Genomic DNA, 57407 nt, shown 5'->3' with positions numbered 1-57407 from the left:
GCTTCGTGCAGCGCCCGCACCGCCGACTTGAACTCCAGCACCTGCTGCCCCCGGTCGCCCCAGGAGGCGTACGCGTTGTGCGGGGCGAAGAAGCCGATGGTGTTGTAGCCCCAGTAGTTGCTGAGACCCATGTCGGCCAGCCGGTGGTCGTTCACGAACTGGTGTACGGGCATCAGCTCCAGCGCCGTGACGCCCAGCGCGGTCAGGTGCTCGATGATCGCCGGATGCGCCAGCGCCGCGTAGGTGCCGCGCAGCTCCTCGGGCAGCCCCGGGTGGCGCATGGTGAGGCCCTTGACGTGGGCCTCGTAGATCACCGTGTGGTGGTACTCGGTGCGGGGCCGCCGGTCGTCGCCCCAGTCGAAGTAGGGATTCACCACGACGGACGTCATCATGTGGGGCGCAGAGTCGAGGTCGTTGCGCTCCTCGGGCGCCCCGAAGCGGTAGCCGTACACCTCCTCCCCCCACTTGACGGAGCCGCTGATGGCACGCGCGTACGGGTCGAGAAGCAGCTTCGCGGAGTTGGAGCGCAGTCCGCGCTCCGGCGCGTACGGACCGTGCACACGGAAGCCGTAGCGCTGTCCCGGCATCACACCGGGCAGGTACGCGTGCCGCACGAACGCGTCCGACTCGCGCAGTTCCACCGCCGTCTCGGAGCCGTCGTCGTCCAGCAGACACAGCTCGACTCGATGCGCGGCCTCCGAGAAGACCGCGAAGTTGGTACCGGCGCCGTCGTACGTGGCACCGAGGGGGTACGCCTGTCCAGGCCAGACCTGCATGGATACGACTCTTCCAGTTGTCGCGCGCCGCTGGGGCGACTCCGAGGGGAGTCTCCCCCAAACTGACAAAACCTCCTAGGACATACGTCCCTCCTGCCCCGTGACGGGCACTTCGTGACGCCCCGGAGGCCACCGGTGTCGCGCCCCCCGGCCGTCCACCCCCGTGAATCGCCTCACTTCCGGTACGACAGCGGGCCGGAACGACCCGGTCACATGCGGTAGTTGGGAAACGACCTGCCCATCCGGCTGTATCGTCATCCGCTACCGGAGTACCCTTCCTTGATCGTTGAGTAGGGGCGAGCTCGGGGGAGCGGAAGGCGGTGCGCGGGTGGGCTCGGGAGGGCTGGAGCTTCCTCCTGGTGACACGGGCGACACGGGTCACGAGGGGAACTCCACGGATGTCCCGCCCGGCGCGGTGTCCCTGGCGCGGCCGATGGAGACGGGTTCCATCGGCCCGGAACTGGACTGGAACGCCGACGCCTGGCTCGAAGTGCGCACCCGCGCCCAGCGGGCGGGCCGCGCCTACATCTGGCTGAACCTCGTCGAGCAGCGGCTGCGCGCCGTGGTGGCCGCCGTGCTGCGGCCCGTCTACGAGCCCGTCCACGGCGACGACTGGGTGGTCGCCGCCGCCGGCCCCGCCGGACAGGAGTGGGTGCAGCGCGCCGTCGCGGTCCGCGAGGTCAGCCGCCGGAAGGGCTATCTCCTCGACCCCGCCGACGACAACACCCTGAGCTTCCTGACCCTGCCCCAGTTGCGCGAGCTGATGGTCCAGCACTGGCCCTGCTTCGAGCCCTACATCGACGAGCGGCGCGACGTGGAACTGGCCCTGGACGAGCTGGAGGTCACCCGCAACGTCGTCTCCCGCAACCGGGCCCTGTCCGAGGCCGTCCTCGCCCAGGCGGAGCGGGCCTCGGCGAAACTGCTGGAGATCCTCGGCGCGGGCAGCGACGTGCCCTCCGCCCGCCGGTTGCCCGTCGATGCGGTCGAGGAGCTGGTCGGCGACCGGTACGCGGACGTCGTCGGCGTCCACCCCGACCGGGTGCGGCTGCTGCGGCAGTTCCCCGCCGAGGACCTCTTCGGCGGCGCCCGCCGCCTCGACGCCATCGGCATAGGCCTGAACCTGCTCGTGCAGAACTTCTCCGGGCGGCGGCTCGTACGGCTCGCCGAGTCCGGCTGCCGGGCACGGCTGCTCTTCCTCAACCCGGCGTCCAGCGCGGTCAAGCGGCGCGAGCGCGAACTGGGCATAAAGCGGGGCGAACTGAGCCGTGCTGTCGAGATGAACATCCTCCACATGCGCCGGGTCCGCTCCCGGTTGCGCGACCCCGGCGCCTTCGAGATCCAGGTCTTCGACGAGACACCCCGGTTCACCGCCTACCTCGTGGACGGCGACGGCTCGGACGGGGTCGCGGTCGTCCAGACGTATCTGCGCCGCACCCGGGGCATGGAGGCCCCGGTCCTCGTCCTGCGCGGCGGCAGCCGGGTCCTCAAAGCCGACGAGAACGGCGAAGCCGGGCTTCTCGACACCTACCGGGAGGAGTTCGAAGTGGCGTGGGCGGACTCGCGACCGGTGTCGTGAGCCGGGCGTGAAGCGGGCGTGGCACGGCCGGTGACGGTGTGGCGCGGCGCCGGGCGGAACGCGGCCCTCGGATTGTCAGTGGCCCGTGCGATGGTGGTGGTCACTGGGGGAAAGCACCACCAAGGAGGGGGGCCAGCATGGGTTGGCACCGGCAGCTGCTGATCGGCTTCGACCTGGAGACCACCGGGACGGACCCGCGCGAGGCGCGTATCGTCACGGGCGCGGTGATCGAGGTCAGGGACGGGGAGCGGGTCGGACACCGGGAATGGCTGGCCGACCCGGGCGTGGAGATCCCGGAGGAGGCGGTGGCCGTCCACGGCATCACCAACGCCCGCGCGGTGGCCGAGGGCAGACCCGCCGACCAGGTCGCCGACGCCATCGCCGACGTCCTCGTCTCCTACTGGCGGACGGGCGTCCCGGTCGTGGCGTACAACGCGGCCTTCGACCTGAGCCTGCTCTCCGCCGAACTGCGCCGGCACGCCCTGCCGTCGCTGCGCGACCGGCTCGGCACGGACCCGGCGCCGGTCATCGACCCGTACACGATCGACCGCTCCGTCGACCGGTACCGCCGGGGCAAACGCAACCTCGAAGCGGTCTGCGGGGAGTACGGCGTCGCGCTGGACAGCGCGCACGACGCCTCCGCCGACGCCCTGGCCGCCGCCCGGCTCGCCCGCGCGATAGCCCAGCGCCACCCGAAGGTCGCCGCCCTCGGCCCGGCCGAGCTGCACCGCCGTCAGATCGAGTGGTACGCCGAGTGGGCCGCCGACTTCCAGGCGTTCCTCCGCCGCAAGGGCGATCCCGAGGCGGTCGTGGACGCGGCGTGGCCGCTGCGGGAACTGGAGGACGAGACGGTATGACCGCGACAGCGATCTCCCTGCGCGAAGTACGCGACAGCGACCTGCCGTTCTTCTGGCGGCACTGGTCCGATCCCGAGGCCCGGCAGGTGGCCGCCTTCACCGGGGAGTACCAGTACGACCGGGCGCGCTTCGACCAGCACTGGGCGCAGCTCCGCGCCGACCCCGAGGTGCTGAACCGCACGGTGGTCGCCGACGGCGGGGTCGTCGGCTCGATCGCGGTCTTCGGCCCACCGGACGAACGCGAGGTCACGTACTGGATCGACCGCGCCCACTGGGGGCGGGGCATCGCCACCGCCGCCCTCGGCGCCCTGCTCGGCCTGGAACCCACCCGCCCCCTGCACGCCCGTGCGGCCGCCGACAACACCGGCTCGATCCGTGTCCTGCGGAAGTGCGGCTTCGTCGCCACCGGCCATGACCGGGGCTTCGCCCGGGCCCGCGACGCCGAGACCGACGAAGTGGTGCTCGTGCTCCGGGCCGCCTGAGCCGGCACCCCTCTGATCAGAACGGATACCAGCGGACCGTCTCGTCCCCGTCGCGCAGCGAGGCGACACGGCGTTCGAACTCCGCCAGCGCCCCGGGACTGCTCGGCGCGTGCTGGGCGACCCAGGCGCAGCTGGCCGTCTCACGGGCGCCCCGCAGCACGGAGCAGCCCTCCCACTCCCGCACGTCCCAGCCGTAGGCGGCGGTGAAGGCGTCGTAGTCGTGCGCCGGCAGCCCGTAGCGGTCGTGGGAGAGGGCCATGACGACGAGGTCGTGCTCGCGCAGGTCGCCGGAGAAGGTCTCCAGGTCGACGAGGACCGGACCGTCCGGGCCGACGTGCACGTTGCGGGGGAGGGCGTCGCCGTGGATCGGGCCCGGGGCCAGCCGCGGAGTCAGGGCGGCCGCAGCCGACGCGAACCCGTCCCGGCGCTCACGGAGATACGCCGCGTCCGCCGGGTCGATCGCGTCACCGGCCAGGCGCAGCCAGCGCTCCACACCGCCCAGCAGTTCACGGCGGGGCAGGGCGAAGGGCGGTGCGGGCAGGGCGTGGACCAGTCGCAGCAGCTCGGCCACATCGCGGGGGCCGGCCGGGCGTACGGCCGCGGGCAGGCGGTGCCACACCGTCACCGGGTGCCCCTCGACGAGCAGGGCCCGGGGTGAGGCGGCCCGAACGGCCGGGAGGCCCCTCTCGGCGAGCCAGGCGGCGACGGTGAGTTCGTGGCGGGCCCGGTCCAGGAGTTCGGCGTCGCGGCCCACCCTGACCACCAGGTCACCGGCGGCGAACACCGCGTTCTCGCCCAGGGCGAGCAGCCGTGCCTCCCCGGCCGCACCGGGCAGTACACCGGCCGCGTCCAGGACGTCCCGCGCCCGTGCCTCGTCCATCCTTCGCCTCCGTGTCCGTACGGCCGACGCTCCCCTCGGGGGCGTCGGGTTCACGCCAATCGGAGCCAGTCTCGCATTCGCACAGGTCGGAGCCTCGGCGCGCTTCTCTGACGCTCTGTCATGCCCTCGGCGCCCCGACGGGCCGCGCGTTTCGCCGTGCCGGCGTCGCCGCCGAGTGGCACGGAATATAGTTGCACGAGACGTCTCGTCTCGCATACGGTCGAGTGCATGACCTTTCACATCGCCATGTTCTCCATCGCCGCCCACGGTCACGTGAACCCCAGCCTCGAAGTGATCCGCGAGCTGGTGGCCCGCGGGCACCGGGTCACGTACGCGATCCCGCCGGCCTTCGCGGAGAAGGTGGCGGAGGCCGGTGCCGAGCCGAAGCTCTGGCACTCGACCCTGCCCGGACCCGACGCGGACCCCGAGGCATGGGGGACCACGCTGCTCGACAACGTGGAGCCCTTCCTGGACGACGCGATCCAGGCCCTGCCCCAGCTCGCCGGGCTGTACGACGGTGACGAGCCCGACCTCGTACTGCACGACATCACCTCCTACCCGGCGCGGGTGCTCGCCCACCGCTGGGGCGTCAAGGCGATCTCGCTCTCCCCGAACCTGGTCGCCTGGACCGGCTACGAGGAGGAGGTGGCCGAACCCATGTGGGCCGAGCCGAGGAGGACGGAGCGCGGCCGGGCCTACTACGCCCGCTTCGCGTCCTGGCTGGAGGAGAACGGGATCACCGAGCACCCCGACCCCTTCGTCGGCAGGCCCGCCCGCTCCCTCGTCCTCATCCCGAAGGCACTGCAGCCGAACGCCGACCGGGTCGACGAGAGCCGGCACACCTTCGTCGGCGCCTGCCAGGGCGATCGCGCGGCACAGGGCGGCTGGGTGCGGCCGGAGGGCGCGGAGAAGGTGCTCCTCGTCTCGCTCGGGTCCGCCTTCACCAAGCAGCCCGACTTCTACCGCGCGTGCGTACGGGCCTTCGGCGACCTGCCCGGCTGGCACATGGTGCTGCAGGTCGGCAGGCATGTCACCGCGGCCGAGCTGGGCGAGGTCCCGGCCAACGTGGAGGTGCGGGACTGGGTGCCGCAGCTCGCGATCCTCAGGCAGGCCGACGCGTTCGTCACCCACGCGGGCGCCGGCGGCAGCCAGGAGGGGCTCGCCACCGCCACGCCCATGGTCGCCGTGCCGCAGGCCGCCGACCAGTTCGGCAACGCCGACATGCTCCAGTCGCTCGGCGTGGCCCGGCATCTCCCCAGGGAGGAGGCGACGGCCGAGGCCCTGCGCGAGGCGGTCCTCGCTCTCGTCGACGACCCCGAGGTGGCCCGCCGGCTCGACGCGGTGCGGCGGGAGATGGCGGGCGAGGGCGGCACCCGTCAGGCCGCCGACCTCATCGAGGCGGAACTGGGCGGCGTGGCCCGTTCTGCCTGACGTGGCATCACCCGACCCTGCCATTCGTTCGGCGTCAGGCCGGGAGCTCCGAGAGGGCGAGGGGGCGGGCCGGCCCGAGGAGCGCGGAGGCGACGCTGTTTCTCCCGGCCTTCCCTCTTGACTCCCGTTCTTGCGCCGCTCTAACTTCATGCCGACTTTACGAACAATGTCCGTGATTTCGAACAAGAAGGGGTGCCCGCAAGTCCCTCCGGCCCGCTCCGCTCCCGTTCCCTCGGCGGGCTCCCGCGGTCACGCGCCCGATACTCCGCCCCGCCCCTCCCCGGCACCCGCAGAAAGACAGGACGCGCATGTCAAGGGTTCTCACCCGGCTCGCGGCGATACTGGTCGCCGTCGGCCTCCTCTTCACCTCGCAGTCCCTGACCACGGCCCAGCAGGCGGCCGCCGCCGACCCCGGCTACCTGATGGTGCACTTCACCGGTGAGGGGGCCGCCAACCAGCAGATGTACCTCTCCCACAGCACGGACGGCACGCACTGGAGCGACCTCAACGGCGGCGCCATGGTCCTGCGTTCCACGATCGGCACCAAGGGGGTGCGCGACCCCGCACTGGTGAGATCCTCCGACGGCAGCAAGTACTGGATCATCGCGACCGACCTGTGCATCGGCTGCGGGCAGGACTGGAACGCCGCCATCAACAACGGCAGCCGCAACCTGGTGGTGTGGGAGTCGTCGGACCTGGTGTCCTGGTCGGATCCGTGGCTGCTCAACGTCGCCGGCGCGATCCCCGACGGCCGCAACGCCTGGGCCCCCGAGGCGATCTGGAACCCCGCGACCAACGACTACGTCCTGTACTGGGCGACGAACGTGCCCCTCGACGGCAGGACGAAGCACCGCATCTTCGCCGCACGCACCCGTGACTTCCGCACGATCAGCACCCCGCAGAGCTACATCGAACGCCCCGGTACCCAGGAGATCATCGACACCCAGATCATCGAACTGCCCTCCGGCGTGGGCGACTACCGCTACGTGCGCGCCTCCGGCGACGGACAGATCACCCTGGAAGGCAGCAACTCCATCCTGGGAACGTGGACCAACCTCGGCAACCTCTCCGGCATCGGCCTGACCGGGGCGATGGTCGAGGGCCCGATGTGGATGAAGTTCAACGGGCAGAACAAGTGGGGTCTCTACCTCGACCAGTACGCCTCCAACCGCGGCTACATGCCGGTGCTGACGACCGACCCGGCCGCCCCCGCCTCCTACCAGACGCAGGCTGCGGGAAGCTACACCATGGGCGGCACGAAGAAGCGCCACGGCTGGATCCTGAACCTGACGGCCGCCGAGGAGAGCCGCGTCCTCGCCCGCTGGCCCAACACCCCGGCCCAGCGCCTGCAGTCCTTCAACTTCCAGGACCGGTACGTGCGGCAGACCGACTTCGACGTGCGCATCGATCCCGACGTGAGCCCCGCCGACGACGCCCAGTTCCGGATGCGGCCCGGCCTCGCGGGCACCGGGACCGTCTCCTTCGAGTCGGTGCGGTTCCCCGGGTACTTCCTGCGCCACGCCAACTACGACTTCCGACTGGTGCGCTACGACGGCACCGCGCAGTTCGCCGCCGATGCCACCTTCCGCAAGGTCGCCGGCCTCGCCGACCCGACCTGGTCGTCGTTCCAGTCCTACAACCACCCCGACCGCTACCTCCGCCACTACGCCTACCAGCTGCGACTCGACCCCATCAGCACCGCGACAGGACGGAGCGACGCCACCTTCCGCCTGACGAACTGAACGCGCTCCGGGATGCCGGCGCCTCCGTGGGAGAGCGTCGGCATCCCCCGCTCGGGCACCGCCGCGGAAGCCGCTGCCCGACCGGTCGGTTCATGGCGTGTCGCCCGTGGGGCGGACCCTTCGCCGGACTTTCGGATGGCTGACGTCTCCGGCGATCACGGCCTCCATCGTGACCGCGAAGGCGACGAGATCGTCCGGCTCGTAACCGGTGAGCAGGCGGATCGTGTCCGCGGTGGACGCCACCCACGACCGGTAGTCGCGTAGGAACTCCCGGAAACGGACGACGCGTCCGTCGTCGATGAGATGTTCCTCGGGGGCCAGGTCGCTGAGCCCGTTCGCCTGGGCGTCGGCGCTCTCCGCCCAGGAAGCCTGCCAGTGCCGCAGCCAGCCCGTCTCCCGGTAGGCGGGGGCGGCCTCGGAGTAGAGCGTCCCGAAGGCCATGAACGCCCCCTGCTGCCGGTCGTGGGCGTCGGCCCAGTGATCACGGAAGACGAACATCGACCAGCTCATCCGAGCCCTCCCCGGCATCGCTCTTTCGGTGTCAGCAAGTGGCGGATAGCCGGGCAAGCCGTCAGGTTCCACGTTTACCGTGAAGTCCCGGCACATTTTAGGTAACGGTCCGGTCATTTCATAACGTTGAGGTAACGCCCGTTCCGCGAGGCAGACGCGTTGACTCTGTTACCGGGTAGGACCGTTACCCCCTCCCAAAGGTTGTGGTCGGCACTTCTTGTTCCTCGGGTGAACCAAACCCAAGCTGGGTGTGAATTCATTTCGAACGCCAGGAAGTTGACCCATGCGCCGAGACATACCCGACCTCGCGGAAGTGCGCCGCGTCACGCAGAAGAAGCGGGACGCCTGGTGGACCGTGCTGCTCGTCGACCCGGTCGCCACCCCGTTGGTGAGGCTGACCGCGAAGTACACGAGGATCACGCCCAACCAGCTGACCTGGGGTGCCTTCGTACTGGGTCTGGTCTCCGCGGCCTTCTTCGCCCTCGGCGACTGGCGCTGGCTGATCGCCGGGGCCGTCGTCTATCACCTGAGTTTCATCCTCGACTGCATGGACGGCAAGGTCGCCCGGCTCACCGGCCAGGGCTCCGTGTTCGGTGCCTGGCTCGACTTCGTCTTCGACCGCGTCCGCGTCGCCGCGTGCTCGGTGGCCCTGATGGCCGGCCAGTACCACCGCACGGGCGACACCTTCTACATCTGGCTCGCCGCCGCCGTCATCGGCTGCGACGCCCTGCGCTACATCAACTCCCTGGAGACCTTCAAGGTCCGCCACACCATGCGCAAGCAGATCAAGGCCCGGCTCCGCGAGGCCCGCCGCGCCGAGAACGAGCGGGAACTGGCCTTCATGGAGGACCTGCTGCGCGAGAACCCCGAGGCCGACATCGAGCAGGACCTGCGCACGGCCACCGCCGAGGTCACCCAGGCCGCGCCGCAGACCCAGGTCGTCGACCTGCACCAGGAGTTCCGCCGCCGCTTCCCCGCCTATCTGCGCGTCCGCTCCTTCCTGCTGCGCCACCGGGTGCGCCCCCACCTGATCAGCGGCATCGAGTTCCAGATGGGCGTCTTCATGATCGGCCCGTTCGTCGACTCCGTGATGACGGCGACGATCGTCTCCGGAGCGCTGCTGATCGTCTTCGAGCTGGCCATCGTCTACAAGCTGCTGCTCTCGACCCGCGACTTCAGCCGCACTCTCGACTCCTTCGACCGGGGCGACGTACGCGGGGACGTGGCCCAGGCCGCCTGAGCCGGCGGACACGTCTGTGGGCCGGGGGGCGGTGACACCCCCCGGCCCACAGACGTGTTCAGGGGCGGGTCAGACCCGTACCCGCGTGTCCCGCCCGGCCGGCACCGGCTCCGGACCCGGCTCCGGAGACTCGTCGTGGGTGAGGTCCGGCAGCCGGTTCAGCCACGTCGGCAGGTACCAGTTGCGCTCGCCCAGCAGGGCCATCACCGCCGGGAGGAGCACACCCCGGATGATCGTCGCGTCGATGAGGACGGCCGCCGCCAGGCCCACGCCCATCTGCTTCATCGACTGCATGGAGAGCGTCCCGAAGATCGCGAACACGGCGACCATGATGACGGCGGCGCTGGTCACGACCCCCGCCGTGGTGACGACGCCGTGCCGGATCGCCTCCTTCGTCGTACGGCCCCGCAGCCGGGCCTCACGGATCCGCGAGACCACGAACACGTGGTAGTCCATCGACAGCCCGAACAGGATCACGAAGAGGAACAGCGGCAGCCAGGTGATGATGGCGCCGACACCCTCCGCGCCCACCAGCGAGGCACCCCAGCCGTGCTGGAAGACCGCGACGAGGATGCCGTACGCGGCGCCCACCGACAGCAGGTTCAGCACGATCGAGGTGACCGCGATCGTCAGGGAGCGGAACGACAGGAGCATCAGCAGGAAGGCGAAGACCACCACGAAGGCGAAGACCGGGACGACCGCTCCGGTCAGCTGGTCGTTGAAGTCCTTGTTGCCCGCGACCTGCCCGGTGATCGGCGCCTCGACACCGTCGACCTCGCCGAGCGTGCCGGGCCGCACCTCGTCGCGCAGCTTGTCCAGGCTCGCGCCCGCCTTGTCCTGGTCGGAGCCGCCCACCAGCGGCACGTACACGAACGCCACGTTCTGCGCGTCGTGGACCTTGATGTCCACCGGGCCCCGGGAGGCGCCCGAGGCGACGGCCTCCGCCTTGAAGTCGGCCAGCGCCGCCCGTACCTCGGGGGCGTTGATGTCCTTCGCCCTCACGACGACCTCGGCCGGTTCGGAACCGCCCGGGAAGGCCTCGTTGACCCGGTTGTAGGTCTGCACGATCGGCAGCGAGTCGCCGAACTCCTGGTCCAGCGTGAGATTCTGCGTCTTCATCCCGACCGCGGGAGCGGCCACGGCGAGCAGCGCGCCGGTCGCGACCACCAGCGACAGCGCGGGCTTGGCGAGGACGACCCGCAGGACGGCGTTCCAGAAGCGGCTCTCCGCACCGTCCCCGGAGCGGCCGTTCTTGCGCCGCTTGTCCGGGTGCAGGAACGGGATACGGCCCTTCTCGACCCGCCCGCCCAGCAGCGACAGCAGCGCCGGCAGCACCGTCACCGAACCGACCATCGCGACGGCGACGACCATCAGCGAGGCCAGGCCCATCGCCTCGAACTCGGCGAGCCCGGTGAACAGCATGCCCGCCATCGCCACGCACACCGTGACGCCGGAGACGATGATCGCGCGGCCACTGGTCGCGGCGGCCACCCGCAGCGCGGTCTGCGCGTCCCGGCCCGCCGCCCGCTCCTCACGCTCACGGCGCAGGTAGAACAGGCAGTAGTCGACGCCGACGGCCAGACCCACCAGCAGCATCACGGAGTTGGCGGTGTCGCTCATCGGGATCACATGGCTGACGATGGCCATCAGACCCATCGTCGCCATGATCGCGGTGACGGCCAGCGCCACCGGCAGCAGCGCCGCGACGACGGCGCCGAACGCGATCAGCAGGATGCCGAGGGCCACCGGCACGGCCGAGTACTCGGCCTTCTGGAAGTCGTCCCCGAAGGCGTCGTCGAACGTCTTCATCATGGAGGCGCCGCCGATCTCCTCGATCCGCAGCGTCCCGTGCTCCTCCTGGACATCCGCGACGGCCTTCAGCACCGGCTCGATCCGCTCACCGGCGGTGTCCGACGCGCCGCGCACGTCGAACTGCACCAGCGCGCTGCGGCCGTCCTCCGAGATCGTCCGCGTGTCGTACGGCGAGGTCACGTCCCGGACCTTCCCGGTTCGCTCGACGGCCTTCATCACGTCGTCCACGGCGGCCCGGAACGCCGCGTCCGTGGCCCTGGTGCCGTCGTCCTTCGCCTGGATCAGGACGCTCTCACCGGCGGGCTCCTCGATCCCCGCCTCCTCGACGATGTGGGCCGCCGTGCTGGTCTCCCCCTTGAGCTGGTCGCTGTCCTTGACCTCGACCGAGCCCATCGCCGAGCCGATCCCCATCGTCAGCACCACGAACAGCACCCAGATACCGACGGCCGCCCATCGGTGCTTGGCGCTCCAGCCGCCGGCGCGGGCGGCGATCCCCCGCACCCGTACGTCTCCGTTCCCCATGACGGGCCAGCCCCCTCGGTGACGATGGCGACCCCCTGCCGCCACCTTTCGTTTCGAAGGTATGGGCCGGATAAACCCATCTCATCGTGCTGCCCGGTGACCGCGGACGCCTAGGAGTCCTCCCCTCGGACCGCACCCTCTCCCCACCAAGGAGGACAGTGGCCCCCTACACCTATCCCGCCCCGTCGGGGCCGCCCCTCAGGGGCACCGGCCCGGCCTGCCTATCGTGGCCCCATGACGACGTACGCGGCGCTCCTGCGCGGGATCAATGTAGGCGGCAACAAGAAGGTCCCGATGGCCGACCTGCGCACCCTCCTGACCGGCCTCGGCCACACCGGCGTGGCCACCTACCTCCAGAGCGGCAACGCGGTCTTCACCAGTGACCACGGCGACGAGAACTCCCTCGCCACCGACCTGACGACCGCCATCGAGAAACACTTCGGTTTCACCGTCGACGTCCTGGTCCGCGACCACGCCTACCTGGAGTCCGTCCGCGCGGCCTGCCCGTTCCCGGCGGCCGAACTGCAGGGCAAGCAACTCCACGTGACGTACCTGTCGCAGACCCCGGACGCGAGCCGCTTCGAGTCGCTCGACCAACCGGCCTTCCTGCCGGAGGAGTTCAGGATCGGCGACCGCGCCCTGTACCTGTACGCCCCCGAGGGCCTCGGCCGCTCCAAGCTCGCGGAGACCCTGGCGAAGCCCCGCCTTGTGAAGGGCCTGATCGCCACGACCCGCAACTGGAACACGGTGGTGAAGCTGGCGGAGCTGACCGGGGCGGGCTGACCGCCGCGTTCGTCCGGGGCGACCGGGCGCGGCGTCCCTTGCGACGGGGCGGGCTCAGGCCGCGGCGAGCTGCCACTGCCCGAGTGCGGCGGTGTAGCGGCGCAGCAGCAGCGCGGCCAGCTCGGGGGAGGGGCCGAGCACCTCGGCCAGGACGTCCGCGCCCGCCCCGGCCGCGCCGGCCGCGATCCGGTCCGGCAGCCGGCCGGGCGCGATGACGTACGGCGCCACGGCCACCCGCTCGCAGCCGAGGGCCCGCAGTTCGCGGACGGCGTCCTCGGTGCGGGGAAGGGCCGCGGAGGCGAACGCGGGTCGCACGGCGCACCAACCGGTGTGCCACCACTCCCGCGCGATGTCGGCGATCACCGCGATCGCCTCCGGGTCGGAGGACCCCGCCGAGGCCAGGACGACCCCGGTCGAGGACTTGTCGGCGGGGGTCAGCCCCGCCTCGTACAGCCGGCGTTCGAGGGCCGACAGCAGCAGCGGCGAGGGACCGAGCACCTCGGCCTGGCGGATGCGCAAGGAGGCGGGCGCCTCCCGCAGGACCGCCGGGAGGTCCGCCTTGGCGTGGAAGGCGCGGGTCAGGAGCAGCGGCAGGGCCACCACGTCCCGGACGCCCTGGGCCGCCAGCGACTCCAGCACCCCCGGCACCGACGGGGTGTCGAAGTCGAGGAAGCCGGTCTCCACGCGCAGCCCGGGGCACAGCGCCCGCACCCGCCGGACGAGGGCGTGCACGGTCGCGGCGTGCCGCGGGTCGCGGCTGCCGTGGGCGACGACGAGGAGAACCGGCTTGCCGGACATGGCGGTCAGTTCTTGACCAGCAGGCCGCGGCTGCGCAGCACCCACCGCTCCAGCGGGCTGAACAGCAGCAGGTCGATGGCGATACCGACGATCAGGATCAGGAAGATCGCGAGGAACACCTGCGGCATGCTGCTGTTGGTGCGGCCCGCCTCCAGCATCTGCCCGAGGCCCGAGCCGATGTCGGGTGCCTTGGCGATGATCTCGGCGGCCATCAGCGAACGCCAGGAGAACGCCCAGCCCTGCTTCAGACCGGCCACATAGCCGGGCAGCGCAGCCGGCATCACGATGTGCCAGGTGCCCTTCAGCCCGGTCGCGCCCAGGGTGCGGCCGGCCCGCAGGAACAGCGGCGGCACCTGGTCGATGCCGGACACCAGACCGTTGGCGATCGACGGGACCGCGCCGAGCAGGATCACCGTGTACATCACCGACGGCTCCAGCCCCAGCCAGACCACCGCGGCCGGCACCCACGCCACCGACGGCAGCGACTGCAGACCGGACAGGATCGGGCCGATCGCCGCGCGGACGATCCGCACCCGCGCCACCAGCAGCCCCAGCGGGGTGCCGATCGCCAGCGCGGCCACGAAGCCGAGCAGACCGCGCGAGACACTGGTCCAGATGGAGTCCAGGAGGGTTCCCTGCAACCAGGCCTGCCGCACCTCGTCCCACACGGCGGAGGGCGCGGGCAGCTTGTAGGCCGGCGCGACCTCCGCCAGCACGAGGAGCTGCCAGACGGCCAGCACCAGGGCGATCGCGATGACCGGGGGCAGCACCTTCTGGACGAGCACCTGGCGCAGCGGCGGGCGCCCGGTCTGTACCGAGTCCAGCGCGTCGAGGCCCGCCTCCAGCCCGGCGAGATCGTCCGCGTCCCCGGCGTCCCCGGCGGGCCCGGGGACGCTCTTGGTCTCAGTGCTGGCCATGGCGGCGGATCTCCCTACGCAGTTCTTCGGTGATCTCGACGGACAGCTCCGCCACGGCGGTGTCCTCGATACGGCGCGGCTGCGGGATGCCCACGGTCCACTCGCGGGCCACCCGGCCGGGGCGCGAGGACAGCAGGACGACCCGCTCGGCCAGCCGTACCGCCTCGCGCACGTTGTGCGTCACGAACAGCACCGAGACCTGTGTCTCGCGCCAGATCCGGGTCAGCTCGTCGTGGAGCACGTCCCGGGTGATGGCGTCGAGCGCGGCGAACGGCTCGTCCATCAGCAGCAGCTTGCTCTCCTGTGCCAGGGCGCGGGCGAGGGCGACGCGCTGGCGCATACCGCCGGACAGCTCGTGCACCCGCTTGCCGTACGCGCCCTTCAGCCGGACCAGACCGAGCAGGTCCTCGGTCCGCTCGCGCCGGTCGTTCTTCGGAACTCCCCGCAGTTTCAGGGCGAGTTCGATGTTCTTGCCCGCGGTGAGCCACGGGAACAGGGCGTGCTCCTGGAACATCAGGGCCGGACGCCCGTCGGTCGTGATGCTGCCCGCGGTCGGGGCGTCGAGACCCGCGACCAGGTTGAGCAGCGTCGACTTGCCGCAGCCCGAGGCCCCCAGGAGGGTGACGAACTCGCCGGGGGCGACATCGAGCGTGATGTCGTCCAGGACGAGCTGCTGCCCGGCCGGCCCGGAGAAGGACTTCGATACGTGCTCGATCCGGGCGGCGTGCTCGGCCGCCTGGACGCCGTCGGCGGCCTTGGCGAGTGCGGTGGCCATGGTCGTCACCTCCTGGGAACTCATCGGACTTCGCGGTTACTTGACGCCGAGACCGGCGTCGCTGACCTGGTCGTCGCCCTCGGCCTCGAGGACCTTGTTGAGCAACGTCAGGTCGTAGATCCCGTCGAGCTTCGGGTTCTCCAGCAGACCGGCCTCGACCGCGTGGTCGGCCTCGGTCTGCAGGGTGGACGCCAGCGGGTCGTTGATGAACTGGATGGACTTCCACGCCGGGTCGAGCACGTCCGCAGGCAGCTCCTTGCCGGAGTCGGCCTTCAGCTGGGCGTTCGCCGCGGCCTTGGCCTCGTCGGAGTCGGAGACGATGAACGCGTTGGTCTCGACCGAGCCGCGCAGCACGGCCTCCACCACGTCGGGGTGCTCCTTCAGGAACTCCTGGCGCACGATGATGTTCGTGATCACGAACTTCTTGTCCGGCCACAGGTCGGCCTCGTCGAGCAGCACCTTCGCGCCCTCGGCGACCAGCTTGGACGCGGTCGGCTCCGGCACCCAGGCACCGTCGATGGCACCGGACTTGTAGGCGTCCGGGGTGACGGAGTTCTCCGTGCGGACCACCGACACATCGCCCTTGCCGGTGTTCGCGTCGACCTTCCAGCCCTGCTCCGCGATCCAGTTGAGGAACGCCACGTCCTGCGTGTTGCCGAGCTGTGGGGTGGCGATCTTCTTGCCCTTGACGTCCTTGAGGGACTTGATCTTGTCCGGGTCGACGACGAGCTTCACCCCGCCGGACGCCGAACCGCCGATGATGCGCAGGTTGGCGCCGTCGGCCTTGGTGTAGCCGTTGATCGCCGGGGACGGGCCGATCCAGCCGATGTCGATGGAGCCGCCGTTGAGGGCCTCGATCTCCGAGGGGCCGGCGTTGAAGGTCGTGTACTTCGCCTGGGTGCCGCCGAGCTCCTTCTGGAAGAAGCCCTTCTGGATACCGACGAGGGCGGTCGCGTGGGTGAGGTTGCCGAAGTAGCCGATGTTGACGGTGTCGAGACCGCCGATCTTCTCGGCACCGGCGGCGACCTTGGCGGTCTTGGACTCCGTGGACTGGGAGCCGTAGCCGCAGGCGGCCAGGGCCAGCAGCGGGAGGGCGGTGAGGGCCGCGAAGGTGCGACGGAGAGCGGCGGAGCGGTGTGCAGGCACGGGAGGTGTTCCTCTCGGAGGCCCGGCGGTCACGGTCTCTCAGGTCGTGGCCGGGAGGTCGGGTTTTCGTCTACGGCGGTGGGGACTGAGGGCGCGCAGGCAGTGCGCGTACGTCACCGCACACATCGCGCCACCCCGCCCTGCCCGCTGCCGAGGGCGCCGCTGCCCACGCGGCCGCCCTCCTTCGCGAACGTCGCGTAGAAGTCCTGGGAGGTCATGTCAGAAGTCCCACCCGTCGTCCTCGGCCGCGTCCTTGACGGGCTCGGGGGACGCGAACGACTCGCCGACCATGCCCGCGGTCAGCGTGGTGCCGTCGTTGGGGTCGATCAGGATGAACGAGCCCGTACGGCGGGAGTCGGCGTAGGAGTCCACCGGCAGCGGTTCCGCGGTGCGGATCTTCACGCGGCCGATGTCGTTGGCGACGAGCTGTCCGGGGTGCGGGTGCAGGGACAGGTCGTCGAGCGTCAGCCGGGACGGGATGTCCTTGACGATCGCCTTGACCGTGCGCGTGCCGTGCTTGAGGAGCACCCGGTGGCCCACGGTGAGCGGCTGGTCGGCGACATGGCAGACGGTCGCCTCGATGTCCTGCGTGGTCGCCGGGGCGTCCTTGCTGGGCACGATGAGGTCGCCGCGCGAGATGTCGATGTCGTCCTCGAGGAGCACGGTCACCGACTGGGTGGTCCAGGCGACGTCGACCGGCTCGCCGAGCAGGTCGATGCCGGAGATCTTCGAAGCACGGCCCGAGGGCAGCACCGTCACCGGCTCGCCGACACGGAACGAACCCGCGGCGATCTGACCGGCGTACCCCCGGTAGTCGGGGTGCTCGGAGGTCTGCGGACGGATCACGTACTGCACGGGCAGGCGGGCGTGGCAGTGGCTCAGGTCGTGGGTGACCGGGACCGTCTCCAGGTGCTCCAGGACGGTCGGGCCGCCGTACCAGTCCATGTTCGAGGACGGCTCCACCACGTTGTCACCGGCGAGCGCCGAGATCGGGATCGCGGTGACCTCCGGGACGCCCAGCTCGGTCGCGTACGCCGTGAACTCCTCGGCGATCGCGGCGAACACGGGCTCCTCGTAGTCGACCAGGTCCATCTTGTTCACGGCGAGCACCACGTGCGGCACGCGCAGCAGCGCCGCGAGGGCCGCGTGCCGGCGGGTCTGCTCGACGACACCGTTGCGGGCGTCGATCAGGATCACCGTCAGCTCGGCGGTGGAGGCACCCGTCACCATGTTGCGGGTGTACTGCACGTGCCCCGGCGTGTCCGCGAGGATGAACCGGCGCTTGGCGGTGGCGAAGTAGCGGTAGGCCACGTCGATGGTGATGCCCTGCTCCCGCTCGGCCCGCAGGCCGTCGGTGAGCAGCGCGAGGTCCGGGGCCTCCTGGCCGCGGCTGGCCGAGACGCGCTCGACGGCCTCCAGCTGGTCGGTGAGGACCGACTTGGAGTCGTGCAGCAGCCGGCCCACGAGGGTGGACTTGCCGTCGTCGACGGAACCGGCGGTCGCGAACCGCAGCAGGGTGGTGGCCGAGAGCTCCTCGGCGGTGATCGTGCTCATGCTTAGAAGTACCCCTCGCGCTTGCGGTCTTCCATCGCGGCCTCGGACATCTTGTCGTCGGCGCGGGTCGCGCCCCGTTCGGTCAGCCGGGAGGCGGCGATCTCGGTGATGACCTGCTCCAGCGTCACCGCGTCGGAGTCGACGGCGCCCGTGCAGGACATGTCCCCGACGGTCCGGTAGCGGACGAGACGCTTCTCGACGGTCTCGCCCTCCTTGGGGCCGCCCCAGTCGCCCGCGGTCAGCCACATGCCGGCCCGCTGGAACACCTCGCGCTCGTGGGCGAAGTAGATCTCCGGCAGTGCGATGCCCTCACGGGCGATGTACTGCCAGACGTCCAGCTCGGTCCAGTTGGAGAGCGGGAAGACCCGGACGTGCTCGCCGGGCGCGTGACGGCCGTTGTAGAGGTTCCACAGCTCGGGCCGCTGACGGCGCGGGTCCCACTGCGAGAACTCGTCCCGCAGCGAGAACACCCGCTCCTTGGCGCGCGCCTTCTCCTCGTCCCGGCGGCCACCGCCGAAGACGGCGTCGAACTTCTCCGCCTGGATCTTCTCGGTGAGCGGCACGGTCTGCAGCGGGTTGCGGGTGCCGTCGGGGCGCTCGCGCAGGACGCCGCGGTCGATGTAGTCCTGGACGGAGGCCACGTGCAGCCGCAGCCCGTGCTCGGCGACGGTGCGGTCGCGGTACTCCAGGACCTCGGGGAAGTTGTGCCCGGTGTCCACGTGCAGCAGCGTGAAGGGCACCGCCGCGGGGGCGAACGCCTTCAGCGCCAGGTGCAGCATGACGATGGAGTCCTTGCCGCCGGAGAAGAGGATCACCGGCCGCTCGAACTCGCCCGCGACCTCGCGGAAGATGTGGACGGCCTCGGACTCCAGCGCGTCCAGGTGGGACAGCGTGTACGGGGTGCCGGTCTCCCCGGAGACGGCGGCGACGGTCGTCGTCATGCCAGGCCCTTCTCGGTGAGCAGCTTGTGGACGAGAGCGGCGGACTCCTGGACCGTCTGGTCCTGCGACTCGATGCGCAGGTCCGGGTGCGCGGGAGCCTCGTACGGGTCGTCGACCCCGGTCAGCCCGGAGATCTCCCCGGCCGCCTGCTTGGCGTACAGACCCTTCACGTCACGCTCCGAGCACACCTCGACCGGCGTGGCCACATGTACCTCGACGTACGCGGCACCGCTCACCGCATGGCGCGCCCGGACCGCCTCACGGCTGTCGGCGTACGGCGCGATGACCGGTACGAGCACGAGGACGCCGTTCCGGGCGAGCAGGTCGGCGACGAAGCCGATGCGCTGCACGTTGGTGTGGCGGTCGGCGCGGCTGAAGCCCAGGCCCGCGGTGAGGAACTCGCGGATCTCGTCGCCGTCGAGGACCTCCACGAGGTGGCCGTCCTCGCGCAGGCGGCCCGCCAGCTCATGGGCGATGGTGGTCTTGCCGGCGCTCGGCAGACCCGTGAGCCAGACGGTGGCTCCGGTGGCTCCGGTCGTCACGTGGTTCTCCTGGTTCGTCGCGGGGGCACGGCCCGTCCCGGGGACGGTGCTCCCGACGGTGTCGGCTGTCTCTGCGGTGTCGGCGGGCACGGCGGCGCTCACAGGTGCAGCCCGCACTCGGTCTTGGCGTTGCCCGCCCAGCGGCCGGCCCGCGCGTCCTCGCCCGGGGCGACCCGGCGGGTGCAGGGGGCGCAGCCCACGGAGGCGTAGCCGTCCATGAGCAGGGGGTTGGTGAGCACGCCGTGCTCGGTGACGTAGGCGTCCACGTCGTCCTGCGTCCAGCGCGCTATCGGGGAGACCTTGACCTTGCCGCGCTTGTCGTCCCAGCCGACGACCGGGGTGTTCGCCCGGCTCTCGGACTCGTCGCGGCGCAGTCCGGTCGCCCACGCGTCGAACCGGGTCAGACCCTCTTCGAGCGGCTTGACCTTGCGCAGGAAGCAGCACAGGTCGGGGTCGCGGTCGTGCAGCCTCGGCCCGTACTCGGCGTCCTGCTCGGCGACGGTCTGCCGCGGGGTGATCGTGATGACGTTGACGTCCATCACGGCCTCGACGGCGTCCCGGGTGCCGATGGTCTCCGGGAAGTGGTAGCCGGTGTCGAGGAACACGACGTCCACGCCGGGCCTGGCGCGGGAGGCGAGGTGGGCGACCACCGCGTCCTCCATGGACGACGTCACGCAGAAGCGGTTGCCGAAGGTGTCCACGGCCCACTGGAGGATCTCCAGCGCCGAGGCGTCCTCCAGGTCGCGGCCGGCCTGCTCGGCGAGCGCCTTGAGCTCGGCGCGTCGCGCCTCCTCCGGGCCGGCCGTGTCCGGCGAGGAGGCCGATGTGCCGGAATCCGCCTGGACGGCAGTCATATGTGATCCCCTCCGCTGTCGGCTCGCTGAAGTCCCCGGGCCAGCAGCCCGAGGAACTTCACCTGGAAGGCTCGGTTGCAGGCTCCGCATTCCCACGCGCCGTGTCCGGTCTCGTTGGGGCGCAGGTCCTCGTCACCGCAGTAGGGGCAGTAGAAGGGGGCGGCTCGCTCGCTCACGACAGGGCCCCCTCGTCGGCGCGGGTGACCCACGCGGCGAACCGCTCGCCGTCCTCGCGCTCCTCCTGGAAGCGCTTGAGCACGCGCTCGACGTAGTCCGGCAGCTCGTCGGCCGTGACCTTCAGACCGCGCACCTTGCGGCCGAAACCGGCCTCCAGACCGAGCGCGCCGCCCAGGTGCACCTGGTAGCCCTCGACCTGCTCGCCCGCGTCGTTCAGGACGAGCTGGCCCTTGAGACCGATGTCCGCCACCTGGATACGGGCGCAGGCGTTCGGGCAGCCGTTGATGTTGATGGTGATCGGCTCGTCGAACTCCGGGATGCGGCGCTCCAGTTCGTCGATCAGCAGCGAGCCGCGCGCCTTGGTCTCGACGATGGCCAGCTTGCAGTACTCGATACCGGTGCAGGCCATGGTGCCGCGCCGGAACGGCGACGGGTTCACCGTGAGGTCCAGCGCCTCCAGGCCGGCGACGAGCGAGTCGACCTGCTCCTCGGTGACGTCGAGCACGATCATCTTCTGCTCGACGGTGGTCGCGACCCGACCGGAGCCGTGCGCCTCGGCGAGGTCGGCGATCTTGGTCAGCGTGGTGCCGTCCACGCGGCCGACGCGCGGGGCGAACCCGACGTAGAACCGGCCGTCGTTCTGCGGGTGCACGCCCACGTGGTCGCGCCAGCGGGCCACCGGCTGGTCGGGCGCGGGGCCGTCGACCAGCTTGCGCTTGAGGTACTCGTCCTCCAGGACCTGGCGGAACTTCTCCGTGCCCCAGTCGGCGAGCAGGAACTTCAGGCGGGCGCGGGTGCGCAGCCGTCGGTAGCCGTAGTCACGGAAGATCGAGATGACGCCCTCGTACACGTCCGCGACCTCGTCCAGCGGCACCCACGCGCCGAGCCGCTGACCGATCTTGGGGTTGGTGGAGAGGCCGCCGCCGACCCACAGGTCGAAGCCGGGGCCGTGCTCGGGGTGGCGGACACCGACGAACGCGATGTCGTTGATCTCGTGCGCCACGTCGAGCAGCGGCGAGCCGGAGATCGCGGACTTGAACTTGCGGGGCAGGTTCGAGAAGTCAGGGTTGCCGATGATCCGCCGCTGGATCTCCGCCATCGCGGGTGTGCCGTCGATGATCTCGTCCGCGGCGATCCCCGCGACGGGTGAGCCGATGATCACACGCGGGGTGTCACCGCAGGCCTCGGTGGTGGACAGGCCCACCGCCTCCAGCCGCTCCCAGATCTCCGGCACGTCCTCGACCCGGATCCAGTGGTACTGGACGTTCTGCCGGTCGGTGATGTCCGCCGTGCCCCGCGCGAACTCCTGCGAGATCTCGCCGATCACCCTCAGCTGGCGGGTGGTGAGGCGGCCGCCGTCGATCCGCACCCGCAGCATGAAGTACTTGTCGTCCAGCTCCTCCGGCTCCAGGATCGCGGTCTTGCCGCCGTCGATCCCGGGCTTGCGCTGGGTGTAGAGCCCCCACCAGCGCATTCGGCCGCGCAGGTCATTGGGGTCGATCGAGTCGAAGCCACGCTTGGAGTAGATCGTCTCAATACGCGTCCGCACATTGAGACCGTCGTCGTCCTTCTTGAACTGCTCGTTGCCGTTCAGCGGGGTGAAGTGTCCCGCGGCCCACTGGCCCTCACCACGGTGACGGCTCACCTTGCGGCGGGGCGTGGCGGGGTTCTGCGGGGTGGCGGCCATGGGTGTATGTCCTTCGGGAAAGGCGGGGAGGCGGCTCTGACCTGCGCTTGCGCGCGCATGCGGGCACACGCGGGCAGCGTGTGCGGCGCCTGCGCGTCCTTGCGCGGGCTGAAACAGGGGAGGGTACGGCGCTGTGGCCCGGGGTCGTCCAACCCCTCGCGGTCGGGCGTCAGCTCACCGGACAGATGGCGCTGGACATGCGGCCGAGGTCGACGTGCCGCCGACTCACCAAGGCAATTCCAGTTCCAGACATGACGGAAGCGTGGCACGGCTCTTTAGACCGAGTCCACCGTTATCCACATGTCGGACAGGGATGTCTCGCATGGCGAGACGGTGTGATATGGGTCATGGTGTGGGAACGGTCGCTCCGGGCCAGGGGCCCGGCGCCGGGACGTCCGCCTCCTCGGTCACCTTCGTGTCGAACAGCCGGAAACCCCGCCGCTGGTAGTTCCCCATGGCGTGCTCCCCGTCCAGGGAGCAGGTGTGCAGCCAGACCCGCTTGGTCGGCGGCAGCTCCGGCCAGCGCTCGGCGAGGTCCCAGGCACGGGCCGTCCCGTACGACAGCAGATGTCCGCCGATGCGCCGGCCCCGGAAAGCGGGGACCAGCCCGAAGTACGCGATCTCCACGACCCCGTCGTCCTGCGGTTCCAGCTCCACGTACCCGGCGGGCGTGCCCCGGTCGTGGGCGACCCAGGTCTCCACACCGGGCCGCCCCAACTGCTCCTGCCACCGCTCGTACGACCACGACAGCCGGTCGATCCAGCGGATGTCCCCGCCCACCGAGGCGTACAGGAAACGGCTGAACTCGGGAGAGGGGACCTCGGCACGCACGATGCGGACGTCGTCGCCCTCGGGTGCCGCGGCGGGAAGCAGATCGCTGGGCGAGGTCTGCTCCAGGGACCAGGTGGTGACGGGGCTGCTGCTCATGGGCCCAGACAACCACGGGGCCCGGCCCGTCTCCAAGGCCGGGCCGGGCCGCCGGGGTCCGTCAGAAGGGCCCTAGTCCAGCGCGCTGTCGACGTCGCGCAGTCGCACCGCGTAGAGCAGGCGCTCCGGGACGGGGTCGGTGAGCGTCCACAGCTCGCCCGTCTCCGGCGAATAGGAGAGGGAGGAGGTGTGCCGCCCCCAGCAGGCGTACGACTCCAGGTCCGAGTCCGAGGTCCCGCTCGACTCGCCCGCCCGGCACTTGGCGGCGTCGGCCCCGCCCTCGTCCTGGCGCCACAGCGTGCCGTGCGCGCCGCGTTCCTCGGCGGTCTGGTCGACGTACCAGCCCCCCTTGTGGGCGAGCACACCCTGGACGCCGGTGGCCTCCGTCTCGTACGCCTCGGTGGCGACGGCGTCGCTCCGGCGTCCGCCGGTGGTGAGCAGGCCGGTGCGGTCGCCGGTGATGTCGAGGGCGTAGCGCCAGACGCGGGCGGGTTCCTCACGGCCGCGGCGGAACCGCTCGGTCGCGACGACCGTGGGCGGTGTCGACGTCCGGTCCAGGGAGAGCGAGCCGAGGCAGGGCACCCCGTCGTTGTCGCGCGCGTCGCAGCCGTCCCCCGCCGGGGGGCTGTAGGCGGCGACCGCCGGCAGCGCGTACCGGTAGTGGTGGGCCGACCAGCCGTCGCCCGCCCGGCCGATCGCGTCGCTGTCGGTGACATCGGCGCGCACGAAGCGGGCGAGGTCGAACACGTACAGCGAGTCGTCCTGCCCCGCGCGGCCCTGCGGGCCCCGCGCGGTGACGATCAGCTTGTCGTCGTACCAGGCCATGCCGCCGAGCCGGGAACGCAGACCCTCGAAGCCCTGCCCGCCGGCCGTCGGCACGACCAGCAGGACCCATCGGTAGACGAGGTTCGCAGGGTCGCTCGCGTCGACGAAGGCGACCCGGGCGAGCCCCTTCTCGTCGACGGGGACGGCCGCGGTGCCGCCCCGGCCCACGCCGGTACGGGCCGCGTGCGCCGAGCCGCCGCCGGGCGGGACGCTCCGCACCCCGGTGTGCGACCAGCCGGCGGCGATGACCTTGTTGTCCCGGGACGTGGTGACCGAGCGGGGGACCCACTTGGCGTCGACCGCGTCGCCCGCCTCCCAGCAGTACGCCCGCACGGCCGTCGGCTCGACGGGCAGATTGTCCTTCTCGCTGTCGAAACAGTCGCCCCTGCCGCGCATCGCGTGGTTCGCGCTGCGCAGCACCTCGTCGACCCCGACCGGGCCGCCCGTCCGCCCGGCCAGGGCGCCCAGCACGGCGGGGTCGGTCAGGGTCTCCCGGAGGCGAAGGCTGTGCAGCTCACCGGCGGAGGTGATCGAGGAGAGGGCGCCCGGCGTGGTGCCGCCCGCGGCCTGCGAGGTGCTGATCAGCGTGGCCGCCGCCGTGAGCGCCAGCGCGGTGCCCGCCAGGGACGCGCGCAGCACACGTCCCCTTCTGCGTCGTCGGTGCCTGCCGCGGTGCTGCATAAAACCTCCCGGGGACGGCCAACTGCCCTCCGTGAAGAAGATCTTGACGGGGAGGCAGGTGGGGCGGCCTGGCAGCGATGCTACGGCAGTGGGACACGTGTCGGACCGAGGTCCCGGGAAATACAGGGAGATCCCTCACCCCGAGGCCGTGATCCGTTCACCGGGAGGTGTTGCGGATGTTCGAGCGGGGCTCACACGACCGGCCCGGCTCTCTCGTGTCCCGGGGGTTCCTCGTCGCGGAAGACGCCGAGGGCAGTGGTTCCCCGCGCCCGCACCACCCCTGGTGCCACGGAGTGCGGCAACAGGTCCAACGGACTGCCGGGCAGGCGGACTTCGACGTCGGCCCGCTCGGTGAAGCGGTACGGGCGGTGGTCGAGGAAGGCGCCGAGATAGCGGCGCACCCGGGACATCTCGGCGCGGACGGTGACCGTGCGCGCGGGGTCGCCGAACATGTCCGCGGCGAGGGCGGAGGCGCTGCGACCGCCGCGGTGGAGGGCGAGCAGGTACAGCAGTTCGGCGTGGCGGGGGGTGAGTTCGTGCGTCCAGGAACCCGCGCAGCCGGCCACCGTGACGCTCCAGCGCCGCGGATGCGAGACGTCGAGGGTGATGTGCGTGGCCGTCGGGGCGGACGCCGGGTCCGCGGCGGGGCGTATCAACCAGCCGCCGGGCAGCGGCTCGACGCAGCACGGCCCGAGTGCCGGGAGCCGGCAGCGGCCGGGGGAGAGCGAGGAGGGCAGGGCGACGCGGCTGGTGTACGGCATGCCGGTCACCGCGGCCGTCCAGCCGTCCCGGTCGACGGCGACCGCGGGGCCGCCGATCCGGGCCAGCACCGGCGCCGCCACCGCGCGCAGCTGTTCGAGCGAGGTCAGATGCAGGTCCCGCAACCGGGCCTCGGCGAGCTTGGCGACCGAGTCGACCAGGGCGAGGGTGGAGGGGTGCAGCGTCTCCAGGGGGCCGCTGATGTCCACCACGCCGAGCAGCCGGCCGTCCCGCGGGTCCGTGACCGGGGCGCCGGTGCAGGTCCAGGAGTGCAGGGCGCGCACGAAGTGCTCGGCGGAGAAGACCTGGACGGCCCGGCGCGAGACCAGGGGCGTGCCGATGCCGTTCGTGCCGACGGTCTCCTCCCGCCAGTCCGCGCCGATGCCGAGCCCCTGCCCGTCGGCCTTGCGGAGCACGGCCGGACTGCCCTCCCGCCACAGCACCCGGGCGTCCGCGTCCGCGACCATCATGATGTGCTGCGTGGTGTCCGCGAGGGAGAGCAGCCCTTCGCGCAGGACCGGCAGGACGTGCCGGAGCCGGGTGGTCCGGCGGCGGCGCTCGATCTCGTCGCGGCCGAGGAGATCGGACCGGAAGTCGTGGTCGGGGTCGACACCGCTGCGCACCGTCCGCCCCCAGGACTCGCGGATCGCGGGGCGCGGGGCGGGTTTCGAGGGCCGTCCGTCGAGGGTGTGGGCGCGTACCTCGCCGAGGATGCGGGCCGCCCGGGCGGCGTCCGTGGCGGTGAGCCGCGTGACTTCCATCGGCGAGTGCGGCACTCGTTCCTCCCCGGCAGGCCGGTGGTTCCTCGGCCCCGGTGGCCGTGAAGCCCGGATCTGCGCGACGGCGTTGACTGCGGGCTTCATAGTCTGCCGTTCCTCGGCCACGGAGGGACGCACTCCGGCCACAGAGCGCGGACGAGTTGCAACCCCCTGCAACCCTGGCGGACCGCCGGACCCTCCTTGACACTTGTTCAACGTCGCCCGGTGCGGCGTACGCGCTCCGATCGAGGGGGCTCTGGTGGCGGGGGTGGTGCCGTGTCGGCGCAGCACCACCCCCGCGTCGGACCACCCGGAAGAGTCGGACCACCCGAAAGAGGGGCGCCCGCCGCGGGCGGGACGACCCTCGCGGGGCAGCGGCTCAGCCGACCGGACGCGCCCGTTCCACGATCGACGCGAGATCCAGCGTGTGCGGCAGGGTGCCGAAGGCCGAGCCCCGGTCGCCGCCCAGCCGGGAGGCGCAGAACGCGTCGGCGACCGCCGGGGGCGCGTACCGCACCAGGAGCGCGCCTTGCAGGACGAGGGCGAGCCGCTCCACGAGCCGGCGCGCGCGGGCCTCGACGCCTTCCAGGTCGGCGAGTTCGGTCAGCAGGCCCTTGATCGCTGCGTCGAGCCGGTGGTCGGCGCCCCGGGCCCGGCCCACCTCCCGCAAGTAGGCGTCCAGGGCCCCCGGTTCGCGCTGGAGCGCGCGCAGCACATCGAGGGCCTGCACGTTCCCGGCGCCCTCCCAGACCGAGTTGAGCGGGGACTCGCGCAGCAGCCGGGGCATGCCGGACTCCTCGACGTAACCGTTGCCGCCCAGGCACTCCGACGCCTCGGCGACCAGCGGGGTGCAGCGCTTGGTCACCCAGTACTTGGCCACCGGCACCGCGAGCCGCAGGAACGAACGTTCGTTGTCGTCGCCCGCCTCCGCCGCGTCGTAGGCCGCTGCCACCCGCATCCCCAGTACCGTCGCCGCCTCCGACTCCAGCGCCAGATCCGCGAGCACGTTGCGCATCAGCGGCTTGTCGATCAGCGGCCCGCCGAACGCCTGCCGGTACGCGCAGTGGTGCACCGCCTGCGCCACCGCCTGCCGCATCAGCGAGGCCGCCCCCAGCGCGCAGTCCAGCCGGGTGGCCGCCACCATCCCGATGATCGTCCGTACCCCCCGCCCCTCGTCCCCGACCCGGCGCGCCCACGTCCCGTCGAACTCGACCTCGGCGGAGGCGTTCGACCGGTTGCCCAGCTTCTCCTTCAGCCGCTGGATACGGAACACGTTCCGCGACCCGTCGGCCAGCACCCGGGGCACCAGGAAACACGTCAGCCCTCCCGGAGCCTGCGCCAGCACCAGGAACCCGTCCGACATCGGCGCCGAGCAGAACCACTTGTGCCCGGTCAGCTCGTACGTCCCGTCCTCGGCCAGCGGTCGCGCCGCCGTGGCGTTGGCGCGTACGTCGCTGCCGCCCTGCTTCTCGGTCATGCCCATCCCGAAGAGGGCACCGGCCTTCTGCCCGGCGGGCCGCATGTCCCAGTCGTAGAGCAGGGACGTCAGCCGCGGCTCCCACTCCGCGGCCAGCGCCGGGTCCGTGCGCAGGGCGGGCACCGCCGCGTGCGTCATCGACAACGGGCAGCCGTTGCCGGCCTCGACCTGCGTCCAGACGACGAACGCGGCCGCCCGCCGCACATGCCCGCCGGGCCGCGTCCAGGCCGCCGTCAGCCCCGCCGAGACCCCCTTGCCCAGCAGGCGGTGCCACGAGGGATGGAACTCCACCTCGTCCACCCGGTTCCCGTACCGGTCGTACGTCCGAAGCTTCGGCGGGTTCTCGTTCGCCAGCCGCCCCCACTCCTGCACCTGGACGGAGCCCGCCGTCCGGCCGAACCCCGACAGTTCCTCGCGCGCCTCGTCCAGCAGCTCCGGCGCCAGATGCCGTTCGACCGCCTCGTCGAGCACCTGGTCGGCGGCGAAGACGTCGTAGTCCACCAGGGGCGGAGCCTGATTGGTCACTTCGTGGGTGCTGGATGCCATATCCGGAACCTACCCGTCGGCGGCACGTCGTCACGGCGATGCACCGGTGTCCGGCCGACGGGTGTCCGGTGCCGGGCCGGACGTGCCCGGCACCGGATCACGGAGGCCGCATCAGACGGGCGCCGCCAGCTCGTCCGTCCCCACGTCGTCCGTCCCGTACTCCTCCTCGGGACCCGGCACGGCCTCCCCGTACTGCTCCTGCGGCCAGCCCGGCCGGTAGATCGTGTCGAGATAGCGCTCCCCGAGGTCCGGGGAGATCGCCACGGCTGTGGTGTCGGGCGAGCCGTTGCGGGCCAGCCAGGCGCCCGCGCCGCTGACGACCGTGCCGGTGGACCCCCCGAACAGGAAGCCGCGCCGGGCCATGCGGTGACAGGCCCGTACGGTGTCGATCTCCTCCACCCGGACGACGTCGTCCACGTACGACGCGTCGAGCAGCGCCGGGGCCACGCTCGTGCCGAGCCCCGGGATCATCCGGCGGCCCGGCGCCCCGCCGAACGCCACCGAACCGACGCTGTCCACGGCGACGATCCGCACCCGGCGCCGCCGCTCCCAGAACCACTGGGCGCAGCCCATCAGCGTCCCGGAGGTGCCGACCCCCACGAACAGCACGTCCAGGCACGGGAACTGCCGGGCGACGGCGGGCGCGGTGGTGCGGTAGTGCGCCTGCCGGTTCGCCTCGTTCGTGTACTGGTCGAGCCAGACGAACCGGGGATCGGTGGCGCACAGCGCGCGGACGTACGAGATCCGTGCCCCCAGGAAACCGCCGTGCGGGTCCGGCTCGGAGATGACGTGGACCCGGCTGCCCAGCGCCTCGATCATGCGCCGGGTCTGCGGATTGCACCGGGAATCGGTCACGCACAGGAACCGGTAGCCCCGGCTCGCCGCGATCATGGCCAGCGCCACGCCGAGATTCCCTGACGACGACTCCACGAGCGTCGAGCCCGGCGCGAGACGCCCCTCCCGTTCCGCGGCCCGCACCATCTCGGACGCGGCCTTGAGCTTGATCGAGCCGGCGAAGTTGAACCCCTCGCACTTCAGGAAGAGCCGATGTCCGACGACCTGGTACAGATCGACGTACAGCTCCTCCTCGTTGAAGTCCGTGGGAACGGATATGACTGGCACCGCTGCCCCCCTGGTCGTGCACTGTCGTACGCGCTGCGCCCGGCCCCTCAGCCGTGGCGGCGCAACTCGTGGAAGAAGTCGTCCACGACCAGCAGTCCGCCGCAGCGGGCCACTTCCCCGTGGACATGGGCGCCGACCGCGAGGTCGAGGACCCCGAGGCCGAAGGGCGAGAAGACCACCGGACGGTCCGCCGGCACGGCCGCCCGGCCGGTGAGGACGTCATGGAGCGTTCCGTCGAGGAAGTCCCGGCTTCCGGTGAGCTGTTCGGTCAGGTGCGGTGACGTGTCCGCCTTGAGGCAGTGCTCGACGTCGTCGACGAAGTTCGCCGACGCGAGCAGCACCTCGGGCGCGAGATCGCGCAGCGACACGTGCAGCACCAGCGGGTTGTGGGCGAACCACTTCGGATCACCGATGTGCGGCTCGCCCGCGATCGTCGCGAACACCACCAGGTCGCTCGCCCGGATCACGTCCTCGGCGCTGTCGTACACGGTCACCCGCCCCGTGGCACCGGACCGCTCCAGGTACCCCCGGAATCCGGCCGCGCTCTCCGCGGACAGGTCGTGCACCCCCACCTCCTCGAACGCGAAGTCCGTCGCCGCGAGGAACGTGTGGACGTACCGGGCGATCAGGCCGGTGCCGAGGAAGCCGACCCGGGCCGGGCGCGGCGTCCCCCGGCGCGCGCTCAGCCGGTCGGCGGCCAGTGCCGCCGACGCCGCCGTCCTCGTCGCGCTGATGACCGAGGCCTCCAGGCACGCGAACGGATAGCCGGTGGCATGGTCGTTGAGGATCAGCACGGCGGACGCGCGCGGCAGCCCGGACGCCGTGTTCTCCGGAAAACTGGAGATCCACTTCAGCCCGTCCACCGGGAACCTCCCGCCGAGCGCGGCGGGCAGGGCGATGATCCGCGAGGAAGGACGGTCGGGGAACCGGAGGAAGTACGACGGCGGGTTGACCGTGTCGCCCGTCCTCCCGTCCCCGTGCAGGAGATAGGCGGACTCGACCAGGTCGACGATCTCCCGCTCCCGGCCCCGCAGGGCCCGCTGCACCTGAGCGCCGGAGATCACGGCGAAACCCGGAACCTCGGTCATACGCGACTCACCTCGTCCTTCGTCGGGAAACCGGCCGTCCGTACCGGATCGGCCAGGCCCACCAGCACCTCGCGGGAACCCTCGAAGGGCTCACGGCCGTGGGCGCAGCGGATGTTGTCGACGAGGAGCAGGTCGCCCGGCCGCCACTCCCGGCGGACGGTGTGCGCCTCGTAGACCGCGTTCAGCGTCCCGACGACGTCGGCGCCGATCGGGCTGCCGTCGCCGTAGCGGGTGTCGAAGGGCAGCCCGTCGGCCCCGTACACGTCCACCAGGTACGCGCGCACCTCGGCGTCCAGGGTCCACCCGCTGAGGAACGCGATCTGGTTGAACCAGCAGCGGCGCCCGGTCACCGGATGCCGGAGCACGGCGGGGCGCCGCTGCCGGGTGCGCAGCGACCCGTCGGGCCGCCAGTCGACGTCGATCGAGCGCGCCCGGCAGTAGGCCTCGACGGCGGCGCGGTCGTCGGTGCCGAACGCCTCGGCGACCGATGCCCCGATCTCGTCGTTGTACGAGCGGGTGAGCAGCCAGCCGTCCCGCACGAACCGCTCGGTCAGCTCCGCGGGCAGCGCGTCCAGTACGGCCGCCGCGTCGGCGACCCCGGTCGCCCCGCCCCGCTCGGCGGCCTCCAGGCAGGCGAAGAACAGGAGGCCGGGGAACTCCAGGGCGTAGCTCGACTCGTGGTGCATGCACATCGGCTGGTTCGACGGCCAGGCCGTCGACGAGTACACGCCCTGCGCGTACGTCAGCCGGGGCGCGAACGCCTCCCGCTCGACGGTCAGCGTGTCGGTCAGGCCCCGGAAGACCTCACCCACCTCGGTGGCGTTCCGGAGCCCCAGTCCGCGCACCAGCAGGGAGCCGTGCTCGGCGACGGCGGCCCGCAGCGCGTCCCGCCGTCCGGCCGCCCACCGGGAGGCGGGTTCGCCGGGGGTGACCGTGAGGAGCGGGGGACTGTCGGTCGACAGCACGATGTCCGGCAGGGGCTGGGCGGTCGCGGACGCCGTGGCCGTGTCCCCCCGGCGGCGCCCGGCCGCGCGGCGGCGGCCCAGGAAGCTCATGACGGCCTCCCGGTGCCGGCGGCTGCCCGCGTGTCGATCAGCCCGGCCAGGCCGGACAGCACCGGATGCGCGGTCACGTCCCCGGGGGACACGGCCCGCCGCAGGGCGATCGCGAGCCGCACCGCCGCCAGCGAGGTGCCGCCCCGGTCGAAGAAGTGGTCGTGCCGGCCGATCCGGGCCCGCGGCACACCGAGCACCTCGGCCCACGCGTCGGCCAGTCGCGCCTCGGTCGCCGTCGCCGGCGGCTCGCCCGCGTCCCCGTCCCCGTCCTCCGTGCCGAGTTCCCCGGCCAGTGCGGTCAGCGTCCGCCGGTCGGTCTTGCCGTTGGCGGTCAGCGGCAGGCTCTCCCGCCAGTGGAACACCGACGGCACCATGTACGCGGGCAGCGAGGCCGCCAGCCGGTCCCGCAGTTCCCCGGCGGCGAGGGGCCGGCCGGAGTGGAAGGCGACCAGGTGTCCGCCCCCGGCGACCACCACCGCGCCGTCCCGCACCCCCGCCACCCCGAGCAGCGCGTTCTCCACCTCGCCGATCTCGATACGGAAACCGCGCACCTTGACCTGGGTGTCCCGGCGCCCCAGGAACTCCAGCTTCCCGTCGGGCCGCCAGCGCCCGTGGTCCCCGCTGCGGTAGAGCCGCTCGCCCGGCCGGTACGGGTCGGTGGTGAAGGCGTGCGCGGTGCGACCGGGATCGTTGACGTACCCGCGCCCGACACAGACCCCGGAGAAGACGATCTCCCCCGGCGCGCCCAGCGGCACGAGGGAGAGCCGCTCGTCGACGACGTACACGCGGACGTTCCGCACGGGCCGGCCCAGGGGCACCCGGCTCCCCTCCGGAGCCCGGTGCAGCACCTCGTGATTGGTGTCGTCCGAGGTCTCGGTCAGTCCGTACGCGTTGACCAGGGGTGTCCCCGGCGCGTGGGCGAACCAGCGCTCCACCAGCTCCTTCTTCAGCGCCTCCCCGGTCACCGACACCCGCCGCAGCTCGGGCAGTTCGCGCGGGTGCCGCTCCAGGTGGGCGAGGACCGCTTCGAGGTACGAGGGCACGACCTGGAGCACGTTCACCCGGCCGTCCGCGACGCGGTCGACGAACCGCCCGACGTCCAGGATCGCCTCCTGTTCCACCAGGAGGGTCCGGCCGCCGGCCAGGGGACCGGCCAGCAGCTGCCACAGGGAGATGTCGAAGCACTGGGGCGCGGTCTGCGCGACCGTGTCCCCCTCGCCGATGCCGAGGTCGTCGAGCTTGGCGTGCAGATGGTTGAGCATCCCGGCGTGCTCGCACATCGCACCCTTGGGCTCGCCCGTGGAACCGGAGGTGAAGTAGAGGTACGCGAGCCGGTCCGGTGCGATCTCCAGGCCGAGGTCGCAGTCCTGGTGGGCCTCGGCGTACGCGTCCTCCACCAGCAGCCGCCGCACCCCGGGCCGTGTGGCCAGCGCCCGGTCCAGCGTGGCCGTGTTCCCCCGTTCGGTGAGCACCAGCTCGCATCCGGCGCGGGCGAGCATGGTGGCGACGCGCTCGGCGGGGAAGTGCGGTTCGACGGGCAGATAGGCGCCGCCCGCCTTGAACACCGCGAGGACGGCCGCCATCCAGTCGAGGTTCCGCTCGGTCACCACCGCGACGACGTCCTCTGGGCCGAGGCCCCGGACGAGCAGGGCCCGACCGAGCTGGTTGGCACGGGAGTTGAGCTCGCGGTACGTCCACCGCCGGTCGCCGTGGACGGCCGCTACGGCGTCCGGGTGGGCCACGACCCGCTGTTCGAACAGTTCGTGCACCCGGCGGTCGGGCAGGTCGCGGTGCGGTCCTGCCAGCCCGTCGAGCTGGAACCGGAGTTCGCCGTCCGACACCAGGCTCCGCCGCCCGTGCCCGGCGTCCGGTTCGGCGGCCATCCGGGTGAGGGCGGTGAGGTGGTATCCGGCGATCCGGGCCGCGGCGTCCTCGTCGAGCACGTCGGTGCGGTAGCGCAGCCGCAGCGCCGGGCCGCCGTCGAGGTGGACGGGCCCCACCCGCAGGACCGCGTCCCCGCCGAGGCCGTCGTCGCCCCCGCCGGTGTCGAGCACGGTCTCGAACGGCGGCTCGGCGAGGCCCAGTTCGTGCCGCAGGGCGTCCACCGGGTACCCGGCGTGCGTCCTCAGCTCGGCCGTGACCCGGTGGGCCCGCTCCAGCAGCGCGCGCCAGGTGTCGCCGGGCTCGACGGTGATCCGGCACGGCAGCAGGCGGCCGTCCTCCAGCCGGCCGGTGGTGACCTCGCTCTCGCCCGACAGCGCGGAGAGCACCTTCGCGTGGGCGGCCAGCAGCGCGGCCGTCCCGTCCGTGGCGGTCAACAGCCCGTAGGGCAGGGCGACTTCGAGGACGCCCGTCCCCTTCTCCGGGTCGGTGCTCCACCGCGGTACCACGGTCCGCCCCGCGGCGGTGAGCACCTCGTGCCAGTACGCGCGGGCAGCCTCGCCCGATGTGGACCGATCCATCGTTCTCCCCCGATTCACCGTGATCCGGTGTTCTCCGTCGCCGGGTTCCCGCCCCAGCGCGCGTGCGGCGGCACCTGCTCGCCCTTCATCAGGAAGGAGTCGGGCGCGAGCACCGCTCCCTCGCCCAGCACGACGCCGTAGTGGACGAACGCCCCGACCTCCAGCGTGGCGCCGGCGCCGATCGTGACGTGGTCGGACTTGTAGGTGCCGTCCTCCTGCGAATGCGCCTGGATCTTGCTGCCGGCGGCGAGCGTGCAGTCGTCGCCGACGGTCGTCAGCGTCCGTTCGGTGATGTACACCCCGTCGTCGAAGACCCGGCGCCCGATCCGCACCCCCAGCAGCCGCCAGACGAGAGGCTTGAACGGGGTGCCGTTGAGCATCTCCAGGTGGGCGTCCGGCAGCTTCCACAGCCGCTCCTGCCGCCAGAAGACGGGGTCGTAGATGGAGCACAGCCGGGGCCGCAGTGGCCGGAAGCGGGTCAACGACCGTTCCACCAGCGCGTAGAACAGGACGGTGAACACCAGCGCCGCCAGGGGCAGGGCGGCGAGCGCGAGCAGTCCGCCCGGTCCGCCCCCGTGCCCGTACAGGTCGTAGGCCGCGAAGCCGAGGACGGTGAGCGCGCAGGTGTGCAGCCAGCGCAGGAACAGGAACAGTCCGATCGAACGCAGGTTGAAGCGGTTCTTCGCGGCGAGCCGGCGGCCGAGTTCAGAGCCCTCGCGCAGATGGTCGAAGCGGCTGTCGCGCTCCACCGAGCGGGGGATCTCGAAGGGCGGCGAGCCGAGCAGCCCGACCCCTTCGCGGATCTCGCCGTCGAGCGGTACCAGCACCTTCGTGGCCAGCAGACAGTTCTCGCCGGTCCGTCCGCCCGCCGGGTAGGCGATGGCGTTGCCCAGGAAGTTGTGCCCGCCGATCGTCGTCCGGGTCACCCTGAAGGAGGTGGCGGAGTAGTCCGCGTTCATCACGGACAGGCCGTCCGCGACCATGGTGCCGCCGCCCACCTCCACCAGGTACGGCGTCTCGTGCTGCACCGCGGTCCCGAAGTTGGAGCCGGTCTGCTCGACCCGCGAGAGGTCGTAGCCGACGGCCCTGAGACAGGGGACGATGTACGAGCTGTCACCGCACAGCCAGGTGAAGAACCTGCGGTTGGTCAGCAGGGCGATCGCGCGGTGCGCCGAGTAGGGGAGGCCGTAGAGCGGATAGGTGCGGTCCGGCCTCACCAGCGGGCGCAGCAGCCGCGGTACGACGAACACGGCGACCGCTCCGACCACGACGGAGCCGGCGAACAGCGCGAGCGACAGGGCCGCCGCCTCGGCGTAGAAGCGGGCCGAGGTGATGTGCAGCGTCGACGGGTCGAGCAGGGTCTCCAGTTCGGGTGCGGCGGTGAGCAGCAGATGGGCGCCGCCGACGGTCAGCGGCACGTACAGCAGCAGCGCCCGGAGCAGGGCGGCGAGGCCGTATCCGGCCCGGCGGAGCGTGCCGCAGGGGAGCGGGGCGACGCGGACGTGGTCCACGTCCGTGCGCCGGGCCGGTGAGCCGTGCCAGCTCTGTCCGGCCGGGACCGACTCGCCGTCCCGCAGCGCGGAGGAGTGGCCGAGCTGGGAGCCGTCGCCCAGGGCGGTGCCGATGTCGAGGACGGTGTGCTCGCCGACGAAGACGTCCCGGCCGAGGGTGACGGGGCCGGTGCGGATGTGCCCGGCGCGCGCCCGGTAGCAGAGGAAGACGGAGTCCTTGCGGATCACCGTGCCCGCGCCGATCGTCAGCAGGTCGGTGCAGACCGGGAGGGTGCGGCTGAGGATGGTGACACCCGGCCCGATGCGGGCCCCGAGGGCGCGCAGGTACAGCACGTACAGCGGGTTGCCGACGAAGAGGAGCATCGGGCTGGTGCGCAGCAGCGCCCTGACGGTCCAGAACCGCAGGTACGCAGGCCCCCACACGGGGAACTCCGCGGGCTTCCACCGCCCGACCAGCAGCCATTTGGCGGCGACCGGCAGGGTGCACAGGGCGAACAGGGCGAGCGCGCCGAAGGTCGCCGAGCGCAGGTAGACGGCGACGAGCCCCGAGGCGTCCGCCACCCATGCGTACCCCTGTACGTATCCGGCGGTGGCGAGCAGGCAGTAGCCCGCGAAGAGGAGCAACTGCAGTGCTCCGCAGAGGGTCTGGCGCAGGGTGCTGCCCGGGGGCACGGGCCCGGCGGGCGGCGGCGGGGCGGCCGCCCTCGCCGGGGCGTTCGTCAGCGCGGCGGCGAGGCCGCGGACGGTGGGGTGACCGTAGACGTCCCGGATGGACACCGACGGCAGTTCGGGGTGCTTCCTGACACGGGCGCAGAAATGCGCCATCGTCAGCGAGTTGGCACCGAGGTCGTCGAAGAAGTGGCTTTCCACGGGCACGTGTTCGACGCGTGCGACATCGGCCAGGAGTTCGGCCATACGTCGTTCGATGATGGTGTTCGATTTCGCCGCGTCCGGCTCGGCCCCCTGGACCTCGCCCGGTTCTTCCGCCACGGGTCGTGGCGCTGGCAATGTCATTGAATTTCTCCGCGACAGGTAGAGCGATGAAGGGCGCCCGGGGGTGAACGGGACGGCGCGCGGAATGACAGAAGGAGGGGGAGTTATGGAGAAAGAAAGCGGTGACGTGTGTGACGGACTGAATCGGGCCTGCTCGCGGCCTGGATGGATGGTCCGGCGTGCACGGCGCCGGCGCCTGCTCCGGATGGGCTCGGCGGAATGCAATCCGGATTCTTTCGGTACATTCGGGAACGGGTCAAGCGTGGCCGGGTGATTGACGCTTTCCCGTCCTTTCCCCGATCGATGCGGAGATGTCGCACCCGGACTCGACCCGCGCTTCAGCGGGCAACTTTCCGTGAAGACAAACGAATGCGCCGGATCGTTCACCTTCCTGTCTCATCGCGATTCGGCCACCACGTGCATGACAGAAAAAGCGATCCGGAATCACCTTTGATTTCTTCTGTGTTTCCCTTCGACTGCTGCCCCGTCACGCGACCGGAGGGGACCCTGCGTCGCACGCGGACCCTGGCGCGGCCCACGGCACCGGGAGGTGAGGGTGGCACGCGCAGGCGGATACCTTTAGGGCGTGCAGCCAGCAAGTCAGTCACCCCCACCGTCCGAGAGTCCCCATGGGCGTCTCCACCGCGCGCGTGCCCTCTACCGGGACGTGTCCAAGCGCAGGACCGCCTGGCTGCTCCTGAAGGACACCGTCAACTCCTGCATCGAGTACCGCATCCTGGGTTTGGCGGCCGAGGCGGCGTTCTTCACGCTGCTCTCCGTGCCGCCGCTGCTGCTCAGCATGATCGGCCTGCTCGGCTACGTCGACGACTGGACCGGCGCCGACACCATCGCCAGCCTGGAGCTCAACCTGCTGGAGGCGTCGCGCACCGTCCTGTCCGAGAAGGGCGTCGCGCAGATCGCGCAGCCGATCCTGGACGACGTGATGAAGGGCGGCCGCCCCGACGTCATCTCCATAGGCTTCCTGTTCGCCCTGTGGTCCGGCTCCCGCGCGGTGAACGTCTTCATCGACACCATCACCGTCATGTACGGCCTCGACGGCGTCCGCGGCATCGTCAAGACCCGCCTCATGGCGTTCCTGCTCTTCCTCGTGGCGCTGCTGATCGGCTCGATCGCGCTCCCGCTCATGGTGGCCGGCCCCGATGCCGTCGTCCGGATCGTCCCGTGGTCGGCGACCGTCGTCCAGGTCCTCTACTGGCCCGTCGTGATCGTCCTGTCCATCGTCTTCCTGACGACGCTGTACCACGTGTCGGTGCCGGTCCGCTCTCCCTGGGTCGAGGACGTCCCCGGCGCCCTCGTCGCCCTCGGCATGTGGGTGCTGGGCAGCTTCCTGCTCCGCATCTACCTCACCAACACGGTCGAGGGGGCGACGATCTACGGCTCCCTGGCCGCCGCCGTCGCCGTCCTGCTCTGGATCGGTGTGGGCGCCTTCGCCGTCCTCGTCGGCGCCGCCGTCAACGCCGCGATCGACCGGGTCTGGCCCGCCGCCGCCACGGCCGCCGCCCGCGCCGCCAACGAACGCCTCCGCGAGGAACAGGCCGCCGAGTACGTCGCCCGCGCCGCCGCCGCCCGCACCCACGACCCCGAGGACCCCGACATGCCCTCCGAGTTCCCGGAGCGCTGGTCCCGCTTCCTCCCGCCGGAGGACGTGACGTCGAGACTGCGGCCCCCTGTGAAGAAGGGGGAGGACTGACGGGGCCTCGCCCCCGGAGGACGGGCAGGCGCGGGCCGGCTCCCCGCGACGTAGCCTTCTCCCGTGTATGCGGAAAGAGCCTCTCGGCTGGACGGGGCCGTGGTGTGGACCGACGGCCCCGGTGAGCCGGGTGCGGGGCGGGTCCTGCCCGACGGGTGCATGGACCTGCTCTGGCACGACGGGCGGCTGATGGTCGCCGGGCCCGACACCCGGGCCCACGTCACCGGCGGATCGCCCGGCGGCTGGGCGGGGCTCCGGTTCTTCCCCGGTCAGGCGCCCGCCTTCCTGGGGGTCCCCGCGCACGAACTGCGCGACCGGCGGGTGGCGCTGGCCGACCTGTGGTCACCGGCGGCCGTACGGCGGCTCACCGCGCGGGTGAACGCGGCCGGTGATCCCGCGAGCGGACTCGAAGCGGTGGTCCTGGAGCGGGCGGCCGAGGTGGGGCGGCCCGACCCGGTGCTGCGACAGGTCGTCGCCGCCCTCGACGCGGGGCGGCCCGTCGCGGCGACCGCCGACGAACTCGGTCTCGGCGCCCGGCAGTTGCACCGCCGGTCGCTCGCCGCGTTCGGATACGGACCCAAGACGCTGGCCCGCGTATTGCGGCTGCGCCGGGCGCTCGCGCTCGCCCGGGACGGCGTGCCCTTCGCCACGACGGCGGCCCGCAGCGGGTACGCCGATCAGGCACATCTCGCCCGTGACGTAAAGGAGTTGGCGGGGCTACCGCTCGGTGAGCTGCTCGCCGGACGGTAGCGGGACCCTGCGAGCCGGGCTACTCGGGAGAGGGCGCCGGCAGCGGTGCGAAGAGGTCGACGCCGTTGCCGTCGGGGTCGAGGACGACGGCGTACCGCTGGCCCCACGCCGCGTCCCACGGCCCGATCTCGCCGCGGTACCCGGCATCCACCAGCTCCGCGTACACCGCGTCGACCTCGGCCGGGCTGTCGCACAGCAGGGCCAGCCCGGCGCCGCCGCCCTTCCCTGGGCGGAACCCCGGATGGAAGGACCGGACGGTCTCCTCGGTGTCGAGCAGGAGCCGGAGCCCGCCGGGCAGGCCGGCCTCGGCGTGCGGCAGGTGCTCGGCACCCTCCGGGAAGGCGAAGCCGAGACGGCGGTAGAAGGCGACGGAGGCGGCCATGTCCGAGGCCACCATGCCGATCGCGTCGAGTCGTGGAGTCATGCGGCCACCGTAGGCGGACCGCCGTGCACCGGTCTTGAAGGAATCGGACACGGGCCCCGCACCCGCCGCGGGGCCCGCCCGGGCTCCGGCGTCCGACGTCGCCGTTCCGCGTCACACCTCCCGCACCATACGTCCGGCGTCCGGCGTCCGGCGTCCGGCGTCCGTCAGGACGTACCCCCCGGCTGCTGCGGGCCGAACGCGGTCATGAAGCGGTCGCGGAACTTGTCCATCCGCCACACCGGGGTGTTGTCGGCGGGCTGCAGACCGTCGGTCCAGCCCCAGTCGGCGACCTTCTTCAGCACCTCGGGGTCCTTGGCGACGATCGAGATCGGCACGTCATGACTGGGGTTGTCGCCGGTGACCGTCTTGTTGGGCTGGTGGTCACCGAGGAAGACCAGGACGGTGTCCCGGGAGCCGTGCTTGGCGACGAAGTCGACGAGACTGCTCACCGAGTACTGGATCGACTTGCGGTACTCGTCCCGTACGGCCAGCGGGTCCTTCCAGACCTCCGTGGGGTTCTTGCCCTCGGCCTTCTGCAGCGAGTGGTAGACCGACCCGTCGCCGACCTGGTCGTCGGGGATCGTGCTCGGGATGGGCGCCCACGGGTTGTGGCTGGAGGTCAGGATGATCTCCGCCATCATCGGCTCACGGTCCTTCTTGCCGTGCTCCAGCTCCTCGAAGGCCTTCAGCGTGTACTGGTCGGGCATGGTCGACCAGCTGAACTTCGGTCCCTGGTAACCGAGCTGGTCCGAGTCGTAGATGTGGTCCAGGCCGAAGTACTCGCCCTCCGGCCACGCCTTCTGGGTGCCCGGCACGACACCGACCGTGCGCCAGGCGCCGGTGCGGCGGAACGCTTCGGTGAGGGTGAGCCGGTCGCTCGCGACGAGGTTGGCGTAACGCGACTGGTTCTTGATCCACAGACCGGACAGGAACGTGGAGTGACCGAGCCAGCTGCCGGCGCCCGTGATGGGGGAGCGCAGCCAGCCGCTCTGCGACGCGTACCCGGCGTCCTTCAGCTCCTGCGTCTTCTGCGCGAGGGTCTGGCTGAGCGGCTCACCCATCCGCGGGTCGTCGATCGCGGAGCGGCCGTAGCTCTCGATGAACGTGAGCAGCACGTCCTTGCCGCGCAGCCCCGTCAGCAGCTGGTCGGGCGGCACGTCGGCGAAGGCGTCCACCGCGGACTGCTTGCGGAACGCCTCCCCGTCCTTCAGCCCGTCGCTGACCGACTCGATCCGGTTCTCCACGAGCGTCGCCGCGCTGTGCGAGGCGACCGGGACGTCGGACACCTCCAGCGTCAGCGTCGAGCAGGTGATCCATGCGGTGCCCAGGACCAGCAGCGTCCGGCTCGCCGTCTGCCGGTTGCGCGTCATCAGCCGGCTGATCCGTGCCACCGCCAGTGTCATCAGCACCGGCAGCACCAGCGTCAGCACGATCACCCCGACCGTCACCGCGAGCGCCGCCGTGCCGCCCAGCGAGTCCTGGACGAACGTCCGCGCGTTGTCCAGCAGGATCCAGTCGAGCACCAGGTCGAACGGGCGGTCCAGGGTCCAGTACGACCCCATGTCCAGCATCTTGACCGTCGTCAGCAGGCCGAGCAGCACCCCGACCAGGACCACCGCCACGCGCCGCGCCCTCGACGGCAGCACGAGCAGCAGCCCGCCGACAAGGATCCCCTCCGCCGGGAGGCGCAGGAACCGTCCGAACTCGATCTTCGTGACATCGTTCGGCACGAGCAGCGCGAACAGGACGAGCGCGACGGCCAGCCCGGTCACGGCCCAGGTGACGTAACGCGCGGCCCGGGGGTGTGCGGCCCGTCGGCCGGTGGGGGGTGCGGCGGGGGCGGGTGCGGGGGCGGATGACGGGTCCGGCGACTGGGCCGCGTCCGGGTCTGACGGTGGCTCCGGCTCCGATTCCTGGTGCGGTTCCGCCGCCGCCTTCGGTAGTGGTTCCGCCTTCGGTTCCGCCGCCTCCGGCTTCGGTGCCGGCTCTGGTTCCGCCATTGTTTCCGACTCCGCCACCGCTTCGGGCTCGGGCGTGGAGGCCGGCTCGGGCGTCGAGGCGGTTTCGGGATCGGGCTCGGTCCTGGGCTCGGGCCCGGACGTGGATTCGGGCCCGGCCTCGCCGCTGGTCGCCGTCACCGCCGTGTCCGGCGAAGCCTTTGCGGACGTCGGCTCCTGAGGGGTGGTGTCGTCCGGGGTCCTGTCGGCGTCCGGTTCCGGTGTCGGTCCCGGAAGCTGCGGCGAGCGTATGTGCGACAACCCGAAGGTCCTTCCCTGTGGAGCATGTGGAGCTCAGTGCTGGTGGAGCGGAGTGGGCCGGGGCCGCTTGAACCGCCGGGCCACCCGATGGGCCGATTGCTATGCCGTACGGTCCCATGCCGCCAACCGTTCACCCGCACTCAGGGTCTTCGCAACCACTTGACCGAACCAGAACGCGGTCATCGCCCACCCGTGCCCACCTGCTCAGACCGGGCGCGGCGCCCCCGTGCTGGAACGCTCCACCAGCCGCGTCGACAACTCGGTGCGGGTGCCCTCCGGTTGGTCGCCCTCCATCATCCGTACCAGCAGCCGCAGCGCCGTCTGTGCCATCTCCGAGAGCGGCTGGCGGACCGTGGTGAGGCCGGGGCTCGCCCAGCGTGCCTCGGGGAGGTCGTCGAATCCGACCACACTGATGTCGTCCGGCACCCGCAGCCCCCGCTCGGCCAGCGCCGCGTACACCCCGAGGGCCATCTTGTCCGAGCAGACGAACACGGCGGTCGGCGGCTCGGGGAGGTCGAGCAGCTGGAGCATGCGGTGATGCGCGGTGGGCTCCATGAAGTTGCCGTAGCGGACGTACTCCGGCCGGTACGGGACCTTCGCGGCCGCCAGCGCCGAGCGGTAGCCCGCCACCCTGGCGCTGCTGCACATCTTGCGCCGGTAACCGGCGATCACCGCGATCCGCTCGTGGCCCAGGGACAGCAGATGGTCGGTGGCGGTCATCCCGCCCTGCCAGTTGGCCGCGCCGACCGACACCACGCCGGGCGGCGGTTCCAGGACCGGGTCGATGAGCACGAACGGGACGCGGTGCTGCGTGAGCCAGGAGTGCTGGGCGGGGGACAGTTCGGCCACGTTGAACAGCACGCCCGCGGAGCCCCGCGCGGTGAGCTTGTCGAACCAGCCGCGTTCGGGGCGGACGCCCCGGGTGCGGGTCTGGCCGGCCGAGACCACGACCTCCAGACCGGCGTCGTGGGCGGCCTGTTCGACACCGTGCAGGACCGCGCCCGACCAGGAACTCTCCAGCGAGTGGACCACGAGGTCGACCATGCGCGGCGGCTTCGACGCCTCGAACCGGGGCCTGCGGACATAACCGAGCCGGTCCAGCGCCTCGCTGACCCGGCGCCTGGTCTCCGGTGCCACGTCCTCCCGGCCGTTGACCACCTTCGAGGCCGTCGGCACGGACACCCCGGCCTCGCGTGCCACCACCGCCAGCGTCGGCCCGGCCGTCGCGCTCCCGCCACGCACCATCGCGACTCCACCTCTCAGGGCCCGTCCCGAGGGCCGGTGAAATTTTCGAACAGCAATGCTCGCGCGACGGAGCGACCGCCGCGTAGCAAGCGCTTCCTACGGTAAGCCCAACTCAACACGGCGGGAAGGAGCAGGGATTCACAGGACCATCCAGGCCAAAACTTTCGAAACTTCGAACAAGCGGGATCCGGGGCGTGCCGGGCATCCGGGCGTGGTGGGTGGGCCGTGTGCGGTGGGGCGCGCCTCTCGGCGCTCCGCCGTCCGACCGGCGGGGCGTCGGCACCTTGACGTACGCCGGACGGGTCCCCGTCCCCCGAACGGCCGTCGAAGGCCCGGCACGAACGGAATACCGCGCAGGGATGTGGTGCTCTGAGGTGGACGACGGTCCACGAGCGGGCGGGCGTGAGGAGCTGGTGCGATGACGGCAGACCGGCGGGGCCCCGTGGTCAGGACCCCGTACGGCGACGTACGCGGCACGTACGAGTACGGGGACGAGGGTGGGGGCGGGCGAGGCCGCGGCGAACGGATCGCGGTGTTCCGGGGTGTCCCGTACGCGGCCCCGCCCTTCGGCCCCCGCCGGTTCCGTCCGCCCGTACCGCCCGAGCCGTGGGCGGGGGTGCGGGACGCCGTAGCCTTCGGGCCGACCGCCGCGAAGCCGCCGTACTCGGAGGCGTTCGCCCGGTATCTGTCGGACCCCGTCGTCCCGGGCGACGACTGCCTCAACCTGAACGTGTGGACACCGGCCCCGAGCCCGGGAGCCCGGCTGCCGGTCATGGTGTGGATCCACGGCGGCGCCCTCACCCGGGGTTCGTCGGCGGTACCGGTCTACGACGGTGCCGCCTTCGCCCGTGACGGTGTGGTGCTGGTGTCCCTCAACTACCGTCTGGGCGTGGAGGGTTATGGCCTCTTCCCGGACGCCCCGCCCAATCTGGGACTGCGTGACCAGCTGGCCGCGCTGGAGTGGGTGCGGGAGTCGGTCGCCGGGTTCGGCGGCGACCCGGACCGGGTGACCCTGGCGGGTCAGTCGGCGGGGGCCATCAGCGTCGGCGCGCTGCTGGCGGTTCCCCGTGCGCGCGGTCTGTTCCGGCGCGCCGTCCTGCAGAGCGGGCCGCCCGAGGCCCTGGACCGGGACAAGGTGCGCCGCATGGTCCGCCGGATGGCGACCCGGCTGAAGGTCCCGGCGACCGCCGAGGCCTTCGCCGCCGTGGACCGGTCCGCTCTCGTCGAGGCGCAGGCGGAGGTCGGCCGCCTCAGCAGCCCGGTGCTGGGCGGCCCCGCCTTCGGCATCGTCGTGGACGGCGAACTGCTGCCCACCGATCCGCTGGAGGCCCTGACCGAGCACGGGGCGGCCCCGGGGACCGACCTCCTGATGGGCTGGACCCGTGACGAACACCGCCTCTGGCTCGTTCCCGGCGGTCTCCAGGAACGCGTCGACCGCCTCGGCGCGGTCGCCCTGGCCGGCGCGCGCGCCCGCTGCCGCTGCGGCCCCGAGCTGCCCCGCGGCTACCGCGACCTCCACCCCGGCAAGGGCACCGCCGACCTGGTCGGCCGGCTCGTCACCGACCACCTCCTGCGCGTCCCCCTGCACCGTGTGGCGGACGCCCGCCTCGACCAGGCCCGGTCCTACCTCTACGAGTTCGCCTGGCCCTCCGGCGTCCCCGCCCTCGGCTCCTGTCACGCCCTCGAACTCGGCTTCGTCTTCGACACCGGCGACACTCCGGCCTCCGCCAAGCTCGCCGGCGCTAGCCCCCCGCGCGACCTGGCCTTCGCCATGCACACCGCCTGGGTCCGCTTCGTGACGGACGGCACCCCCGGCTGGCCCGCCTGGGACCCCACCCACCCGGTCCGCGTCTTCGACGCCCCGGACGCCCCCGACGGCCCCCGGATGGTCCACGGACCCTACGACCCCGAACTCGCGCTCTGGGACGCGGACACGAGGCGCACCCGGCGGGTGCAGGGCGCGGGCACCTTCGTCACCTCCGGCGGAGGCCCGCTCCCTGCCCTGCGCCGCTTCCGGCGCAGTCCGTGACGACTGGCCCTAGGACCCTGCGCCGGGCGCGGCGGTGCCGTCGCCCGCGGGCGTGCGGGGCTTGGTGTGCAGGACCTCGCGGGCCTGCTCCGCGGCGCGGACGGTGCTCTCGCTGACGAAGTCGAGGAAGCGGGCGACGTTCTCCAGACGGGTGGCCGCGGGCGTGCCGGTGCCGAGGACTCCGACGCCCTGACGGGCGGTCTCGACGATCCGGGCGATGGCGCGGGCGCTGGCGATCATCGACTGGTACCAGACGTCGTCGTCGACGACATAGCGCTCGCGGCGCCGCTCGCCCTGCTCACGGCGGACCATCCCCTGGCCGTCGAGGAACGTGATCGCCTTGGAGATGGACGCGGGGCTGACCTGGAGGCGCTGGGCCAGCTCGGACGCGGTGAGGCTGCCGCTGTCGGTGAGGGTGAGGCAGGCCATCACCCGGGCCATCATCGTGGGCATGCCCGAGGCCGTCATGACGGTCGTGAACATCTCCTCGTACTCGCGTACGGCCTCGGGGTCGCGCCCATGGGCCTGTGCGGGCGCCTGTGCCGCGAGGGGTGTGGTCCGGCGACGGCGGTGGGCGCGGCGTTCGGTCGCGCGATGGGCCAGCTCGGCGCGGTAGCCGGCGGGGCCGCCGTTGCGCGTCACCTCGCGGGTGACCGTCGAGGTCGGACGGTCGAGCCGTCTGGCGATCTCCGCGTAGGCCAGTCCGTCGGCCAGCCCCAGCGCGATCTGCCGGCGTTCCTGCTGAGTGAGCCTGCCTCCCGGCATCGCTGTCTCCCTTGTGCTCCGTGGTGTGCCCACCCTAGCGTTCACTCCTACTTCATTGCAACGAAAGGGCGAAGGTCGTTGCGTTAAATTCAGGAACGTTGCAACGATTTAGAGGCTCTGAGCTGCAATTACTGCACTTCTATGCAACAAGTATGTTGCCGACTCTTTGAACGCAACGTAGCTTTTCCATTGTCAGAAACACAGACGTGAGGGAGAGAACGATGCAGACCTTCGACACCCCCGCCCCCATCTCCGCGGTCCTGAACATCCCGGCCGGCCGCGTGCGGTTCATCGCCGCCGACCGGGCCGACACCACCGTCGAGGTCCGGCCCGGCAACGCCACCAGGCGGCGTGACGTCGAGGCCGCCGAGCGGACCACGGTCGACTTCCGCGACGGGGAGCTGCGGATCGAGGCCCCCAAGGCGAAGAACGATCTCTTCGGACCCTCCGGCGCACTGGAGGTCACCGTCCAGCTGCCCGCGGGCTCCCGCGTCGAGGCCACGGCGGCCGCCGCCGAGTTCCGCGGCGTCGGACGGCTCGGCGACGTCTCCATCGACGGCGCGCACGGCTCGGTCAAGCTCGACGAGACCGCGAGCGCCCATCTGGTCCTGCTGGCCGGCGACGCCCTGGTCGGCCGCCTGGACGGCCCCGCCGACATCACCAGCGGCAAGGGCGACCTGCGCGTCACCGAGGCCACCGGTGGCACCGTCACCCTGCGCACCGGGCACGGTGAGATCTCCGTCGGCGCCGCCGCCGGGATCTCGGCCTCACTGGACGCCTCCACCTCCCACGGCCGGATCCGCAACGCGCTCAGGAACGGCGACGGCGCCGCCGCCCGGCTCGACATCCACGCGACCACCGGCTACGGCGACATCACCGCCCGCAGCCTCTGACCCCCGGCCTGCGACCCGCAGCCCTCGAAGGAGCGAACCACCATGACCGACCCGGCCATCGCGGCGTACGGGCTGCGCAAGTCCTACGGCGACAGGACCGTCCTCGACGGCATCGACCTGACCGTCCCCGAAGGGACGATCTTCTCCCTGCTCGGCCCGAACGGTGCCGGCAAGACCACCGCCGTGAAGATCCTCTCCACCCTCGTCTCCCCCGACCCCGGATCCGGCGCGATCCGGATCGGCGGCCACGACCTCGCGGTGGACCCGCACGCGGCCCGTGCCGCGATCGGTGTCACCGGGCAGTTCTCCGCCGTCGACGGCCTGATCACCGGCGAGGAGAACATGCTCCTCATGGCCGACCTGCACCACCTGCCCAGGAGCGAGGGACGCCGTGTCGCCGCCGAGCTCCTGGAACGCTTCGACCTCACCGAAGCCGCGAGGAAACCCGCCTCCACCTACTCCGGCGGCATGAAACGCCGCCTCGACATCGCCATGACCCTCGTCGGCGACCCGCGCATCATCTTCCTCGACGAACCCACCACCGGCCTCGACCCCCGCTCCCGCCACACCATGTGGCAGATCATCCGCGAACTCGTCACCACCGGTGTCACCGTCCTGCTCACCACCCAGTACCTGGAGGAGGCCGACCAGCTCGCCGACCGCATCGCCGTCCTGCACGACGCAAAGATCGCCGCCGAAGGCACCCCCGAGGAACTCAAACGCCTCGTCCCCGGCGGACACGTCCGCCTCCGCTTCACCGACCCCGCCGCCCACCGCTCCGCCGCCACCGCCCTGCCCGGGACCACCCGCGACGACGACAACCTCGCCCTCCACCTCCCCAGCGGCGGCACCCCACGCGAACTGCGCGCCGTCCTCGACCAGCTGGACTCCGCCGGCATCGACGCCGACGAACTCACCGTCCACACCCCCGACCTCGACGACGTCTTCTTCGCCCTCACCGGCCCGGCCGCCGTCCCCACCCAGCCCGACCACCAGTCCGAGGAGACCGTCCGATGAGCGCCCCCGCCGTCCCCGCCCGACCGGCCCGCTTCTCCCTGGCCGTCCGCGACTCGTCCACGATGCTGCGCCGCAACCTCCTGCACGTGCGCCGCTACCCCTCCCTCACCCTGAACCTGCTGCTCACGCCGATCATGCTGCTCCTGCTCTTCGTCTACATCTTCGGCGACGTGATGAGCGCCGGCATCGGCGGCAGCGACCGCTCCGACTACATCGCCTACATCGTCCCCGGCATCCTGATGATGACCATCGGCGGCACCGTCGTCGGGACCGCGGTGTCCGTGGCGACCGACATGAACGAGGGCATCATCGCCCGCTTCCGCACCATGGCGATCCACCGCGGCTCCGTCCTCGTCGGACACGTCGTCGGCAGCGTGCTGCAATGTGTGGCCAGCGTGGTCCTCGTCGGCGCGGTCGCCGTGGCCATCGGCTTCCGGTCCGTCGACGCCACGGCGCTGGAGTGGCTGGCGGCGTTCGGTCTGCTCGCGCTGTTCTCGCTGGCCCTCACCTGGATCGCGGTCGGCATGGGGCTGGTCAGCCCGAACGCCGAGGCCGCCGCCAACAGCGCTCAGCCGCTGATCCTCCTGCCCCTCATCTCCAGTGCCTTCATCCCGGCCGACACCATGCCCGGCTGGTTCCGGCCGATCGCCGAGTACCAGCCCTTCACCCCGGCCATCGAGACCCTGCGCGGCCTGCTCCTCGGCACCGGGATCGGCCACAACGGCTGGCTCGCCCTCGCCTGGAGCCTCGGCCTCGCCGCACTCGGCTACTTCTGGGCCACCGCAAGGTTCAACAGCGACCCGAAGTGACGCGACGGCCGGCGCGAACGCCGCCCTTGACGCCCCGTTGCCCCGCACCCCACAAGGGGTGCGGGGCAACGGGGCGTCCGGACGGACTCCTCAGCCCAGGGTCCGCGCGATCGCCGAGACGGCCTCGGGGCCCACCCGGCAGCATCCGCCGATGAGCCGGGCCCCGGCCTTCCGCCACCCCTGCACCTGCTCGGTGGTGAACGTGGACCGCCCGGTCCAGGACCGGGCCGACGCGTCCCAGGTCTCGCCGCTGTTCGGATACACCACGACCGGTTTGCCGGTGACCCGGACGGCCGTCTCGATCGCGCCGTCCACGTCCTCGGACGCGCAGCAGTTCACCCCGACCGCGACGACCTCCGCCGCGTCGGCGGCGAGCGCGAAGGCATCCTCCAGCGGTTGCCCGGCACGGGTGCGGTCTCCGGCGACCGTGTACGACAGCCAGGCGGGCACGTCCAGACCGCGCACCGCCCGCAGCAGCGCCTCGGCCTCGTCGGTGTCCGGGATCGTCTCCAGGGCCAGCACGTCGGGCCGGGCGGCGGCCAGCACCTCCAGACGGGGCCGGTGGAACCGTTCCAGCTCGGCCACGTCCAGCCCGTACCGGCCCCGGTACTCGGAGCCGTCGGCGAGCATGGCCCCGTAGGGGCCGACCGAGGCGGCCACCAGCAGCGGGCGGGTGCCGCCGCGTGTCCCGGCCCGCGCCGCCGCGTCCGCGGCCAGCCCGATGCTCAGGGACATGAGTTCGGCCGCCCGGTCGCCGTCGATCCCGCGCTTGGCGAAGCCCTCGAAGGTGGCCTGGTAGCTGGCGGTGATCGCCACGTTCGCGCCCGCCTCGAAGTACGCGAGGTGGGCCTCGGTGATCGCCTCCGGGCGCTCCGCGAGCAGCCGCGCGGACCACAGCTCGTCGCTCAGGTCGTGCCCGGCCGACTCCAGCTGGTTGGACATACCGCCGTCGAGAACGAGGACGTCGGCGGCCAGGGCCGCGGCGAAGGGGCCGGACGGAGGGCCGGGGACGGGGGAGGGGCTGCCGGGTGCGTTGCTGGTCATGCCGACGACGGTAACCGAGCCGCGGGGGCGGACCCACCCCCGATGTGTCCATTCCATGAACAGATCGCCCACCATGTGGAACACGGCGGTACGATCGCGCCCTCCCCTTCCCCGCTCATCCCCCGGGAACCGCCATGACCACCACCAGTACCCCCGAGGCCACCGAGCCCGAACCGGCCCCGGCCGGCGACACCGAGGCGACCCCGGCCTCCGGGCCGGGCACGGGCGAGGCCGCACCGGGCCGGAAGTTCGGCGTCGTGGCGGCCACCGCCCTCGTGATGGGCAACATCATCGGCGGCGGCATCTTCACGCTCCCCGCCGCCGTCGCCCCGTACGGCACGGTCAGCCTGCTCGCCTTCGGCATCCTCTCCGTGGCCGCCGTCCTGCTGGCGCTGCTGTTCGGGAAGCTGGCCAGGCGCAGCCCGGTCACCGGTGGCCTCTACGTCTACCCGCGCGACGCCTTCGGCCCCTTCGCGGGCTTCCTGTCGGCCTGGTCGTACTGGACGATGTGCTGGGTCAGCATCGCCGCGCTGGCCGTCGGCGTCGTCGGCTACGTCGACGTGCTGATACCCCTCGGCGACAGCAGGGCGGTCCTGGCGCTGGTGGCGCTGGCCGCCCTGTGGCTGCCCGCCGCCGCGAACTTCGCGGGCACCCGCTACGTGGGCGCCGTGCAGGTCGTCTCCACCGTGCTGAAGTTCGTACCGCTGTTGCTGGTGGCCACCATCGGCCTGTTCTTCGTCGACGCCGACAACTACGGCCCCTTCAACGCCTCCGGCGAGAGCGCGCCCGGCGCGGTCGCCGCCGCCGCCGCGCTCCTCCTCTACAGCTTCCTGGGTGTCGAGTCGGCCGCCGTCAGCGCGGGCGAGGTCAAGGACCCCGAGCGCACCGTGGGCCGCGCCAGTGTCCTCGGCACGCTCGCCTCCGCGCTGGTCTACATCCTCGGCACGGTGGCCGTGTTCGGCCTGGTCCCGCACAAGGAACTGGTGGACTCCGGGGCCCCCTTCGCCGACGCCGTGAACGCGATGGCAGGCGGCAGCTGGGGCGGCACGGTGATCGCGCTGGTCGCCGTCGCCTCGATCGTCGGCTGCCTCAACGGCTGGGTCCTGCTCAGCGCCCAGATGCCGTACGCCGCCGCCCGAGACGGCCTGTTCCCCCAGCGCTTCGCCCGGGTCGGCAAGGGCGGAGTGCCCGGCTTCGGCGTCCTCGCCACCGCCGTCCTCGGCACGCTGCTCATCGTGATCAACTACGCGGACGACCCGGACACCGCCTTCCGCGTCCTGGTCCTCATCACCACGTTCACCGGCTGCGTCCCGTATCTGCTGTCCGCCGCCGCCCAGCTGTACTGGCTGGCCAGGGGCACCCGCGAGCGGGTCCGCCCGGCCGGACTGGTCCGCGACCTGATCGTCGCCGCCCTCTCCTTCGCCTTCTCCTTCTGGCTGATCGCCGGCGCCGGCTACGCGGCCGTCTACCAGGGCGCCCTGTTCCTGTTCGCGGGCATCCCGGTGTACGTGTGGCTGCGGGGGCGGCAGGAGGGGGCCGAGGAGACGGGCGCCGAGAGTGCGCCCGAGGGCGGGGCGGAGGCGGTCGCCGAGGCCCGGGCCTGAGCCGCGGGCCACGAGCGCACCGCGGCACCGCGGGCCGCCTGCCCCCGCCACCCCGGCCCCGCGCGTCTCAGCCCGCGGCCGCGTGCCGGCCGCCGCGCTTGCGGCGGTTGTTCCCGCGACGGCGGGCCACGGGCACCAACAGCCCGGAGAGGCCGCCGAGGGCGAGCACGTACGGCCACCAGCGGAGTCCGGTGTCGGCGGACGCGCTCAGGGCGCGCGTACGGGTCTCGCCGGCACCGGCACCCGCGGTGGTCCCGGCCGACGGCGCCCGGTGCGCCTTCACCCTGGTCAGAACGACGTCGTTGCCGTCACCGCCCCGGTAGGAGATCCGGTACGTGTGGTCGGCCGGCCTCACCTCGGCGCCCTCGGGGAGCCCGGTGAACGTACCGGTGGTCCGGCCCTTGCCCCGGTGGTCGATCACGGTGACCCGCGCGTCGGGGCGGCCGTCGGAGGTCAGCGCCGCGAGATCCAGTCCACCGGCGAGCCGGGCCGCCCCGTTCACCCTCAACGGCCGTTCGCGCAGCACCAGTTCGCCCTTCGCGGTCTGGGTGTAGCCGCCGGTCACCGTGAGACCGGCCACGACCACGCCCGCGTTGGTCACCGCGCCCTTCACCGTGCCCCTGCCGGACAGTGACCTGGTCACCCTCAGCCCCGCCGTGCCCACGTCGAGCGTCGCCCCCGCGGTGGTGAGCCGAATGGTCCTGCTCCGGCCGAGCGTCGCTCCGTCCCGGAGTGCCAGCGTGCCCTTCGTGACGGTCGTCGCTCCGGTGTAGGTCACCTCGCCGCCGGTCAGGGTCGTGGTGGCCGTGCCCGACTGGGTGAGCGAGCCGCTGCCGCCGACCCGCGGCAGTGTCACCGGCTTCGAGACGTTCCGGATGATCAGCGAACCGTTGTCGACCACCCTGTGGAGGCCGCCCCTGGTGTACAGGCCGCCGTCGCCGCCGGGCCGGCCGCTGCCCAGCCGCAGCACCGCGCCCTTCTCGATGGTCGTCGACCCGTCGTAGTACTGGACGGCGGCGAAGGTGACGTCATTGCCCCGGGTCCCCGCGATGACGACGTCCCCGGCGCCGGGCGCGGAGAGCGTGTCGTGGAAGCGGCCCCCGCCGATGGGGGCGCCCAGGGTGACCGGCCCGTTGTAGTCGAAGGTGAGCAGGGAACGCGACCGGGCCGCCAGCAGGTTGATGTAGACCGTCTCGGCGGTGCCCGGCATGAAGATCTTGCTCGTCGTTCCGTCGCCCCACTGACGTTCGCGCCCTTGATGTTGGTGCCGCGCTTGTTCACGTTCTTGCGCGCGGGCGTCCAGTTCAGGGCGGGGTCGCTGAGCGAGGGGTCGGTGTCGCCGCCCCGGTCCGACCAGCTGTACTGGCCGGTGAGGATCACCTTGCCGCCGGGCCGGGACTGGACGTTGATGTCGCTGCCGTACTCGCGCTGGTAGAAGTCCATGCCCTGGGTGACGGTCCGGCCCAGCGGGGTGTCCACCGTCCAGGTGCCCTGGTTCAGGACCTTGCGCGCGTGCGGCAGCGAGGTCGCGAACTCCGGGCGCCCGGCGTTCACCTGCGTCCCGTTGTCGATGACCCCGGTGAAGGGGTGGGTACCCGACAGGTCCCAGGTCGCCCAGAGGAACCTCGGCTGGCTCACCAGTCCGGAGCCGCTGATGGTCCCCAGGTTGTACGCGACGTCCTTCAGGGCGAGCCGCAGGGTGCCGTCGACCCGGATGTTGTTCTGGTTGAGCCGGAACGCCGGGGTGCCGTACGGGTAGTGGCCGATCACCCCGGCCGGGCCGCTGTTCCCGTACTGCAGGGTCGCGCCCCGCTCGACGGTCACCGCCGGCGGGTCCGGGCGGGTGACGGTGACGTACGGGTGGTTGCCGCCGAGGATCCGCACACGCTGGCGCTGCCGGGACTTCGGCAGGGTGAAGTCGCTGTCCCTGGTGAGGACCAGCGTCCCGGTGCCGCGCACGGTGAGTGTGCCGGTACCGCTGAACACCCCGTCGTACGTGGTCGTCCCCGGCGGCACGGTCACCACCGTGTCCCCGGTGAGTGTGACGTTCCGCCCCGCCAGTACGTCGGGGGTCGCGTCGCGGGGGCCGGCGGCGGACGCGGTGGGGGTGCCGAGCAGCAGGGCGGTGACCGCCAGGGCTCCGGCGGCGGCCGCTGTCTTGTGGGTTTGGCTGTGCACGGCATCGGAGACGGTCCGGGGCTCCCACCGATAACAGAAACTTCGCGGGGTCCGGGTTTCTCCCCATCGGTCGTTCCTGTGAGCTTGTGTTCGTCTCGCCCGACCCGTTGACCTGGACGTAACACGCCCTTACCTTTTCGCCGTTCGCCATGACCGATCTTGTGCGAAATGTCGAACGATTCTGTTTTCTTTTGTCTCCCCCCACCGTGCAGCACACTGCAGAGAGGCAGACCGCGTGAGCCGCGACCACGAACTCCCCCACCACTCCCATCGAAGGCTGCTCCTGAAGGGAGCCCTGGCCGCCGGCGCCCTCACCGCGCTGCCCCCCGCCGCCGCCCACGCGTCCCCCGGCCGGCCCGCCTACCTCAATCCGCTCGTCCGCAACCGCGCCGACCCGCACATCAACCGGCACACCGACGGCTTCTACTACTTCACCGCGACCGCACCCGAGTACGACCGGATCATCCTGCGCCGGTCCCGCACCCTGCGCGGGCTGTCGACCGCCGCCGAGTCCGTGATCTGGCGCAAGCACGCCACGGGCGTGATGGGCGCGCACATCTGGGCGCCCGAGATCCACCGCATCGACGGCAGGTGGTACATCTACTTCGCCTCCGCGCCCGCCGAGGACATCTGGGCCATCCGTATCTGGGTGCTGGAGAACTCCCACCCCGACCCCTTCAAGGGGACGTGGGTCGAGCGCGGTCAGCTGAAGACCGCCTGGGAGACCTTCTCCCTGGACGCCACCACCTTCACCCACCGTGGCTCCCGCTACCTCGCGTGGGCACAGCACGAGCCCGGGATGAACAACAACACCGCCGTCTGGCTCTCGAAGATGGCCGATCCGCTGACCCTGACGGGTCCTCAGGTGCGGCTGACGACGCCGGAGTTGGACTGGGAGGTCATCGGCTTCAAGGTCAACGAGGGTCCTTCGGTCATCAAACGCAACGGCCGTCTCTTCATGACCTACTCGGCCAGCGCGACCGACTTCAACTACTGCATGGGCCTGCTGACCGTCGACGCGGACGCCGATCTCATGGACCCGGCCAACTGGTCCAAGTCCCCGACCCCCGTCTTCACCAGCAACGACACCACCAAGCAGTACGGGCCGGGCCACAACAGCTTCACCGTCGCCGAGGACGGCCGCACCGACGTCCTCGTCTACCACGCCCGCCAGTACAAGGACATCGTCGGTGACCCGCTCAACGACCCCAACCGGCACACCCGTGTCCAACGCCTGGGCTGGAAGCCCGACGGCACCCCCGACTTCGGAGTCCCCGTAGCCGACACGACCATCCCGAACACCCGGTAAGGAGAGCTGACATGAGACGTGTGTACGCGACGCTCCTCGCGCTCTGTCTGGCGCTGGCCGGCGCCCTCGTCACCGCCGGCCCCGCCCAGGCGGCGCCGCAGACCGTCCCCAACGGCACCCAGTTCAAGGACACGTCGGGCAACCCCCTGCACGCCCACGGCGGCGGTGTCCTCAAGGTCGGCGCCTACTACTACTGGTTCGGCGAGAACCGCAACGCCGACAACACCTTCAGGTACGTGTCGGCGTACCGCTCCACGGACCTGAAGAACTGGGAGTTCCGCAACAACGTCCTGACCGAGGCCACCGACCCGGAGCTGGCGACCGCCAACATCGAGCGGCCCAAGGTCATGTACAACGCGGCCACCGGCAAGTTCGTCATGTGGATGCACAAGGAGAACGGCACCGACTACAGCGAGGCCCGCGCGGCCGTCGCCGTCTCCGACACCGTCGACGGCAACTACACCTGGCGGGGCAGCTTCCGGCCGCTCGGCCGGCACATGTCCCGTGACATCACCACCTTCGTGGACACCGACGGCACCGGCTACATGATCTCGGCGGCCCGCGAGAACTACGACCTGCAGATCTACCGGCTCACCGCCGACTACACCGGTATCGCCGCCCTCGTCGCCGACCCCTGGCACGGCGGCCACCGTGAGGCACCGGCCCTGTTCAAGCGGGGCGGCGTCTACTTCATGCTGACTTCGGGCGCCACCGGCTGGAACCCCAACCAGCAGCAGTACGCCACCGCCACCAGCATCGCGGGCCCCTGGACGGCCATGACCAACGTCGGCGACGCCACGGCCTTCGGCTCGCAGACCACGTACGTCCTGCCCGTGCAGGGCACCTCGACCACCTCGTACCTCTATCTCGGCGACCGCTGGGGCAACTCCTTCGGCGGCACGGTCAACGACTCCCGCTACGTCTGGCTGCCGCTGACCTTCCCGACCTCCACCACGATGTCCCTGTCCTGGACCCCGGAGCTGACGGTCGACACCGCCACCGGCACGGTGTCCGGCACCGGTGCCACCTACAACACCCTGATCGCCCGGCACTCCGGCAAGTGCGCCGATGTCACGAGTCAGTCGCTGTGGGCGGGGGCCCAGATCAAGCAGTGGACCTGCAACGGCGGCGGCAACCAGAAGTACTGGTTCAAGTCCGTCGGCGGCGGCTACTACCAGCTGGCGACCCGTCACAGCTCGCTGTGCGTCCAGGAGAACGCCACCACGGTCACCCAGGAGAACTGCGACTCCTCCTCCACCGCCCAGCAGTGGTCGCTCACCACCTCGGGCAGCTACGTCAAGGTCGTCTCCCGCGCGAGCGGCGAGTGCCTGGACGTGAACGGCGCGTCCACCGCCGACTCGGCCGCCGTCATCACGTACACGTGCGGCAGCGGGACGAATCAGCAGTGGACGCGCGGTACATGACCGATCCTCAGTTCAGGAGATCGATCGCGTCGACCGACGTTCCCGCGCTGAGATAGGACGTCGACCCCGATCCGCTCACCACGTTGATCCGCAGCACGTTGTACTGACTCGTGTCGGCCAGCCAGGCCGACGCCGGGACGCTGTAGGTGAACGTGTGGTTGTTGCCCCGGTAGGACCCGTTCGTCAGCGACCGGGTGTTCGGCTGGGTGGGCGGGGAGGGGATCGCCGAGGTCCATCTGTCGTTGACGACGACCTGCGGCCGGCCGTTGGCGTAGGCCGTCGTCACCCCGATGCGCAGGGTGTGGGCGGCGGCGGCCTGCGCGGCCGTCAGCCTGAAGTACACGAGGAGACCGCTGTTCACGTCCTTCCAGAGGTAGCAGGGGAAGCCCGAGGTCTCGGTGCCGCTGCCGATGACCACGTTGCCGGTCCAGGCGGCGGCCCGGACGTCCGACGGATGCGCGTACGTCATCAGCTCGGCGTTCTTGAAGCCGCCGGGCGTGCCGTTCCAGTCGTTGATCCGCCAGATCGCGCCCGCGTTGGACGGGTCGTTCGAGGAGGGGATCGCGATCGAGTTCAGCGTCGTCGTACCGCCCGCGGTGACCGTCACCGAGGTGGTGTACACCGCCAGCTCACCCTTGAAGACCGTCAGCGTGTACGTCCCCGGCAGCACCCCGGAGACGGCCCAGTAGCCGTCCGACGCCCGCGCCGAACCCCAGTACTGGGCCGCCGGGTTGGCGAGCCCCACCGTGTACGCGTACGCCGTGTTCCGGCCGGTGATGCCGACGCCCGCAACTCGGCCCCGCCCGCTCGCGGGGACGTATCCGGACAGGCCGAGCGAGTCGGCCCACGGGGTGGCCAGGGTGCCCGGGAACAGCGACGAGGAGGGCGCCCCGCCGTCCGTGAAGGCGATGACGTACGGGCCCTGAAGGCCGAACCGCTGCTCCTCCGTCTGGTTCTGGCCGTAGTACAGGATCTCGTAGAGGCCGCCGCCGTCCGCGCTCTGGTGGCGCAGCAGGGAGCGGTAGAAGGGGCCGCCGGAGGCCTTCTCGTGGTTGCTGCGGACCACCCACAGACCGACGCCGTTCGCCGACCAGCCGACGTAGTCGTAGTCCATGACCCGCAGTCTGGAGAAGTGCTTCGAGCGGGTCTGGCCGTCGGACTTCCTGAACACGTCCGAGGCCTCGATGGTGGTGGGTGCGTAGGTGTAGGAGTCGGGCTGGTCGTTGAGGAACAGGCCCGCCTTCACCCGCACGATGAAGCGGGTCGCGGACACCGAGGTGTCGGCCTTGTTGGTCCACAGGTAGACGTTGTTCTCGCCGCTGCGGGCCGCGTAGTAGTGCCTCAGCGTGCCGTGGGCGACGGAGACGAGGATCGTCGAGCCGGACTGCCTGACGGTGACGGTGGAGGCGCCGAGACCGGACTCGATGTGCGAGTTCATGCCGCCGTAGCCCTGGTACTCCGTGCCCCGGTAGACGAGCGAGGCGAGGTCGCCGTTGCTCTTGCGGACCTTGAACACGAGGTTCGCGCCGGTGTCGATCACATAGTGGGTGCCGTCGTCGGTGTAACCGAAGGCCGCGGCCCGGGCGGTGCCGGACAGGGGTCCGGCGAGCGCGGCACCGGCGGCCGTGGCGGCGGCCCCGACGACGAACGCGCGCCGGCCGGGGCCATGCGCGGAGCGGGAGGCGGTCGGCGGTCCGCCGGTGGCTTCGTCCGAGACCTCGGCCGAAGCCACCGACGAGAT

The 57407-nt window shown here is 71.6% G+C and carries 45 protein-coding genes and 2 pseudogenes (1 of these 47 running past the window's edge); 16 read left to right on the top strand and 31 right to left on the bottom strand.

Annotated elements, in window-relative coordinates; genetic code table 11:
* A protein-coding gene (glgX, locus tag ACFU5F_RS21030; protein WP_383889324.1) for a glycogen debranching protein GlgX crosses the window boundary here: on the bottom strand, positions 1–776 show its start. The gene continues 1363 nt to the left of window position 1, outside the view; 776 of the gene's 2139 nt are visible here — the first part of the coding sequence; the start codon lies at positions 774–776; its stop codon lies off the left edge, out of view.
* A 328-nt stretch (positions 777–1104) separates the two neighbouring features.
* On the opposite strand from glgX, the gene ACFU5F_RS21025 reads away from it, so the two are divergent.
* The 3 genes from ACFU5F_RS21025 (at position 1105) to ACFU5F_RS21015 (ending at position 3691) form a co-directional block, all read left to right on the top strand.
* On the top strand, positions 1105–2352 hold the full coding sequence (locus ACFU5F_RS21025) for an SAV2148 family HEPN domain-containing protein (RefSeq protein ID WP_318811548.1): 1248 nt from the start codon (positions 1105–1107) through the stop codon (positions 2350–2352).
* A 137-nt stretch (positions 2353–2489) separates the two neighbouring features.
* On the top strand, positions 2490–3209 hold the full coding sequence (locus tag ACFU5F_RS21020; protein WP_383889322.1) for a 3'-5' exonuclease: 720 nt from the start codon (positions 2490–2492) through the stop codon (positions 3207–3209).
* Positions 3206–3691, top strand: a complete 486-nt coding sequence (locus ACFU5F_RS21015; protein WP_383889319.1) for a GNAT family N-acetyltransferase — start codon at positions 3206–3208, stop codon at positions 3689–3691. Before ACFU5F_RS21020 ends, ACFU5F_RS21015 begins: the two co-directional genes overlap by 4 nt.
* A gap of 16 nt (positions 3692–3707) precedes the next feature.
* On the opposite strand, the gene ACFU5F_RS21010 is transcribed toward ACFU5F_RS21015, so the two are convergent.
* Positions 3708–4571, bottom strand: a complete 864-nt coding sequence (locus tag ACFU5F_RS21010; protein ID WP_383889317.1) for a phosphotransferase enzyme family protein — start codon at positions 4569–4571, stop codon at positions 3708–3710.
* 191 nt (positions 4572–4762) lie between these two features.
* Here ACFU5F_RS21010 and mgt point away from each other — a divergent pair.
* Together mgt and ACFU5F_RS21000 are read left to right on the top strand one after the other, a co-directional pair.
* Positions 4763–6002, top strand: a pseudogene (gene mgt, locus ACFU5F_RS21005) (macrolide-inactivating glycosyltransferase).
* Positions 6003–6310: 308 nt separating this feature from the next.
* The gene (locus ACFU5F_RS21000; RefSeq protein WP_383889315.1) at positions 6311–7744 is read left to right on the top strand and encodes a glycoside hydrolase family 43 protein; all 1434 of its coding nucleotides are present in this window, start codon (positions 6311–6313) and stop codon (positions 7742–7744) included.
* 90 nt (positions 7745–7834) lie between these two features.
* Here the strand turns inward: ACFU5F_RS21000 and ACFU5F_RS20995 are convergent, their stop codons facing one another.
* On the bottom strand, positions 7835–8254 hold the full coding sequence (locus tag ACFU5F_RS20995; protein ID WP_383889312.1) for a hypothetical protein: 420 nt from the start codon (positions 8252–8254) through the stop codon (positions 7835–7837).
* Between the two features lie 283 nt (positions 8255–8537).
* Here ACFU5F_RS20995 and ACFU5F_RS20990 point away from each other — a divergent pair, with 283 nt between their 5' ends.
* Positions 8538–9494, top strand: coding sequence for a CDP-alcohol phosphatidyltransferase family protein (locus tag ACFU5F_RS20990; RefSeq protein ID WP_383889309.1), 957 nt, complete (start codon positions 8538–8540; stop codon positions 9492–9494).
* 69 nt (positions 9495–9563) lie between these two features.
* Here ACFU5F_RS20990 and ACFU5F_RS20985 read toward each other — a convergent pair whose 3' ends face one another.
* Positions 9564–11828, bottom strand: a complete 2265-nt coding sequence (locus tag ACFU5F_RS20985) for an MMPL family transporter (protein WP_383889307.1) — start codon at positions 11826–11828, stop codon at positions 9564–9566.
* A gap of 234 nt (positions 11829–12062) precedes the next feature.
* Between ACFU5F_RS20985 and ACFU5F_RS20980 the strand changes: the two genes are divergently transcribed.
* Positions 12063–12611 carry a DUF1697 domain-containing protein gene (locus tag ACFU5F_RS20980; protein ID WP_383889304.1) on the top strand — a complete coding sequence of 183 codons (549 nt, stop codon included), beginning with the start codon at positions 12063–12065 and terminating at the stop codon, positions 12609–12611.
* A gap of 54 nt (positions 12612–12665) precedes the next feature.
* Here the strand turns inward: ACFU5F_RS20980 and ACFU5F_RS20975 are convergent, their stop codons facing one another.
* The 20 genes from ACFU5F_RS20975 to ACFU5F_RS20880 form a co-directional block, all read right to left on the bottom strand.
* A complete protein-coding gene (locus ACFU5F_RS20975; RefSeq protein WP_383889302.1) occupies positions 12666–13409 on the bottom strand; it encodes a sirohydrochlorin chelatase in 744 nt (247 codons plus the stop codon).
* A 5-nt stretch (positions 13410–13414) separates the two neighbouring features.
* Positions 13415–14326 (bottom strand): ABC transporter permease, encoded by a 912-nt coding sequence (locus ACFU5F_RS20970; RefSeq protein ID WP_383889299.1) that lies wholly within the window; start codon positions 14324–14326, stop codon positions 13415–13417.
* Entirely contained in the window at positions 14313–15101 is a 789-nt protein-coding gene (locus tag ACFU5F_RS20965; protein WP_383889296.1) for an ABC transporter ATP-binding protein, read from the bottom strand. The genes ACFU5F_RS20970 and ACFU5F_RS20965 overlap by 14 nt, the downstream gene beginning before the upstream one ends.
* Before the next feature lie 36 nt (positions 15102–15137).
* Complete coding sequence (locus tag ACFU5F_RS20960) at positions 15138–16247, bottom strand: aliphatic sulfonate ABC transporter substrate-binding protein (protein WP_383889293.1); 1110 nt, start codon at positions 16245–16247, stop codon at positions 15138–15140.
* Between the two features lie 219 nt (positions 16248–16466).
* Positions 16467–17801 carry a sulfate adenylyltransferase subunit 1 gene (locus ACFU5F_RS20955; protein ID WP_383889291.1) on the bottom strand — a complete coding sequence of 445 codons (1335 nt, stop codon included), beginning with the start codon at positions 17799–17801 and terminating at the stop codon, positions 16467–16469.
* Between the two features lie 2 nt (positions 17802–17803).
* Positions 17804–18742 (bottom strand): sulfate adenylyltransferase subunit CysD, encoded by a 939-nt coding sequence (gene cysD / locus ACFU5F_RS20950; RefSeq protein ID WP_383889288.1) that lies wholly within the window; start codon positions 18740–18742, stop codon positions 17804–17806.
* On the bottom strand, positions 18739–19284 hold the full coding sequence (gene cysC / locus ACFU5F_RS20945) for an adenylyl-sulfate kinase (protein ID WP_383889286.1): 546 nt from the start codon (positions 19282–19284) through the stop codon (positions 18739–18741). Before cysC ends, cysD begins: the two co-directional genes overlap by 4 nt.
* Positions 19285–19382: 98 nt before the next feature.
* The gene (locus ACFU5F_RS20940) at positions 19383–20138 is read right to left on the bottom strand and encodes a phosphoadenylyl-sulfate reductase (RefSeq protein ID WP_383889283.1); all 756 of its coding nucleotides are present in this window, start codon (positions 20136–20138) and stop codon (positions 19383–19385) included.
* Positions 20135–20314: a hypothetical protein gene (locus tag ACFU5F_RS20935; RefSeq protein WP_383889280.1), complete on the bottom strand. Its 180-nt coding sequence runs from the start codon at positions 20312–20314 to the stop codon at positions 20135–20137. Before ACFU5F_RS20935 ends, ACFU5F_RS20940 begins: the two co-directional genes overlap by 4 nt.
* The gene (locus tag ACFU5F_RS20930) at positions 20311–22002 is read right to left on the bottom strand and encodes a nitrite/sulfite reductase (protein WP_383889277.1); all 1692 of its coding nucleotides are present in this window, start codon (positions 22000–22002) and stop codon (positions 20311–20313) included. The genes ACFU5F_RS20935 and ACFU5F_RS20930 overlap by 4 nt, the downstream gene beginning before the upstream one ends.
* A 169-nt stretch (positions 22003–22171) precedes the next feature.
* The gene (locus ACFU5F_RS20925) at positions 22172–22255 is read right to left on the bottom strand and encodes a putative leader peptide (RefSeq protein WP_309474722.1); all 84 of its coding nucleotides are present in this window, start codon (positions 22253–22255) and stop codon (positions 22172–22174) included.
* Positions 22256–22347: 92 nt separating this feature from the next.
* Positions 22348–22929, bottom strand: coding sequence for a GNAT family N-acetyltransferase (locus ACFU5F_RS20920; RefSeq protein WP_383889274.1), 582 nt, complete (start codon positions 22927–22929; stop codon positions 22348–22350).
* A gap of 72 nt (positions 22930–23001) precedes the next feature.
* Positions 23002–24435 (bottom strand): hypothetical protein, encoded by a 1434-nt coding sequence (locus tag ACFU5F_RS20915; RefSeq protein WP_383889271.1) that lies wholly within the window; start codon positions 24433–24435, stop codon positions 23002–23004.
* A 191-nt stretch (positions 24436–24626) separates the two neighbouring features.
* The gene (locus ACFU5F_RS20910; RefSeq protein WP_383889363.1) at positions 24627–25955 is read right to left on the bottom strand and encodes a GAF domain-containing protein; all 1329 of its coding nucleotides are present in this window, start codon (positions 25953–25955) and stop codon (positions 24627–24629) included.
* Between the two features lie 376 nt (positions 25956–26331).
* Complete coding sequence (locus ACFU5F_RS20905; protein WP_383889268.1) at positions 26332–27975, bottom strand: acyl-CoA dehydrogenase family protein; 1644 nt, start codon at positions 27973–27975, stop codon at positions 26332–26334.
* A 111-nt stretch (positions 27976–28086) separates the two neighbouring features.
* Entirely contained in the window at positions 28087–29097 is a 1011-nt protein-coding gene (sbnA, locus tag ACFU5F_RS20900; RefSeq protein WP_383889265.1) for a 2,3-diaminopropionate biosynthesis protein SbnA, read from the bottom strand.
* Positions 29098–29144: 47 nt separating this feature from the next.
* The gene (sbnB, locus tag ACFU5F_RS20895; protein ID WP_383889262.1) at positions 29145–30185 is read right to left on the bottom strand and encodes a 2,3-diaminopropionate biosynthesis protein SbnB; all 1041 of its coding nucleotides are present in this window, start codon (positions 30183–30185) and stop codon (positions 29145–29147) included.
* Positions 30182–31240 carry a TauD/TfdA family dioxygenase gene (locus ACFU5F_RS20890; RefSeq protein ID WP_383889259.1) on the bottom strand — a complete coding sequence of 353 codons (1059 nt, stop codon included), beginning with the start codon at positions 31238–31240 and terminating at the stop codon, positions 30182–30184. The genes sbnB and ACFU5F_RS20890 overlap by 4 nt, the downstream gene beginning before the upstream one ends.
* Entirely contained in the window at positions 31237–33702 is a 2466-nt protein-coding gene (locus ACFU5F_RS20885) for an amino acid adenylation domain-containing protein (RefSeq protein ID WP_383889256.1), read from the bottom strand. Before ACFU5F_RS20885 ends, ACFU5F_RS20890 begins: the two co-directional genes overlap by 4 nt.
* A gap of 14 nt (positions 33703–33716) precedes the next feature.
* The gene (locus ACFU5F_RS20880) at positions 33717–36203 is read right to left on the bottom strand and encodes a Pls/PosA family non-ribosomal peptide synthetase (protein ID WP_383889253.1); all 2487 of its coding nucleotides are present in this window, start codon (positions 36201–36203) and stop codon (positions 33717–33719) included.
* A gap of 589 nt (positions 36204–36792) precedes the next feature.
* Here ACFU5F_RS20880 and ACFU5F_RS20875 point away from each other — a divergent pair.
* Positions 36793–37917, top strand: coding sequence for a YihY/virulence factor BrkB family protein (locus ACFU5F_RS20875; protein WP_383889250.1), 1125 nt, complete (start codon positions 36793–36795; stop codon positions 37915–37917).
* A 63-nt stretch (positions 37918–37980) separates the two neighbouring features.
* Positions 37981–38667, top strand: a complete 687-nt coding sequence (locus ACFU5F_RS20870) for a helix-turn-helix domain-containing protein (protein WP_383889247.1) — start codon at positions 37981–37983, stop codon at positions 38665–38667.
* Between the two features lie 19 nt (positions 38668–38686).
* Here ACFU5F_RS20870 and ACFU5F_RS20865 read toward each other — a convergent pair whose 3' ends face one another.
* From ACFU5F_RS20865 to ACFU5F_RS20855, 3 genes are all read right to left on the bottom strand, one after another.
* Positions 38687–39091, bottom strand: a complete 405-nt coding sequence (locus tag ACFU5F_RS20865; protein WP_383889244.1) for a VOC family protein — start codon at positions 39089–39091, stop codon at positions 38687–38689.
* Positions 39092–39255: 164 nt separating this feature from the next.
* Positions 39256–41349 (bottom strand): sulfatase, encoded by a 2094-nt coding sequence (locus tag ACFU5F_RS20860; RefSeq protein WP_383889241.1) that lies wholly within the window; start codon positions 41347–41349, stop codon positions 39256–39258.
* Between the two features lie 204 nt (positions 41350–41553).
* Positions 41554–42594, bottom strand: a complete 1041-nt coding sequence (locus ACFU5F_RS20855) for a LacI family DNA-binding transcriptional regulator (protein ID WP_383889238.1) — start codon at positions 42592–42594, stop codon at positions 41554–41556.
* A gap of 418 nt (positions 42595–43012) precedes the next feature.
* On the opposite strand from ACFU5F_RS20855, the gene ACFU5F_RS20850 reads away from it, so the two are divergent.
* Positions 43013–44623, top strand: a complete 1611-nt coding sequence (locus ACFU5F_RS20850; RefSeq protein WP_383889235.1) for a carboxylesterase/lipase family protein — start codon at positions 43013–43015, stop codon at positions 44621–44623.
* A 9-nt stretch (positions 44624–44632) separates the two neighbouring features.
* Here ACFU5F_RS20850 and ACFU5F_RS20845 read toward each other — a convergent pair whose 3' ends face one another.
* Positions 44633–45388: a helix-turn-helix domain-containing protein gene (locus tag ACFU5F_RS20845; protein ID WP_383889233.1), complete on the bottom strand. Its 756-nt coding sequence runs from the start codon at positions 45386–45388 to the stop codon at positions 44633–44635.
* Between the two features lie 221 nt (positions 45389–45609).
* On the opposite strand from ACFU5F_RS20845, the gene ACFU5F_RS20840 reads away from it, so the two are divergent.
* The 3 genes from ACFU5F_RS20840 to ACFU5F_RS20830 are packed head-to-tail and all read left to right on the top strand — an operon-like array spanning position 45610 to position 48107.
* Positions 45610–46281 (top strand): DUF4097 family beta strand repeat-containing protein, encoded by a 672-nt coding sequence (locus ACFU5F_RS20840; RefSeq protein WP_383889230.1) that lies wholly within the window; start codon positions 45610–45612, stop codon positions 46279–46281.
* Between the two features lie 42 nt (positions 46282–46323).
* Positions 46324–47298, top strand: a complete 975-nt coding sequence (locus tag ACFU5F_RS20835; RefSeq protein ID WP_383889228.1) for an ATP-binding cassette domain-containing protein — start codon at positions 46324–46326, stop codon at positions 47296–47298.
* Complete coding sequence (locus ACFU5F_RS20830; RefSeq protein ID WP_383889225.1) at positions 47295–48107, top strand: ABC transporter permease; 813 nt, start codon at positions 47295–47297, stop codon at positions 48105–48107. Before ACFU5F_RS20835 ends, ACFU5F_RS20830 begins: the two co-directional genes overlap by 4 nt.
* 90 nt (positions 48108–48197) lie before the next feature.
* Here ACFU5F_RS20830 and mmuM read toward each other — a convergent pair whose 3' ends face one another.
* The gene (gene mmuM, locus ACFU5F_RS20825; RefSeq protein WP_383889222.1) at positions 48198–49151 is read right to left on the bottom strand and encodes a homocysteine S-methyltransferase; all 954 of its coding nucleotides are present in this window, start codon (positions 49149–49151) and stop codon (positions 48198–48200) included.
* A gap of 134 nt (positions 49152–49285) precedes the next feature.
* Between mmuM and ACFU5F_RS20820 the strand changes: the two genes are divergently transcribed.
* Complete coding sequence (locus ACFU5F_RS20820) at positions 49286–50755, top strand: amino acid permease (protein WP_383889219.1); 1470 nt, start codon at positions 49286–49288, stop codon at positions 50753–50755.
* Positions 50756–50822: 67 nt separating this feature from the next.
* Here ACFU5F_RS20820 and ACFU5F_RS20815 read toward each other — a convergent pair.
* A pseudogene (locus tag ACFU5F_RS20815) lies at positions 50823–52933 on the bottom strand (autotransporter).
* A 235-nt stretch (positions 52934–53168) separates the two neighbouring features.
* Here ACFU5F_RS20815 and ACFU5F_RS20810 point away from each other — a divergent pair.
* Both ACFU5F_RS20810 and ACFU5F_RS20805 read left to right on the top strand, forming a co-directional pair.
* The gene (locus ACFU5F_RS20810; RefSeq protein ID WP_383889216.1) at positions 53169–54242 is read left to right on the top strand and encodes a family 43 glycosylhydrolase; all 1074 of its coding nucleotides are present in this window, start codon (positions 53169–53171) and stop codon (positions 54240–54242) included.
* Positions 54243–54253: 11 nt separating this feature from the next.
* On the top strand, positions 54254–55666 hold the full coding sequence (locus ACFU5F_RS20805; RefSeq protein WP_383889213.1) for an RICIN domain-containing protein: 1413 nt from the start codon (positions 54254–54256) through the stop codon (positions 55664–55666).
* Between the two features lie 7 nt (positions 55667–55673).
* On the opposite strand, the gene ACFU5F_RS20800 is transcribed toward ACFU5F_RS20805, so the two are convergent.
* Complete coding sequence (locus ACFU5F_RS20800) at positions 55674–57398, bottom strand: rhamnogalacturonan lyase B N-terminal domain-containing protein (protein ID WP_383889361.1); 1725 nt, start codon at positions 57396–57398, stop codon at positions 55674–55676.
* Positions 57399–57407: the final 9 nt, after the last annotated feature.

The sequence above is a fragment of the Streptomyces sp. NPDC057438 genome (assembly GCF_042802995.1).
Lineage (GTDB): Bacteria > Actinomycetota > Actinomycetes > Streptomycetales > Streptomycetaceae > Streptomyces.
The sequence above is the reverse complement of the archived record's forward strand: the minus strand, read 5'-3'. Positions and strand labels throughout refer to the sequence as shown.

What these genes read in the sequence shown, in the direction of transcription:
- ACFU5F_RS20965 (WP_383889296.1), bottom strand. Translation starts at nt 15,101, where the DNA reads ATGGCCACCGCACTCGCCAAGGCCGCCGACGGCGTCCAGGCGGCCGAG.
- cysD (WP_383889288.1), bottom strand. Translation starts at nt 18,742, where the DNA reads ATGACGACGACCGTCGCCGCCGTCTCCGGGGAGACCGGCACCCCGTAC.
- ACFU5F_RS20985 (WP_383889307.1), bottom strand. Translation starts at nt 11,828, where the DNA reads ATGGGGAACGGAGACGTACGGGTGCGGGGGATCGCCGCCCGCGCCGGC.
- ACFU5F_RS20840 (WP_383889230.1), top strand. Translation starts at nt 45,610, where the DNA reads ATGCAGACCTTCGACACCCCCGCCCCCATCTCCGCGGTCCTGAACATC.
- ACFU5F_RS20865 (WP_383889244.1), bottom strand. Translation starts at nt 39,091, where the DNA reads ATGACTCCACGACTCGACGCGATCGGCATGGTGGCCTCGGACATGGCC.
- ACFU5F_RS20940 (WP_383889283.1), bottom strand. Translation starts at nt 20,138, where the DNA reads ATGACTGCCGTCCAGGCGGATTCCGGCACATCGGCCTCCTCGCCGGAC.
- ACFU5F_RS20830 (WP_383889225.1), top strand. Translation starts at nt 47,295, where the DNA reads ATGAGCGCCCCCGCCGTCCCCGCCCGACCGGCCCGCTTCTCCCTGGCC.
- sbnB (WP_383889262.1), bottom strand. Translation starts at nt 30,185, where the DNA reads ATGACCGAGGTTCCGGGTTTCGCCGTGATCTCCGGCGCTCAGGTGCAG.
- ACFU5F_RS20855 (WP_383889238.1), bottom strand. Translation starts at nt 42,594, where the DNA reads ATGGTGCGTGGCGGGAGCGCGACGGCCGGGCCGACGCTGGCGGTGGTG.
- ACFU5F_RS21000 (WP_383889315.1), top strand. Translation starts at nt 6,311, where the DNA reads ATGTCAAGGGTTCTCACCCGGCTCGCGGCGATACTGGTCGCCGTCGGC.
- mmuM (WP_383889222.1), bottom strand. Translation starts at nt 49,151, where the DNA reads ATGACCAGCAACGCACCCGGCAGCCCCTCCCCCGTCCCCGGCCCTCCG.
- ACFU5F_RS20980 (WP_383889304.1), top strand. Translation starts at nt 12,063, where the DNA reads ATGACGACGTACGCGGCGCTCCTGCGCGGGATCAATGTAGGCGGCAAC.
- ACFU5F_RS20995 (WP_383889312.1), bottom strand. Translation starts at nt 8,254, where the DNA reads ATGAGCTGGTCGATGTTCGTCTTCCGTGATCACTGGGCCGACGCCCAC.
- ACFU5F_RS20850 (WP_383889235.1), top strand. Translation starts at nt 43,013, where the DNA reads ATGACGGCAGACCGGCGGGGCCCCGTGGTCAGGACCCCGTACGGCGAC.
- ACFU5F_RS20845 (WP_383889233.1), bottom strand. Translation starts at nt 45,388, where the DNA reads ATGCCGGGAGGCAGGCTCACTCAGCAGGAACGCCGGCAGATCGCGCTG.
- ACFU5F_RS20925 (WP_309474722.1), bottom strand. Translation starts at nt 22,255, where the DNA reads ATGTCTGGAACTGGAATTGCCTTGGTGAGTCGGCGGCACGTCGACCTC.
- ACFU5F_RS21010 (WP_383889317.1), bottom strand. Translation starts at nt 4,571, where the DNA reads ATGGACGAGGCACGGGCGCGGGACGTCCTGGACGCGGCCGGTGTACTG.
- ACFU5F_RS20970 (WP_383889299.1), bottom strand. Translation starts at nt 14,326, where the DNA reads ATGGCCAGCACTGAGACCAAGAGCGTCCCCGGGCCCGCCGGGGACGCC.
- ACFU5F_RS20920 (WP_383889274.1), bottom strand. Translation starts at nt 22,929, where the DNA reads ATGAGCAGCAGCCCCGTCACCACCTGGTCCCTGGAGCAGACCTCGCCC.
- ACFU5F_RS20820 (WP_383889219.1), top strand. Translation starts at nt 49,286, where the DNA reads ATGACCACCACCAGTACCCCCGAGGCCACCGAGCCCGAACCGGCCCCG.
- ACFU5F_RS21020 (WP_383889322.1), top strand. Translation starts at nt 2,490, where the DNA reads ATGGGTTGGCACCGGCAGCTGCTGATCGGCTTCGACCTGGAGACCACC.
- ACFU5F_RS20905 (WP_383889268.1), bottom strand. Translation starts at nt 27,975, where the DNA reads ATGGCATCCAGCACCCACGAAGTGACCAATCAGGCTCCGCCCCTGGTG.
- ACFU5F_RS20805 (WP_383889213.1), top strand. Translation starts at nt 54,254, where the DNA reads ATGAGACGTGTGTACGCGACGCTCCTCGCGCTCTGTCTGGCGCTGGCC.
- ACFU5F_RS21015 (WP_383889319.1), top strand. Translation starts at nt 3,206, where the DNA reads ATGACCGCGACAGCGATCTCCCTGCGCGAAGTACGCGACAGCGACCTG.
- ACFU5F_RS20955 (WP_383889291.1), bottom strand. Translation starts at nt 17,801, where the DNA reads ATGAGCACGATCACCGCCGAGGAGCTCTCGGCCACCACCCTGCTGCGG.
- ACFU5F_RS20915 (WP_383889271.1), bottom strand. Translation starts at nt 24,435, where the DNA reads ATGCAGCACCGCGGCAGGCACCGACGACGCAGAAGGGGACGTGTGCTG.
- ACFU5F_RS20885 (WP_383889256.1), bottom strand. Translation starts at nt 33,702, where the DNA reads ATGGATCGGTCCACATCGGGCGAGGCTGCCCGCGCGTACTGGCACGAG.
- ACFU5F_RS20975 (WP_383889302.1), bottom strand. Translation starts at nt 13,409, where the DNA reads ATGTCCGGCAAGCCGGTTCTCCTCGTCGTCGCCCACGGCAGCCGCGAC.
- ACFU5F_RS20990 (WP_383889309.1), top strand. Translation starts at nt 8,538, where the DNA reads ATGCGCCGAGACATACCCGACCTCGCGGAAGTGCGCCGCGTCACGCAG.
- ACFU5F_RS20890 (WP_383889259.1), bottom strand. Translation starts at nt 31,240, where the DNA reads ATGAGCTTCCTGGGCCGCCGCCGCGCGGCCGGGCGCCGCCGGGGGGAC.
- ACFU5F_RS20835 (WP_383889228.1), top strand. Translation starts at nt 46,324, where the DNA reads ATGACCGACCCGGCCATCGCGGCGTACGGGCTGCGCAAGTCCTACGGC.
- ACFU5F_RS20910 (WP_383889363.1), bottom strand. Translation starts at nt 25,955, where the DNA reads ATGGAAGTCACGCGGCTCACCGCCACGGACGCCGCCCGGGCGGCCCGC.
- ACFU5F_RS20930 (WP_383889277.1), bottom strand. Translation starts at nt 22,002, where the DNA reads ATGGCCGCCACCCCGCAGAACCCCGCCACGCCCCGCCGCAAGGTGAGC.